This is a genomic window from Neorhizobium fuzhouense (genome assembly GCF_042611105.1).
GTDB classification, from domain to species: Bacteria; Pseudomonadota; Alphaproteobacteria; order Rhizobiales; family Rhizobiaceae; genus Neorhizobium; species Neorhizobium galegae_A.
Map to the genome: position 1 here is coordinate 55,505 of NZ_JBHFFP010000010.1, position 56,724 is coordinate 112,228.

Annotated in this window: 55 protein-coding genes (1 of these 55 running past the window's edge); 40 read left to right on the plus strand and 15 right to left on the minus strand. The window is 62.5% G+C overall.

All coding sequences use genetic code 11. The features are described from left to right. From ACEXP3_RS17480 to mprF, 4 genes are all read right to left on the minus strand, one after another. Nucleotides 1–921, minus strand: the 5' portion of a protein-coding gene (locus ACEXP3_RS17480; RefSeq protein WP_377298423.1) for a TIGR03862 family flavoprotein. Its footprint begins 288 nt before the window's first position; 921 of the gene's 1,209 nt are visible here — the first part of the coding sequence; it begins with the start codon at nt 919–921; its stop codon lies off the left edge, out of view. Nucleotides 922–1,033: 112 nt separating this feature from the next. After that, nucleotides 1,034–1,666 (minus strand): TerC family protein, encoded by a 633-nt coding sequence (locus ACEXP3_RS17485; RefSeq protein WP_210103604.1) that lies wholly within the window; start codon nt 1,664–1,666, stop codon nt 1,034–1,036. A 237-nt stretch (nt 1,667–1,903) separates the two neighbouring features. Continuing rightward, the gene (locus ACEXP3_RS17490) at nt 1,904–3,274 is read right to left on the minus strand and encodes a virulence factor family protein (protein WP_377298424.1); all 1,371 of its coding nucleotides are present in this window, start codon (nt 3,272–3,274) and stop codon (nt 1,904–1,906) included. Next, a complete protein-coding gene (mprF, locus tag ACEXP3_RS17495) occupies nt 3,271–5,874 on the minus strand; it encodes a bifunctional lysylphosphatidylglycerol flippase/synthetase MprF (protein WP_377298425.1) in 2,604 nt (867 codons plus the stop codon). The genes ACEXP3_RS17490 and mprF overlap by 4 nt, the downstream gene beginning before the upstream one ends. A 1,051-nt stretch (nt 5,875–6,925) precedes the next feature. Here mprF and ACEXP3_RS17500 point away from each other — a divergent pair. From ACEXP3_RS17500 to visR, 13 genes are all read left to right on the plus strand, one after another. Beyond that, the gene (locus ACEXP3_RS17500) at nt 6,926–8,557 is read left to right on the plus strand and encodes a globin-coupled sensor protein (RefSeq protein WP_377298426.1); all 1,632 of its coding nucleotides are present in this window, start codon (nt 6,926–6,928) and stop codon (nt 8,555–8,557) included. 95 nt (nt 8,558–8,652) lie between these two features. Further along, nucleotides 8,653–8,952 carry an STAS domain-containing protein gene (locus ACEXP3_RS17505; protein ID WP_210103600.1) on the plus strand — a complete coding sequence of 100 codons (300 nt, stop codon included), beginning with the start codon at nt 8,653–8,655 and terminating at the stop codon, nt 8,950–8,952. Further along, entirely contained in the window at nt 8,949–9,314 is a 366-nt protein-coding gene (gene cheY1, locus ACEXP3_RS17510) for a chemotaxis response regulator CheY1 (protein WP_210103599.1), read from the plus strand. The genes ACEXP3_RS17505 and cheY1 overlap by 4 nt, the downstream gene beginning before the upstream one ends. Nucleotides 9,315–9,334: 20 nt before the next feature. Beyond that, on the plus strand, nt 9,335–11,629 hold the full coding sequence (locus ACEXP3_RS17515) for a chemotaxis protein CheA (protein ID WP_377298427.1): 2,295 nt from the start codon (nt 9,335–9,337) through the stop codon (nt 11,627–11,629). 17 nt (nt 11,630–11,646) lie between these two features. Beyond that, entirely contained in the window at nt 11,647–12,114 is a 468-nt protein-coding gene (locus ACEXP3_RS17520) for a chemotaxis protein CheW (protein WP_210103597.1), read from the plus strand. Further along, nucleotides 12,111–13,019 carry a protein-glutamate O-methyltransferase CheR gene (gene cheR, locus ACEXP3_RS17525; RefSeq protein ID WP_210103596.1) on the plus strand — a complete coding sequence of 303 codons (909 nt, stop codon included), beginning with the start codon at nt 12,111–12,113 and terminating at the stop codon, nt 13,017–13,019. The genes ACEXP3_RS17520 and cheR overlap by 4 nt, the downstream gene beginning before the upstream one ends. Then, nucleotides 13,016–14,056, plus strand: coding sequence for a protein-glutamate O-methylesterase CheB (cheB, locus tag ACEXP3_RS17530; RefSeq protein ID WP_210103595.1), 1,041 nt, complete (start codon nt 13,016–13,018; stop codon nt 14,054–14,056). Before cheR ends, cheB begins: the two co-directional genes overlap by 4 nt. Beyond that, nucleotides 14,057–14,446 carry a response regulator gene (locus tag ACEXP3_RS17535; RefSeq protein WP_210103594.1) on the plus strand — a complete coding sequence of 130 codons (390 nt, stop codon included), beginning with the start codon at nt 14,057–14,059 and terminating at the stop codon, nt 14,444–14,446. Next, complete coding sequence (cheD, locus tag ACEXP3_RS17540; RefSeq protein ID WP_210103593.1) at nt 14,443–15,000, plus strand: chemoreceptor glutamine deamidase CheD; 558 nt, start codon at nt 14,443–14,445, stop codon at nt 14,998–15,000. Before ACEXP3_RS17535 ends, cheD begins: the two co-directional genes overlap by 4 nt. An 11-nt stretch (nt 15,001–15,011) precedes the next feature. After that, entirely contained in the window at nt 15,012–15,401 is a 390-nt protein-coding gene (gene cheT, locus ACEXP3_RS17545; RefSeq protein WP_377298428.1) for a chemotaxis protein CheT, read from the plus strand. A 135-nt stretch (nt 15,402–15,536) separates the two neighbouring features. After that, entirely contained in the window at nt 15,537–17,216 is a 1,680-nt protein-coding gene (gene fliF, locus ACEXP3_RS17550; protein WP_377298429.1) for a flagellar basal-body MS-ring/collar protein FliF, read from the plus strand. Between the two features lie 298 nt (nt 17,217–17,514). Beyond that, the gene (gene visN / locus ACEXP3_RS17555; RefSeq protein WP_210103590.1) at nt 17,515–18,252 is read left to right on the plus strand and encodes a transcriptional regulator VisN; all 738 of its coding nucleotides are present in this window, start codon (nt 17,515–17,517) and stop codon (nt 18,250–18,252) included. A 10-nt stretch (nt 18,253–18,262) separates the two neighbouring features. Then, the gene (visR, locus tag ACEXP3_RS17560) at nt 18,263–19,015 is read left to right on the plus strand and encodes a transcriptional regulator VisR (protein WP_377298430.1); all 753 of its coding nucleotides are present in this window, start codon (nt 18,263–18,265) and stop codon (nt 19,013–19,015) included. 55 nt (nt 19,016–19,070) lie between these two features. Here the strand turns inward: visR and ACEXP3_RS17565 are convergent, their stop codons facing one another. The 6 genes from ACEXP3_RS17565 to motA all read right to left on the minus strand — a co-directional run bounded on the left by ACEXP3_RS17565 (nt 19,071) and on the right by motA (nt 24,349). After that, entirely contained in the window at nt 19,071–19,508 is a 438-nt protein-coding gene (locus tag ACEXP3_RS17565) for a BspJ family T4SS effector nucleomodulin (RefSeq protein WP_210103588.1), read from the minus strand. Beyond that, entirely contained in the window at nt 19,505–20,593 is a 1,089-nt protein-coding gene (flhB, locus tag ACEXP3_RS17570) for a flagellar biosynthesis protein FlhB (protein WP_210103587.1), read from the minus strand. Before flhB ends, ACEXP3_RS17565 begins: the two co-directional genes overlap by 4 nt. A gap of 126 nt (nt 20,594–20,719) precedes the next feature. Then, the gene (fliG, locus tag ACEXP3_RS17575) at nt 20,720–21,769 is read right to left on the minus strand and encodes a flagellar motor switch protein FliG (protein ID WP_210103586.1); all 1,050 of its coding nucleotides are present in this window, start codon (nt 21,767–21,769) and stop codon (nt 20,720–20,722) included. Nucleotides 21,770–21,796: 27 nt separating this feature from the next. Beyond that, complete coding sequence (fliN, locus tag ACEXP3_RS17580; RefSeq protein WP_377298431.1) at nt 21,797–22,426, minus strand: flagellar motor switch protein FliN; 630 nt, start codon at nt 22,424–22,426, stop codon at nt 21,797–21,799. 91 nt (nt 22,427–22,517) lie between these two features. Next, nucleotides 22,518–23,465 (minus strand): FliM/FliN family flagellar motor switch protein, encoded by a 948-nt coding sequence (locus tag ACEXP3_RS17585; RefSeq protein WP_210103584.1) that lies wholly within the window; start codon nt 23,463–23,465, stop codon nt 22,518–22,520. A 5-nt stretch (nt 23,466–23,470) separates the two neighbouring features. Next, nucleotides 23,471–24,349 (minus strand): flagellar motor stator protein MotA, encoded by an 879-nt coding sequence (motA, locus tag ACEXP3_RS17590; protein WP_210103583.1) that lies wholly within the window; start codon nt 24,347–24,349, stop codon nt 23,471–23,473. A 227-nt stretch (nt 24,350–24,576) separates the two neighbouring features. On the opposite strand from motA, the gene flgF reads away from it, so the two are divergent. From flgF to fliP, 13 genes are all read left to right on the plus strand, one after another. After that, the gene (gene flgF / locus ACEXP3_RS17595) at nt 24,577–25,311 is read left to right on the plus strand and encodes a flagellar basal-body rod protein FlgF (RefSeq protein ID WP_377298432.1); all 735 of its coding nucleotides are present in this window, start codon (nt 24,577–24,579) and stop codon (nt 25,309–25,311) included. Nucleotides 25,312–25,340: 29 nt separating this feature from the next. After that, nucleotides 25,341–26,717 (plus strand): flagellar protein export ATPase FliI, encoded by a 1,377-nt coding sequence (gene fliI / locus ACEXP3_RS17600; protein WP_377298433.1) that lies wholly within the window; start codon nt 25,341–25,343, stop codon nt 26,715–26,717. A 6-nt stretch (nt 26,718–26,723) separates the two neighbouring features. After that, nucleotides 26,724–27,302: a flagellar protein gene (locus tag ACEXP3_RS17605; protein ID WP_377298434.1), complete on the plus strand. Its 579-nt coding sequence runs from the start codon at nt 26,724–26,726 to the stop codon at nt 27,300–27,302. A gap of 53 nt (nt 27,303–27,355) precedes the next feature. Then, a complete protein-coding gene (flgB, locus tag ACEXP3_RS17610; protein WP_210103579.1) occupies nt 27,356–27,748 on the plus strand; it encodes a flagellar basal body rod protein FlgB in 393 nt (130 codons plus the stop codon). 7 nt (nt 27,749–27,755) lie between these two features. Continuing rightward, nucleotides 27,756–28,175: a flagellar basal body rod protein FlgC gene (gene flgC, locus ACEXP3_RS17615; protein WP_377298435.1), complete on the plus strand. Its 420-nt coding sequence runs from the start codon at nt 27,756–27,758 to the stop codon at nt 28,173–28,175. Further along, nucleotides 28,172–28,513, plus strand: coding sequence for a flagellar hook-basal body complex protein FliE (gene fliE, locus ACEXP3_RS17620; RefSeq protein ID WP_210103577.1), 342 nt, complete (start codon nt 28,172–28,174; stop codon nt 28,511–28,513). The genes flgC and fliE overlap by 4 nt, the downstream gene beginning before the upstream one ends. A gap of 16 nt (nt 28,514–28,529) precedes the next feature. Then, nucleotides 28,530–29,318: a flagellar basal-body rod protein FlgG gene (gene flgG / locus ACEXP3_RS17625; protein ID WP_377298436.1), complete on the plus strand. Its 789-nt coding sequence runs from the start codon at nt 28,530–28,532 to the stop codon at nt 29,316–29,318. Between the two features lie 24 nt (nt 29,319–29,342). After that, nucleotides 29,343–29,825: a flagellar basal body P-ring formation chaperone FlgA gene (gene flgA / locus ACEXP3_RS17630; RefSeq protein ID WP_377298437.1), complete on the plus strand. Its 483-nt coding sequence runs from the start codon at nt 29,343–29,345 to the stop codon at nt 29,823–29,825. Continuing rightward, entirely contained in the window at nt 29,825–30,940 is a 1,116-nt protein-coding gene (locus tag ACEXP3_RS17635) for a flagellar basal body P-ring protein FlgI (RefSeq protein WP_377298526.1), read from the plus strand. Before flgA ends, ACEXP3_RS17635 begins: the two co-directional genes overlap by 1 nt. Nucleotides 30,941–30,954: 14 nt before the next feature. After that, nucleotides 30,955–31,509 carry a MotE family protein gene (locus tag ACEXP3_RS17640; RefSeq protein WP_377298438.1) on the plus strand — a complete coding sequence of 185 codons (555 nt, stop codon included), beginning with the start codon at nt 30,955–30,957 and terminating at the stop codon, nt 31,507–31,509. Further along, entirely contained in the window at nt 31,506–32,216 is a 711-nt protein-coding gene (gene flgH, locus ACEXP3_RS17645) for a flagellar basal body L-ring protein FlgH (protein WP_210103574.1), read from the plus strand. Before ACEXP3_RS17640 ends, flgH begins: the two co-directional genes overlap by 4 nt. Nucleotides 32,217–32,285: 69 nt before the next feature. Next, on the plus strand, nt 32,286–32,804 hold the full coding sequence (locus tag ACEXP3_RS17650; RefSeq protein WP_210103573.1) for a flagellar basal body-associated FliL family protein: 519 nt from the start codon (nt 32,286–32,288) through the stop codon (nt 32,802–32,804). Next, the gene (gene fliP, locus ACEXP3_RS17655) at nt 32,801–33,538 is read left to right on the plus strand and encodes a flagellar type III secretion system pore protein FliP (RefSeq protein WP_210103572.1); all 738 of its coding nucleotides are present in this window, start codon (nt 32,801–32,803) and stop codon (nt 33,536–33,538) included. The genes ACEXP3_RS17650 and fliP overlap by 4 nt, the downstream gene beginning before the upstream one ends. A gap of 13 nt (nt 33,539–33,551) precedes the next feature. Here the strand turns inward: fliP and ACEXP3_RS17660 are convergent, their stop codons facing one another. Beyond that, nucleotides 33,552–33,734 (minus strand): hypothetical protein, encoded by a 183-nt coding sequence (locus ACEXP3_RS17660; RefSeq protein WP_377298439.1) that lies wholly within the window; start codon nt 33,732–33,734, stop codon nt 33,552–33,554. 17 nt (nt 33,735–33,751) lie between these two features. After that, nucleotides 33,752–34,747, minus strand: coding sequence for a glycosyltransferase family 2 protein (locus tag ACEXP3_RS17665; RefSeq protein WP_377298440.1), 996 nt, complete (start codon nt 34,745–34,747; stop codon nt 33,752–33,754). A 181-nt stretch (nt 34,748–34,928) separates the two neighbouring features. On the opposite strand from ACEXP3_RS17665, the gene ACEXP3_RS17670 reads away from it, so the two are divergent. After that, entirely contained in the window at nt 34,929–36,182 is a 1,254-nt protein-coding gene (locus ACEXP3_RS17670) for a hypothetical protein (RefSeq protein WP_377298441.1), read from the plus strand. Between the two features lie 168 nt (nt 36,183–36,350). Here the strand turns inward: ACEXP3_RS17670 and ACEXP3_RS17675 are convergent, their stop codons facing one another. Beyond that, nucleotides 36,351–38,135 (minus strand): glycosyltransferase, encoded by a 1,785-nt coding sequence (locus ACEXP3_RS17675; protein ID WP_377298442.1) that lies wholly within the window; start codon nt 38,133–38,135, stop codon nt 36,351–36,353. Nucleotides 38,136–38,421: 286 nt separating this feature from the next. On the opposite strand from ACEXP3_RS17675, the gene ACEXP3_RS17680 reads away from it, so the two are divergent. From ACEXP3_RS17680 to ACEXP3_RS17690, 3 genes are read left to right on the plus strand one after another with little or no spacing between them, the layout of a single operon-like run. Continuing rightward, complete coding sequence (locus ACEXP3_RS17680) at nt 38,422–40,008, plus strand: hypothetical protein (RefSeq protein WP_377298443.1); 1,587 nt, start codon at nt 38,422–38,424, stop codon at nt 40,006–40,008. After that, a complete protein-coding gene (locus ACEXP3_RS17685; protein ID WP_377298444.1) occupies nt 40,009–40,728 on the plus strand; it encodes a hypothetical protein in 720 nt (239 codons plus the stop codon). Nucleotides 40,729–40,746: 18 nt separating this feature from the next. Then, the gene (locus ACEXP3_RS17690; RefSeq protein ID WP_377298445.1) at nt 40,747–41,493 is read left to right on the plus strand and encodes a hypothetical protein; all 747 of its coding nucleotides are present in this window, start codon (nt 40,747–40,749) and stop codon (nt 41,491–41,493) included. Nucleotides 41,494–41,646: 153 nt separating this feature from the next. Here ACEXP3_RS17690 and ACEXP3_RS17695 read toward each other — a convergent pair whose 3' ends face one another. Next, nucleotides 41,647–42,762: a DUF707 domain-containing protein gene (locus tag ACEXP3_RS17695; RefSeq protein WP_377298446.1), complete on the minus strand. Its 1,116-nt coding sequence runs from the start codon at nt 42,760–42,762 to the stop codon at nt 41,647–41,649. A 331-nt stretch (nt 42,763–43,093) separates the two neighbouring features. On the opposite strand from ACEXP3_RS17695, the gene ACEXP3_RS17700 reads away from it, so the two are divergent. Further along, nucleotides 43,094–44,296, plus strand: a complete 1,203-nt coding sequence (locus tag ACEXP3_RS17700; RefSeq protein ID WP_210103563.1) for a glycosyltransferase family 2 protein — start codon at nt 43,094–43,096, stop codon at nt 44,294–44,296. Nucleotides 44,297–44,500: 204 nt separating this feature from the next. Here ACEXP3_RS17700 and ACEXP3_RS17705 read toward each other — a convergent pair whose 3' ends face one another. Beyond that, entirely contained in the window at nt 44,501–46,420 is a 1,920-nt protein-coding gene (locus ACEXP3_RS17705) for an O-linked N-acetylglucosamine transferase, SPINDLY family protein (protein ID WP_377298447.1), read from the minus strand. A gap of 317 nt (nt 46,421–46,737) precedes the next feature. On the opposite strand from ACEXP3_RS17705, the gene ACEXP3_RS17710 reads away from it, so the two are divergent. The 9 genes from ACEXP3_RS17710 (at nt 46,738) to rem (ending at nt 56,592) form a co-directional block, all read left to right on the plus strand. After that, a complete protein-coding gene (locus tag ACEXP3_RS17710) occupies nt 46,738–47,673 on the plus strand; it encodes a flagellin N-terminal helical domain-containing protein (protein ID WP_377298448.1) in 936 nt (311 codons plus the stop codon). Between the two features lie 315 nt (nt 47,674–47,988). After that, nucleotides 47,989–48,924 (plus strand): flagellin N-terminal helical domain-containing protein, encoded by a 936-nt coding sequence (locus ACEXP3_RS17715; RefSeq protein ID WP_210103560.1) that lies wholly within the window; start codon nt 47,989–47,991, stop codon nt 48,922–48,924. A gap of 291 nt (nt 48,925–49,215) precedes the next feature. Continuing rightward, nucleotides 49,216–50,184, plus strand: a complete 969-nt coding sequence (locus tag ACEXP3_RS17720; RefSeq protein ID WP_210103559.1) for a flagellin N-terminal helical domain-containing protein — start codon at nt 49,216–49,218, stop codon at nt 50,182–50,184. Nucleotides 50,185–50,425: 241 nt separating this feature from the next. Then, nucleotides 50,426–51,064: a hypothetical protein gene (locus ACEXP3_RS17725; protein WP_377298449.1), complete on the plus strand. Its 639-nt coding sequence runs from the start codon at nt 50,426–50,428 to the stop codon at nt 51,062–51,064. Continuing rightward, nucleotides 51,061–52,410 (plus strand): MotB family protein, encoded by a 1,350-nt coding sequence (locus ACEXP3_RS17730; RefSeq protein WP_377298450.1) that lies wholly within the window; start codon nt 51,061–51,063, stop codon nt 52,408–52,410. The genes ACEXP3_RS17725 and ACEXP3_RS17730 overlap by 4 nt, the downstream gene beginning before the upstream one ends. Nucleotides 52,411–52,433: 23 nt before the next feature. Then, nucleotides 52,434–53,684, plus strand: coding sequence for a chemotaxis protein MotC (motC, locus tag ACEXP3_RS17735; protein WP_377298451.1), 1,251 nt, complete (start codon nt 52,434–52,436; stop codon nt 53,682–53,684). A 3-nt stretch (nt 53,685–53,687) separates the two neighbouring features. Further along, nucleotides 53,688–55,133, plus strand: coding sequence for a flagellar hook-length control protein FliK (gene fliK / locus ACEXP3_RS17740; protein ID WP_377298452.1), 1,446 nt, complete (start codon nt 53,688–53,690; stop codon nt 55,131–55,133). After that, nucleotides 55,075–55,638, plus strand: a complete 564-nt coding sequence (locus tag ACEXP3_RS17745; protein ID WP_210103554.1) for a transglycosylase SLT domain-containing protein — start codon at nt 55,075–55,077, stop codon at nt 55,636–55,638. The genes fliK and ACEXP3_RS17745 overlap by 59 nt, the downstream gene beginning before the upstream one ends. A gap of 282 nt (nt 55,639–55,920) precedes the next feature. Continuing rightward, nucleotides 55,921–56,592: a transcriptional activator Rem gene (rem, locus tag ACEXP3_RS17750; RefSeq protein WP_210103553.1), complete on the plus strand. Its 672-nt coding sequence runs from the start codon at nt 55,921–55,923 to the stop codon at nt 56,590–56,592. The last annotated feature ends 132 nt before the right edge of the window (nt 56,593–56,724 follow it).

A 56,724-nucleotide genomic window follows, 5' to 3' on the forward strand; every position in this document is an offset into this window, starting at 1 on the left:
TTCGCGCAGCAGCGCGGCTTTTGCCCCTTCAAGGCCGGCCGCCTTGCGCAACCGGTTGGAAAGGCTGCTGCCGGCCGGCTGGCGGGCAAGGGCGGCGGTGAGTTTTTCAAGGCTCCGGCCCGGCGCAAGATCGAGGGTGAGGCAGGTGCGGCCGCCCCGTTCCAGCCGGTCGCGCAGGGCGCTTGCATGCGCGTAGACGAGGCTTCCCTCGATACCGGTGCGGCTGACCACGAACTCGCCCTGAAGGGTGCCGGCATCGGAGGTCGCGGTCACGGATTTGATCGGCGCACCGGCAAAGCGGCTTGCAAAGGGCGCGCTCCAGGCGACATCGAAGCCGCAATTGGCCGGGCGGAAATCGGCGATCTCGACACCTTTTTCCCGCAGCATCGTCACCCAGGCGGCATCGGAGCCGAGGCGCGGCCAGCTTGCGCCGCCAAGAGCCAGAAGCACGGCGTCGGCTGCCACGCGGACTTCGTCGTCCGGGCTTGAGAAGACGAGCGCGCCGTCGACGAGCGTTTGCAGCCGGTGGCGGGGCGCAAATGCAACGCCGGCTTCGCCAAGCCGCTTCAGCCAGGCGCGCAGGAGCGGCGAGGCTTTCATGGCCACCGGGAATACGCGGCCGGACGAACCGACAAAGGTTTCAGTGCCCAGGGCGCCTGCCCAGGCGCGCACATCCTGCGGGGTATAGGCGTCAAGCGAGGCCTGAAGCCGGTCATTGGCTGTGCCGAAGCGCGTGCGAAAGCGTGAAAAATCTTCCGAATGGGTGATGTTGAGGCCGGATTTTCCGGCCAGCAGAAACTTGCGGCCGAAGGTTGGCATCGCGTCATAGACGGTGACGGCATGGCCGCAGCCGATCAGCACTTCGGCGGCCATCAGCCCGGATGGTCCGCCCCCGATGATCGCGACGCGCTTTTCCCTCATGTCGCCCCTCTCATGTCGTCTCTCCGGCGCCTGCCTGCGGCTTCAGGCGGGCGAGGCAGGCCCGTCGCTGCACCCCAAGCCTGGGAGGAGCGTTACACCTGAAAGGACGGGATCAGGCAAGCCATTGCTGCACATAGGGGATCACCTCGACCAGGCCATGATAGACCATGTTGAAGGTAACGTAGACGATGACGGCAAGCCCGAGATAGGCAATCCAGCGAAAGCGCTGCAGCAGGCGGGCCACCAGATTGGCGGCAAGCCCCATCAGGGCAATCGAGATGACGAGGCCGATGATCAGGACGCTCGTGTGCTCCTGGGCTGCACCGGCAACGGCCAGCACATTGTCGAGCGACATCGAGACATCGGCAATGACGATCTGCATGGCAGCCTGCAGGAAGGTCTTGTTCACCTTCGGCATCTCTGCGTCAGCATCGGTGAGCGCCATGTGGGCGTCGTGATCGGCGGCGCGAAGCTCGCTCCACATTTTCCAGCACACCCAGCCGAGCAGCAGGCCGCCGAGCAGCTGCAGGCCGACAAGGCCGAGCAGATAGGCGGTCACCGTGGCAAAGCCGATGCGCAGCACGGTTGCGGCAATGATGCCGACGAGGATCGCCTTCTTGCGCTGATGGGCGGGAAGCCCCGCCGCGGCAAGGCCAATCACGATGGCATTGTCGCCAGCCAGCACCAGATCGATTGCGATGACCTGAAAAAGTGCGGCAAGACCCGCAGCCGTCAGAATTTCCATGATAGCTCCATCCCTGATTGCCCGCGGCTGTCCCTGCGGTCTTTCGCAGATCCAGATGTCTCTGCACCGCACGGATCACGTCCTCGTGACTGGCTACAGAATATTTTGACCGGGTTGGCAAGCGGAAATTGTGAATGGGTGCCGTCTCTCCTGCTTTTCGCGCCAGGACAGGCTCGAAAGACGGGCCTTCGCCCAATCCGCACACGGGGTGACGACTATGTCACCGTACGCGGCAGATCATTTGCCAAGGCGCCTTTTCAGGGCATCGAGAATATGCCGGGCAAGCTTCTCATAGTCCTCATCGAAATGATGGCCGCCGTCGATGCCAAGGGTTTCGATGCCGCGCGGCTGAAGGCTCTTGCAGGCGTCGTCCTCGTCTTCGGTGCCATAGACGCACTGGACGAGTTTCGGATCGATGGTTTGCAGCTGTTTCGTCGGATCGCCGCCGCCGCCGCTGCCCTTGCCGCCCAGCCAGCCCGAAACGGAAATCTCGAAATTGGAATTGTGCGAGAGCGCCAGCAGGCTCATCTGGATCACCTTGGCGCGATCGCTTTCCGGCAGTTTGTTGAAGGTCGCAGGCAGGATGTCGGCGCCGAAGGAATAGCCGATCAGCAGCACGTGGCCGACATTCCATTGCTTGCGATAGGCCCGGATGATGCGGCTCAAATCCGCGCCGGTCTGTTCCGGCGTCTTCTTCGACCAGAAATAGCGCAGGGCATCGACGCCGACGACCGGAATGCCATCGGCCTGCAGCACGTCGCCCAGATCGCTGTCGATGTCGCGCCAGCCACCATCCCCCGAATAGATGATCGCCAAAGTGTCGAGCTTCGGCTTGGCGTCGAGAATGGTCAGCGGCAGGCCGAGCGGTTCGTCATCGGTGCTCGCCGCATCGATGCTGTCGGACAGCGCCTGCATCAGCATGTCGGCGGCCGGCTTGTCGGTGTCTTCGAGATCGATGTCTTCGTGGGCGGTCAGCAGTTCCTTGGCATGGGCGCTGCCGGCCGGATCTGCCGTCTTGGACAGGTAGATGCTGACGGGCATCGGAAGTGGGCCGTCGGTGAGGCCATAGATGGTGCGGTCGCCATCGACGCGCTTTTGCGCCGGCGTACACAGAACCTTCGGCAGGGCGATGCCGGCTTCCGGATCCACGGCGATCGCGTCACCGATGGTGGCGGGCGGGCTCTGTGCCGCCATGCCGAGCACGACGGCTGCGCCCGCGCCGATGCCGGCAATGACCGGCGAGCGATAACTGCCGTTTCCGAACGAGCGCTGAACCTGCTGGGCCAGCGATTCGACGTCGGAAATCATGTAGATGCAATCGTCTTCATCCTTGCCCAGTCCGACCAGATAGGACGGCAGATCGATGCCGATGACAAGCGCGCCCTTGGCAGCCAGTGCCTTTGCCTGGGTCTCCTCCGAGGCGTTCCAGCCATCGGCATCGGAGAGCAGGAAGATGTTTGCCTTCATCGGGCCGTCGGGCTTGTAGATGTGCGGCGCCGGGATCATGCCGGTATCGAACGTCGGCGCCGGGCTCTGGGCAAGGGCTGTGAAGGGCACCGCAGCGGCAAGCAGGGCCGCTGCTGCAAAAGGACGAAAACCTCTGTTCATTTACCCACCACTCCGCGGACGCCGCCGCTGATCAAAAGCGTGACATCCATCAATGCCAGCACGACACCGGTTCCGCCGGCCACCGCCATGTAGCGGGATTGCCATTGCGGATGAAACTTGGACTTGAAGGCCCTCAGACCCTTGAAGTTGTAAAACCGTTCGCCGTGTTCGTACAAGGTGCCTCCAATGCGATCCCACACGGGTGCCATTTCCCGCTTCGACATGCCCGAAAGGGGGGCCATTCCAAGATTGAAGCTGGTATATCCGGCATTTTTCAGGTGCTCGAGCAGGCTCACGAACAGAAAGTCCATGGCGCCGCGGGGCGCATCGGGGGCAAAGCGCATGATATCGACGCTGCCTTCGCTGCGCTTGGCGGTGACGAATACGGTCGCGAAGGCAACGATGCGGCCTTCCTTGCGCAGGACGGCGACGGGCAGGGACGACACATAGTCTTCCTCGAAGGCGCCGAGGGAAAAGCCCTTTTCGCGCGTTTCGTGATGGGCAAGCCAGCCATCCGAAACGGCCTTGAGTTCCGGCATGACACTTGCGACGTCTGCCGGTTCCAGCACGGAAAATTCCATGCCGTCACGGCGCCCCTTGTTCAGCGCCTGGCGAAGACCGGCAAGCTTGCCGCCCTTCAGATCGAAATTTTCGAGATCAACCAGCGCCATTTCGCCAAGCTTGAAGGCGCGAAGCCCGGCATCGGCGCAGAAGGACAAGAGATCCGGCGAGACCTGGTAGAGCACCGCCCGCCCGCCGGCACCGCGCGCCCGCTCGACGAAACGCCAGATCATTTCGGCCCGCTCGTCCGGATCGCCGACCGGGTCGGCCAGCGAAATCCACGAGCGGCCCTGGATGCCGAACATCAGGAAACTGCGGCCGCTATCGGAAAACATCACCCGCTTGTCGCCCATGCGCACGAGGTTGGCATCGGCATTGTCCTGGCCTTCCAGAATGGCGACGGCCTTTTCTAGGTCTTCCGGCGTCAGCGGTTCGGGGTGGTGGAAGGCCGGACGCAGCAGGCTGAAGGCGGCGATGGCAAAGGACAGGATACTGACGCCCAGCAGCGCGCGCAGGCCGCGCGGCGCTTCGCCGAAGAACTCGAACTGCCACCAGAGCTGGCGGCTGTAATCGACGTCGCGGTAGACGAAGAGAAGGATGGTGGTGGCGCCGGCCAGAATGACCAGCATGGCCATGACCCAGGGCAGGCTCAGCACCTGTCCGAACAGCGAGGCGGGCCGGCGAAAGCGGCCGGCGTTCAGCAGAAGTGCTATCACGAAGATGCCGAGGAAGGTTGCTTCGCCGAGCGCCAGCGCGCGCATGAAGGCAAAGGCAAAGGCAAGGCTTGCCGAAACCAGCGCCACCCACCAGGCGCCGTCCAGACGCTGTGCAAGGCCGCGCGACGAAATGACGAGGGCAAGCCCGAGAAGGCTCGAGAGGAAATGCGCGCTTTCCACCACAGAGAGCGGCAGGAAACTGGACACGATATCGAGATCGCCGTCCGGCGTCGGCGTGACGCTCGAAAAGATCAGCATGGCCCCGAGCATGAGCGCGAAGGCCGACAGGAGCGGCGGCGAGATGCGCACCGCCACATTGCCGATATCGCCCGCCAGCGGATGGCGCGCGAGCGCGCGTGCTTCCGACACCACGATGCTGATGATGGCAATGGTGAGCGGCAGCACGTGATAGACCATGCGGTACAGCACGATGCTGCCAAGCAGCTGGTCGAGACTGACCGTGCCACCGAGCGCGCCGAGAATGACGGCTTCGAACACGCCAAGGCCGGCCGGCACGTGGCTGAGCACGCCAAGGCCCACGGCTGTCGCATAGACGGCAAAGAAGGAGGGCCAGCCGATATGTGTTTCCGGCAAAAGCACGTACAGCGCCGATGCCGAGACGGCCAGATCGAGCGCGGTGATCAGGAACTGGCGCGAGGAGGTCAGTGTGTCGGGCAGGCGCAGGCGAATGCGCATCACATGGATGGTGCGCCCGTTGCGCCCGGCAAACAGCAGGCCGGCCAGCACCACCAGCACGACGACGGCACCGGTGCGGAGATAGAAGGGATCAAGGCCGGTGATGTCGGCAAGCCGTGGGGCGGTGACGAGTGCTGCAATGGCGCTGACTGCCAGAAGCCCAAGGCCGAAGGCGAAGGTGACGAAGGCAATGACGCGCGCCACGTCTTCCGGCGATAGCCCAAGCCGGCTATAGGCGCGAAAGCGGATGGCGCCGCCGCTCAGGGCGCCGAAGCCCGCCGTGTTGCCGATCGCATAGGCGCTGAAGGCGGTGACGGCGACGGGCAGTGTCGGCAGCTTGCGGCCGATATACTCCAGAGCATTGAGATCATAGTAGATCAACGACGCAAAACTGAGCGCCGTAAAGAGCATCGCAAGTGCAATGGCGCGCCAGCTGGTATCCTTCAACGCATCCACCACCTCGTCGTAGCGCACCTCGTTGGTCAGCCGATAGATGGCGACCGCCATCATGACGCACACGACCAGCATCGCAGCCGAGGTCAGGTACAGCCTGAAACGGGCGATGAGGGCAATGATCGGGTGACGGGGCGTTTCCGTCTGAACGGCCTGGGAATGCGGTTGTGTCATCGGGCACCTGATGCGGTGGCTAGCTTCTAGCCTTTGGGCATGACGGTTATTCGTCAATGCGGCGGCGCGCTAGTCCTCTCGCTTCGACTTGGACAAAAATAGGGCCGTTTGCCCATTCTTGCGGCCTCTCGGGGCTTGCAAATGCCCTTGTCCGAAGGCCATGCACCATGTTTTTCCGGTTCATGAACCATGACGGCCCATCTCACCGCACGTCGGACTTCAATCCGGCGTGGTGTGAGCCGGCGCCGGACACGCAGGACGAGGATTGACTTCGCCGTCTTCGCAAGGATGTTGCGCGGCACAGCCATCCCATTCGTCCGCCGCCCGCTGCACCGATCTGGAACAGCCGGGCGCAACCTTCTGTCACAGTTACCGGCGCCTCAACTCTCGCTTTCGGCGGCCTTCGCCTGGCAGATCAGAGCACGCGCAGCGCGATCGCCGCGCGATGCGGATCGCGCGCGGCCATCACCAGCATGCCCAAGAAAATCAGGCCTGCAATCACGGCGGATCCAAAGTGTAGAACAATCATTGCTCGCCTCTCAAGACTTCATGTTCAAGATGACGCCGATTGTCTGCGACTAGACTTGCCCGTGGCTTGCGGCTTGACTTCCTGCACCCCATAAAACACGTTGATGAGGAATTCCTCACGCTTGTTGGCCGACATTAACTTTCGCGCAAGGAATTAACCATACAAATGGTCCGACACGGCGAAATGGGACGACTTCGGTAGATCCCCTCCAGGCATGATGCCGCCACGCCGTACCGGTTTTGACCCGGTATCTCTTTCCATGAAATTCCAGAAAGCCGCACGGCTTTGACCTGTCCGCTCCGGGCCTGGCGCGTTTCTGCGCTCTGTCTGCACGGGAAGGCACGGCCACCGGGTTTCGGCGGCGTCCGGCCGCGCGGGGGCATGGCCGGCGGCTGTCACAGCCGCAGCGCTGCCCGGCAAGGCCGGCAATGGCATGAGCGGCGACGCGGGCAAACCCCGTGGCCGCAATCGAGGGGTTCAACGCCGGTCCTTGACGGGATCGGTTTCACTTGGGGACGGGCATTGGCTCACGAATCGCCATCGGATCAAGCACGGAAGGCACAGGCCGGCAGCCTGCGCGAGCGGCTTTCGTTCGCCGGCCTTGATGCCGAGGCCTGCGACCTGCTTCGCCGGTTCCGCCCGACGCTCGAAACCTGCCTGAAGACGGGATTGCGCGATTTCTTCCTGCGCCTGCAATCCTCGCCCGAGGCCATGCGTCATTTCGATGACGACCAGCAGCTGCAGCGCCTCAACGATCTGCAATCCTCGCACTGGAGCGTGCTGACGGATGCGCGTTTCGATGCGCTGTATGCGGAGCGGGTGAAGGTGCTTTCCGATGCCGAAGGCCGCATGGGGCTTGATCCGCGCTGGCATGTCGCCGGTCATGCGGTCATGCTGGAGCATCTCGTGGGCTGTCTGATTGGCGAGCTTTCGGCCAAAGCGCTGTTGCCGGCAGGCCGCAAGCGCGAACGCGACGTTGCCGATGCGATCAAGGCGGTCATTCGCCTCGTCATGGTCGATGTGGAGATTGCCGTATCGCTTCGGATCAACGACCTGCGCCAGAAACATCAGCGGGCGCTGAGAACGCAGCGTGACAAGGATCAGGCGGACGCCAACAACCTGTTCGGGCCCTTCGCGGCGCACCTTGCCAACCGTGACCTGACGGTGCGCGTGGCAAAGGAGCGTCCCGAGGTCTATGGCGAACTGTCGGCGCTGCTGGATCAGGCCGTAGAGGCCATGGCGGATTGCTTCGCGCGCCTTGCGGACAAGGTTCAGATGGCCGAGACGCTGGCCGCATCGGTTTCCGAAGACGGGCGTGAGGCAGCATCGACCGCGCGGCAGGCCTGCGAGGATCTGGGTGCAGCGGCGCGTGACGTGGCGGGCCTTGCCGAACAGGTGCGGCTCAGTGCAGACGAGACGGCAGCGGCCGAAAGGGCGGTGGCGGAAACGCGGCGCTCGGCAGAAGAAAGCGGCGCGGTGGTCGGCCGGGCGATTTCCGCCATGTCCGACATCGAGCAGTCGGCCGAAAAGATCGGCCAGATCATCGGCGTCATCGACGAGATCGCCTTCCAGACCAATCTTCTGGCGCTGAATGCCGGCATCGAAGCGGCACGTGCCGGCGACTCCGGGCGCGGATTTGCCGTCGTTGCCCAGGAAGTCCGAGCCCTTGCCCAGCGCTCGGCGGAAGCGGCCCGGGAAATCAAGCAGCTGGTGACAGGCACGAAATCGCAGGTCGATGCCGGCGTGAAGATGGTTCATCGCACGCAGGAAGCCATTGGCGGCATCGTTCACCAGGTGACCGACATCAATACCGCCATGGCCGGCATCGCGCGGGCAACCGGCGAACAGGCCGACGGCCTGCAGCGCGTGGCCGGCGAGATCCGCGCGATCGATGGCCGGATGGCGACGAGCGCAGAGCTTGCGGCGCGCACCGGCGAGGGTGCCGATACGCTGCAGACCGTCATCCTGGAGCTTGGCCGCACGGTGCGGGAATTCCGCATCGCGCACGAAAGCGGGACCGGCCAGCGCGTCTGGTCCGAACGGCCGCAGGATGCCGATGGTGACATCAACGGCCGGCAGGCCGGCATGGACGACGACATGATGCCGTCCTCCGCCCTGTTTCTGCCGGCCCAGATCGCCGGCTTTGGCCGGTAATGACCGATTGGTCCGGCCCTCTTCGGCCGGACCCTCAAAGACCAGCGATGGCATTACGCCACGCGAGTGTGACGACGAACGATGAGGACGAAGGAATGGCAGGCAAGAAGGCAGTGAAGGGCAGTCTGAAACTGGTGTCGGTGCTGGATCTCAACGAGGCGTCGGTTCTGCACGGTCAGCTGACCAACATGCGTGGCAGCGATGTTGCCATCGACGCGTCCGGCGTCGAGCGGCTCGGTGTCCAGTGCGTACAGGTTCTCGTGGCTGCCGCACGCGTCTGGGAGGAGGACAAGAAGGCGTTCGTCTTCGAACAAGTCTCCGATGCGTTCCGCAAGACCATGCAGCTCATCGGCATCAATATAGAAAATCTGCTCGCGAAGGAGATCAGGCAGTGAAGAAGAAAGTACTTACAGTGGATGATTCAAGGACGATCCGGAACATGCTTCTGGTGACCTTGAACAATGCCGGCTTCGAAACGATCCAGGCCGAAGACGGCGTGGAAGGCCTCGAGGTTCTCGAGGACTGCAATCCGGACGTCATCGTGACCGATATCAACATGCCGCGTCTCGACGGCTTCGGCTTCATCGAGGGCGTGCGCCGCAACGAACGTTACCGCGCCGTTCCGATCCTCGTGCTGACCACGGAAAGCGACGCGGAAAAGAAGAACCGCGCACGCCAGGCCGGGGCGACCGGCTGGATCGTCAAACCTTTCGATCCGGTCAAGCTGATTGATGCGATTGAGCGTGTAACCGCCTGAACCAACCGGGAATTCCTGCGATGGATATGAACGAAATCAAAGAGATCTTCTTCCAGGAGTGCGAAGAGCAGCTCGCAGAACTGGAATCTGGTCTTCTCAAGCTGAATGATGGCGACCGTGACCCGGAAACGGTGAATGCCGTTTTCCGTGCGGTCCACTCGATCAAGGGGGGCGCAGGCGCATTCGGACTTGATGACCTGGTTTCGTTCGCCCACGTCTTCGAGACAACCCTCGACTGCGTGCGCTCCAACAAGCTGGAGCCCAACCAGGACGTCCTCAAGGTGATGTTGAAGTCGGCGGACGTGCTCGCCGACCTCGTGACGGCATCGCGCGATGGCGGTGGTGTCGACGAGGGCAGAAGCCGCGGGCTGGTCAAGGAACTGGAGGCGCTTGCCCGGGGTGAAATGCCCTCCGGTGGCGCCTCTGCCGAACCGGCAAAGCCTGCCGCGGCCAAACCTGCCGCAGCCAAGGCCGCCCCGGCACCCGCTGTCGCCCCGACCGACGACAGCGGCTTCCAGCCAATCCCGTTCACCTTCGACGGATTTGGCGGCGAAGAAGAAGCGGTGATGGCGCCGACGACATTCGAGGTGCAGTTCAAGCCCCGCCGCGAACTCTATGCCAAGGGCAACGAAGCGGCCCTTCTGCTGCGCGACCTGTCGCGCGTCGGCGAAATGAGCATCAACTGCGATACATCCGCCCTGCCGGCCTTCGACAAGCTCGACCCGGAAGAGGCCTATTTCAGCTGGACGATTGCGGTCAAGACGAACAAGAACGAGCAGGATATCCGCTCGGTCTTCGAATTTGCCGAATGGGATTGCGACCTCGACGTCAAGGTGGCCCAGACTGTCGCCGAAGACCTGCCGATGGTGCCGGTGCCCTTCGACCTGTCTGCCCTGGACGACGATGCCGGTGCAGACGAGGGCAATGACGGCGCAGAAGACCAGACGGTGGCCAATGCCGTCAGCGCTGCCGAAACCGCAACCAATGTCACCAAGCTTGCCGCTGCGGCCGCCCGCGTCGAAAAGAAGGAAAGCCAGTCTGCGGCTGCCGCCGCTGCCGCCGCCAACGCGGCCAATGCCGCAAACAGCGCCGGCCAGACCATCCGCGTCGATCTCGATCGCGTCGACCGCCTGATCAACCTCGTCGGCGAGCTGGTCATCAACCAGGCCATGCTGTCGCAGAGCGTCATCGAAAACGACACGACCGGCACATCCGCCATCAACATGGGCCTCGAAGAGCTGCAGCAGCTCACCCGCGAGATCCAGGATTCGGTCATGGCCATCCGCGCCCAGCCGGTGAAGCCCGTCTTCCAGCGCATGTCGCGTATCGTGCGCGAAGTGGCGGACATGGTCGGCAAGTCGATCCGTCTCGTCACGGAAGGTGAAAACACCGAAGTGGACAAGACGGTCATCGACAAGCTCGCCGAGCCGCTGACCCACATGATCCGCAACGCCGTCGACCACGGCATCGAAAGCCCCGAAAAGCGCGAGGCCTCCGGCAAGAATCCGGAAGGCACGGTCAAGCTGACGGCAAAGCATCGTTCGGGACGCATCGTCATCGAGCTCCAGGACGACGGCGCCGGCATCAACCGCGAACGCGTGCGCCAGAAGGCGATCGACAACGACCTGATCGCAGCCGATTCCAACCTGACGGACGAGGAAATCGACAACCTCATCTTCATGCCGGGCTTCTCGACCGCCGACAAGATCTCCGACATTTCCGGCCGTGGTGTCGGCATGGACGTGGTCAAGCGCTCGATCCAGGCCCTTGGCGGACGCATCTCGATCAGCTCGCGGCCCGGCCAGGGCTCGACCTTCACCATGAGCTTGCCGCTGACGCTCGCCGTCCTCGACGGCATGGTGGTGACGGTTGCCGGCCAGACGCTCGTCGTGCCGCTCACCGCCATCGTCGAGACGCTGCAGCCGGAAGCCTCGGCCATCCATTCCTTCGGCGCCAACCAGCGGCTGATCTCGATCCGCAACTCCTTCTGCCCGCTCGTCGATGTCGGCCGGATCCTGAATTTCCGCGGCACGCAGGCCAATCCGGTGGAGGGCGTGGCGCTTCTGGTGGAATCGGAAGGCGGTGGCCAGCGTGCGCTGATGGTGGACGCCATCCAGGGCCAGCGCCAGGTCGTCATCAAGTCGCTCGAGGCCAATTACACCCATGTTCCGGGCATTGCCGCCGCCACCATTCTGGGTGACGGGCGCGTGGCGCTCATCCTCGACGTCGATGCAGTGGTCGCCGCCTCGCGTGGCCAGTCACTGCGCCAGGACAGCGGCATGAAGTCCGACATGTCGCTTCAGGCAACGGGCTAACAGGCGGGTTGTAGGTCATGTCGTACGCGGGAAAAAATCTTGTTCAGGGAAGCCGGGAGCTGATCGCCTTCCGCATCGGTGACCAGGAGTTTTGCGTGAACATCATGTCGGTGCGGGAAATTCGAGGCTGGACAAAGGCCACGGCGCTTCCCCACTCGCCCTCCTACGTGATGGGCGTCATCAATCTGCGCGGCGCCGTGCTGCCGATCATTGATCTTTCCGCACGCCTCGGCATGCGCAAGGCCGAACCGACCCAGCGCCATGTCTTCATCGTGGCGCAGGTCAAGAAACGGGTGGTCGGGCTCCTGGTGGAAGCCGTGTCCGACATCCTCACCGTGACCGACGAGAACATCCAGCCCGTGCCGGAAGTCTCATCCGAGCTCGAGAAACAGTATGCAAGAGGCATCCTGGCCATCGACAAGCGGATGATCTGCCTGATCGAGCTGGATGCCCTCATCCCCGACACCGAAAGCGAAGCCGCATGAAGTCCCTGGGTCTTCTCGATAGCAAGCAGTCGCCGGACGAGGTCCTGGCCAGCGGGGAATATCCACTGACCCGGCGGGATCTCACCGAAATCGCCGCCATGATCTATAGCGATGCGGGCATTTATCTGAACGACACGAAGGCCTCGCTGGTCTATTCGCGGCTGTCGAAGCATATTCGCAATCTGGGCCTTCGCGGCTTTCGGGAATACTGCGCGCTGGTCTCTTCGCCGGAAGGGGCAGGACCCCGCCGCGAGATGCTGTCGCACCTCACCACCAACTTCACCCGCTTCTTTCGCGAGAACCACCATTTCGACCATCTGCGCGACGAGGTGCTGCCGGGGTTGATCACGCGCGCCAAGAATGGCGGGCGCGTGCGCATCTGGTCGGCGGCCTCGTCCGATGGCCAGGAACCCTATTCGATCGCGCTCACCGTCATGTCGCTGCTGCCGAACGCCGTTGATTACGATTTCCGGATCCTCGCCACCGACATCGATCCGAAGATCCTGGCGCTCGCGAGGGCCGGCGCCTATGACGAAAATTCTCTGGAAACCGTCTCGCCGGCCATGCGCAAGCAGTATTTCCGCGAAGTGCAGATCGACGGGCGGCGCAAGTTCCAGATCGACGACAAGGTCAAGAAGCTGATCACCTACAACGAGCTGAACCTGATGGCGCAATGGCCCTTCAAGGGCAATTTCGACGTGATCTTCTGCCGCAACGTCGTCATCTATTTCGACGAGCCGACGCAGACGAAGATCTGGGGACGTTTTGCCGGGCTGCTGCCGGTCGGAGGCCATCTCTATATCGGCCATTCCGAGCGGGTGACCGGGGATGCCAAGAACCTCTTCGACAATATCGGGATAACCACCTACCGCTATACAGGCAAGAACGCCGGGAGGAGCACATGACCATGCCGGCGCGAGTCCTTGTCGTCGATGATTCACCGACCATGCGTGGTCTCATCACGGCTGTCCTGAATTCGGATCCGGAGGTCAATGTCATTGGCCAGGCGGGCGATGCCCACGAGGCGCGGGCGGCGATCAAGCAGCTCAACCCCGACGTGGTGACGCTCGACATCGAGATGCCCAACATGAACGGGCTGGAGTTTCTGGAAAAGATCATGCGGCTGCGGCCGATGCCGGTGATCATGGTCTCGACCATGACCCACCATGGGGCGAACGCCACGCTTGCGGCACTGGAAATCGGCGCCTTCGATTGCGTCAGCAAGCCGGTGCCGGGCGATTCGCGCCCGTTCAGCGATCTGGCGGAAAAGGTGAAGGCGGCGGCCCGCTCCAAACGGGGCCGCAGCGTTGCCGCCTCGCAGCCCATGCTTGCACCCACGGCGGATTACCGTGTGGGCCGCAAGATCGTCGCCATCGGATCGTCCACGGGCGGTGTCGAGGCGCTGATTGCGGTGTTGCAGAAATTCCCCAAGAACTGCCCGCCGACGGTCATTACGCAGCACATGCCGCCGACGTTTACGAAAAGTTTTGCTGAAAGGCTTAATCGTATCTGTGCTCCCGTGGTGCATGAGGCAACCGATGGCGCAAGGCTCGAGATCGGCAAGATCTATCTCGCGCCCGGCGGGGAGCGTCACCTGCAAGTCTCCAATGCTTCCGCGCCCTGCTGCCGGCTCGTCGAGCGCGATCCGGTCAATGGTCACCGCCCCTCGGTGGATGTCCTGTTCGACTCGGTGGCGGATCTTGCCGGCCGCAACGCCGTCGGCGTCATCCTGACCGGCATGGGGCGGGACGGTGCATCGGGTCTGCTCAAGATGCGTGGTGCGGGCGCGCGCACGATTGGGCAGAACGAGAAAACATGTGTCGTCTACGGCATGCCACGGGTTGCGCATGAAATAGGAGCGGTCGAACAGCAGATGCCTCTGGGTTCGATCGGTGAAGAAATCTTGAAATTAACCGCTGCCCGAAAAGAAGGTACCGAATAAATGTCTCTCGCTGAAAAAATCAAAGTTCTGATCGTGGATGATCAGGTGACGAGCCGGTTGCTGCTCAGCGACGCCCTGACACAACTCGGCTTCAAGCAGATCACGGCTGCAGGCGATGGCGAGCAGGGCATGAAGATCATGGCCGAGCAGCCGCATCACCTGGTGATCTCGGATTTCAACATGCCCAAGATGGACGGGTTGGGTCTGCTCCAGGCGGTGCGGACGAACCCGACCACCAAGAAGGCGGCCTTCATCATCCTGACGGCGCAGGGCGACCGCGCGCTGGTGCAGAAGGCCGCACAGCTCGGTGCCAACAATGTGCTGGCAAAGCCCTTTACGATCGAAAAGATGAAAGCTGCCATCGAGGCGGTGTTCGGAGCACTTAAATGAATCCAATGGCCGCAGCCAAACGGATGAACATCATCCAGGGCGAATACAAGGTAACGGACGAACCCAATGCGGTCATCACGACGATCCTGGGCTCCTGCGTGGCTGCGTGCCTCAGGGATCCGGTGACAGGCGTGGGGGGAATGAATCACTTCCTCCTGCCCGGCAATGGCCCCGGCGGCATGTCGGGCGGGGACATGTCCCGCTATGGCGTGCACCTGATGGAGCTTTTGATCAACGGCATCCTCAAACGCGGCGGGCGGCGCGAGCGACTGGAAGCCAAGATCTTCGGCGGTGCCAAGACCATTGCGAGCTTCTCCAACGTGGGAGAGCAGAATGCAGCCTTCGCGCTGCAGTTCCTGCGCGACGAAGGCATCAATGTCGTCGGCTCTTCCACCGGCGGGGAGTTCGGCCGCAAGCTGGAATACTGGCCCGCCAGCGGTCGTGCCCGGGCCTATCCGCTGACCGGCGCCGAAACGCAGAAGACGGTGGCACTGGAGCAGCAGCGTCCTGCCAAGCCGGCAAAACCCGTCGAAAGTTCGATCGAGTTCTTTTAACCGAGGAAGCAATGACCGATATCCATTCGCAGCCATCTGCTTCCATGGACGAGAAACTGCCGGAGGTCCTCATGCGGATCGTCTCGGAACTCTACGACGTGGCCTATCTCATCGAGCGCGTCGAGCCGCAGCTTCTCGAAGTCGGGGGCGCTGCCATCCTGCATTCGCCCGACAGCATGAAGGTGCTGCAGGGCATCGATCTTGCCGTGCAGAAAACCCGCGGACTCGCGGAATTCATCGATACGATCACCGGCACCATTCCGGACGAATGGGAGGTGGATGTCTCGACCGCGCTCAGCCTCGTCAAGCTTGCCGACATGCACAAGGCGCTGACCCGCGGCATGCGCCACGGCCACTCGCAGCCGCTCTCCAAGGCTGCGGGAGATTTCGACTTCTTCTGACGGCGCTTGCGGCTTTCCACCACCACCGTCACCGTCTCGCACACCGCATCCGGCGAAACGCTCGCACAAGCTTCGCGCGTTAGCTTGCGGTTGGGCAAAGGGCTCTTTTTTCCTTTTTGACGGTGCGGGAACAGAATGAATCTGTTAGCTCAATTCACACAAATCCTTAAAAATCTCGGCTCGCTCGGGCAGACCAAGCTGTTGACCATGGCCGGTGTCGGCCTGGTGTCGATGGCGATCGTCATTGCGGCGGCGTTCTACGTCAACAAGCCGTCCTATGAGGCCCTGTATGTCGGACTGGAAACGGCCGACCTCAACCAGGTCAGCATGGCGCTCGCCGAAGCCGGCATCGATTTCAAGGCCGGCTCCGACGGCAAGAGCATCCAGGTGGCGGCCGGCATGACCAGCAAGGCGCGACTGATGCTGGCCGAGCGCGGCCTGCCCAACAGCACCAATGCCGGCTACGAGCTGTTTGACAATGTCGGATCGCTCGGCCTCACCTCCTTCATGCAGGAAGTGACCCGCGTGCGCGCGCTCGAAGGCGAAATCGGCCGGTCCATCCAGCAGATCAGCGGCATTGCGGCCGCCCGCGTCCACATCGTCATGCCGGATGTCGGCAGTTTCCGCCGTGTCGGGCAGAAGCCTACGGCCTCCGTGATGATCCGCGCCTCCAGCGACACCGGCCGCAAGGCTGCCGCCTCCATCCGTCACCTCGTCGCCGCTGCCGTCCCCGCACTCGAAGTCGACGATGTGACCATTCTCGATTCCACCGGCCAGCTTCTCGCCTCGGGCGATGAATACGGCAACAATGCGCTCACCCGCTCCATGAATGTCGTGCAGAGCGTGCAGCAGGAAATCGAAAGCAATATCGACAAGGCGCTTGCCCCCTTCCTCGGCATGGACAACTTCCGCTCCAGCGCGACGGCCTCCCTCAATACCGACAGCCAGCAGATCCAGGAAACGGTGTTTGATCCGGAATCGCGCGTCGAGCGTTCGGTCAAGGTGACCAAGGAAGCCCAGAAGTCGCAGCAGCGCCAGTCCGACAGTGCCGCAACCGTCGAGCAGAACGTTCCCCAGGCCGCGCCGCAGAGCGGCGGCAATTCGGGACCGGAATCCTCCGACCAGAGCGACAAGAAGGAAGAGCAGACCAATTACGAGATCAATTCGAAGACGACCGCCACCACCCGCAACAGCTATGTCGTGGAAAAGCTGTCGATCGCCGTCGTCGTCAACAAGGGTCGCATTGCCAAGATGGTGGGCGAGCCGGCCGACCAGCAGAAGATCGATGCCTATCTTGCCGAGATGCAGAAGATCGTCGCAACGGCGGCGGGCGTCAATGTCGATCGCGGCGACGTGGTGACCGTCACGGCCATGGACTTCCTCGAAACGCAGTTGCTCGACGAGGCGGTGGCCGGCCCCGGCATTTCCGAAATGCTGATGCGTAATCTCGGCGGCATCATCAATTCGCTCGCCTTCGTCGCCGTCGCCTTCCTGGTGGTCTGGCTCGGCGTGCGCCCCGTGGTTCGCAGCGTCACCGGCACGGTGGTCGCCGGCGAAGCGGCAACCGAGGCGGCGGGCCTTGAACTGCCCGACTTCTCGCCCGGCGGCGGAAGTCCCTCCCTCATGGATGGCTTCGGCTCCGACTTCGGCTTCGACAACGCGGACGACGTGTTCGGCGGTGGCGAGGATCCGAACGGCGGCTTCAACCGCCGCGTCAAGGAAGGTCCGGAAAAGCGCCTTGCCCGCATGGTGGAAATCAGCGAGGAACGCGCCGCCAAGATCCTGCGCAAATGGGCCGTCGACCGCGCGGCTTGACCCACAAAAGTCATCACGTTGTCGTGATAGTAAGGGCCGGCTTAGCCGGCCTTTTGCTTATCGCCCTCTGATACCGTAGGTTGGTCCACAGCTTTGAACGACTTGTGGCCAAAAGCTTTGCGGGAAATCGGAACGAGGGTGTGGCATTTCCGTGTCGGCTTCCTAAAATGGCCATGATTCGCTGAGGCGCATGACGAGGCAAGGGAACCGGATTGATTTGCCGATGACCATGAGTTGCGTGATCCGGGGGTAATGACAGGCGTTTGAGGTGTTTTCCCTGAAAGGGAGATGAAACGAAATGGAGTTGCGCAACGCAGAACAGACGCTGGAAGGTCGGCATTTCATCGAGCCGGCTCACCCAAAGGCGTTGTTGCGTGAGCAAGTTCTTCGCCGCCTGTCTCTGGCCGGAGCCTCCGGCAATATCCAGTCGGCCATGCGCATCCTGTCCGATTATGTCGGCGCGTCCCATTACCTGCTTGCCCGTTACGACCTGATCCAGGACCAGGGGCTGGATTTCATCGTTGCCTCCAACTGGCCGTTCGATCTGGTGCGCCGGCTAGGCGCCGATCTGGCCAAGGGCTATTCCCGCTCGACGGAAATCGAAAAATGCCTGGCGCTTCTGACGCCGCAGTTTGCGCTTCTGCCCGATGATCTCAGCCTGCCGGAGGAGGTGAGCCGCCAATACTGTTCGCTGACCTTCTGCACGGGCCGCACGCGGTTTTCGATCATGCTTCTCTTTAACGAAGGCATCATCCTGTCGCAGGATCGCCTGCGCGAAGTGGGGCTTCTGGCCGGCTATGCCATGAGCCTTGGGGAAACCCGCGATGTGCGGGTGGAGCGCGATTTCGAACTGACCGACCGCGAGCTGGAATGCCTGTTCTGGATCGCGGAAGGCAAGACCAGCGACGAGATCGCCGTCATTCTCGGCATCTCGCGCAACACGATCAACAACTACATCACCAGCGTCATGCGCAAGACGGCAACCAAGACGCGGTCGGAGGCCATCGCCTATGCCGTGCGCAACAATCTTGTATAGGAAAGGCTGAATGGGGTACTCGCGGACAACGGGGGGAGAGCCGGAAGCGGGAATGCAATACCTTCGTGTTCAGCGAGCCAGCAGCCGTTCGGATATTTATCCAAAACTCGTCGCCATGCAGAAGAGCATGCGCGCGGCAAGCTTTGCCGTGTTTCGCGTGAGTGGCGCGGGCCTGCCCAACAAGCGCAAGCTGATCTGCGAGCTCGACAACTGGGGCGCGTCCGCCACCGAAAACACCGCAGCCCTGATTGGCGCCTATGGCGACATCCTCATTCACCACATCGACGTTTCGCTTCTGCCGATGAGCTGGCCGGGACCCGATGGAGAGCCCGGAGACGCCGATTCCGTCGTCGATCCGGCGCTGCTGATCCGCCGGCTGGACGAAGGCGGCATGCCCTATGCCGGCATTGCCTTTCCGGTGCGGCTCGGGGCCGTCGGCAACGGCTATGTGCTGTTTTGCGGCACGGCCATCGACGTATCGAGCGATGCCGTCATCGACCAGCATGTGCGCAGCTGCCAGATCATGATGGATCTGCTGGCGCTGGACGAACGCAAGGCGGTGCCCTCCGAAACGCTCAGCGAACGCGAGATTTCCTGTCTTCAGCTGGCCGGCGATGGCCAGATCAGCGAAGAAATTGCCGAAAAACTCGGCCTCTCCGTCCATACGGTCAACGCCTATCTCGGATCGGCGACGATCAAGCTCGATTCGGTCAATCGTATCCAGGCGATCGCAAAGGCGATTCGCCTCGGCTATATTCACTGATCGAAGAAAGGCCGGCCGCTTCGTCTTCGGCCGGCCCTGCCTTCAGAATCTCCCGTCAGCCGGCCATGTCCATGGGCGTGGTGGCAAAGCGCGCTTCGTGAAGGCTGCGGGACAGGAAGGCGGTGTTTTCCTGCGGGTCCGGCGAGGGCTCCTGGAAGGTAATGTGGTCGATCTCGATGCCGGCCATCTGGTCGCTCAGCATCAGGCGCGCATAGACCGAGACACCGCGCGGCTTGATTTCCAGATCGAGCACGATCTGCGGCGGGCCGTCCCATTCCAGCCGGTATTCGCCGCCGGAGCCGAAATTGACGGTGCCGGGGTGGAAATAAAGCTCGGCCGCCGACGAGACGAGGTCGGCAATGCTGCCATAGCGCTCAAGGCGCAGCAGCGAGATGAGGTCGCCGGCGTCCAGAAGCCGCAATTCGGTCGCCACCGGGTTGATCGCCTGGGCAAGGATCTTTTCTCTGTCCAACGAATAGTCGCATTTTTTCATCGTGTCTGGTGCATCCGTTTCTGGGGCGACCGGGTAGCGTAGACCCGGTGGATCAGTTCTGCCACGGCCTTGTAGAAGGCGGCAGGGATGACACTATCGACCGAGACTTGCGCAAACATGGAGCGCGCCAGGGGCGGATCTTCGAAAACGGGGATCCCGCTCTCCTCGGCAATTTCACGAATCTTGAGCGCGACGAGATCGGTGCCCTTGGCAACGACGATCGGCGCGTCGCTTTCCTCGCGCACATAGCGAAGCGCCACGGCGTAATGGGTCGGGTTTGCGATGACGAGCGTTGCGCGCGGCACGTTGCTCATCATCCGGTTGCGGGCGCGGCTGCGCATCAGCGAGCGCTGGCGAGCCTTGACGATCGGATCGCCCTGCGCCTGCTTGTTTTCGTCCTTCACCTCCTGCTTGGTCATCTTCAACTGGGTGAACCAATGGTGCCTGGTCCAGAAGAAGTCGATCACGGCAAGCGTGGCGGTGGCCAGGAGAATGATCACCATCATCTTCTTGGCCGAGCCATAGAGCGTGGTTGGAATGAGCGTCGGGTCGGAGAACATGGCGTCCAGCGAATGCAGGAAGTCGCTGCGCATGGCCAAGAACATGCAGATGCCGACCACGGCCACCTTGAAGAGCGATTTGCCGAATTCGACGAGGCCCGGCACGCTGAAGATCCGCGCGAACCCCTTGGCAAGCGAGACGCGCGAGGCCTGCGGGCGCACGCGCTCCAGAACGAAGGAGGGCATGTTCTGCATGAGCGAGGAGGAGAGGCCGAAGAGGCAGAACATCAGCATGGCGGGCGACAGGAAGGCGGCGGCGGCCCAGCCAAGATGCACCGAAAGGGAGACGACGTCGGTGGCGTTTTCAAGCCGCCACTGGTCGGGCTTGTCGATGAGGTCCTTCAGCGTCTCGCCAAGCGCTGCCGTGTTGCCGGGCAGGTAAAACAGAAGGTAGCAGTAAAACGCCAAAGACGACGCAAAAAGCGTCGCCTCTTTCGAATGGGCCACATTGCCCTTTTCTGCCGCATCCCGCAGTTTTTTGCCGGTAGGGGCTTCTGTTTTGCTGTCTTTATCTTCGTCCGACAAGGCTTCATCCTTGCTTTGGACGGCCGCTGCCGTCGTCGGTTCCAGAGGTCGGGACCGTCATGGTCCCGGTCGGGCGGCATTGCTGCCGCCCATATTGGCCGCGCGTGGCGGCCGTTCATGCGGCGATCAGGCCGCCTGGGTTGCCTGTTCCCCTTCGGGCTTCGGCTCCTTCAGCTGGATCTGGCCTGCATTGGCAAGGCGGATCGCCTCCTGGGCAACCGCGCGCCGTGCGATTGCCACTTCGCGCGGGTTGATTGCGACATTGGTGGCGCCCAGATCCGATTCGATCATGCGGCGCTGGCGCGGGCTGATTGCCGACAGGACGCTTTCCTTGATATCGCCGGGGGCACCGCGAAGCGCCATGGTGAGGATATCGGCGGCGATATCGTTGAGCAAGAGCACGCGGCTGCGCTGCGGCATGGCCATGAGGTCTTCGAACAGGAAGATTTTTGGACGGACCTTGTTGACCGATTCCTTGCTGATCGTTTCCAGCGAGCTGAGCAGCGTGTCGACCTGGGGCTTTTCCAGCTCGTTCATCAGCTCGGCCACCTTGTTGGAGCCGTTGGAGTTGCGCTCGGCCTCGATCATCTGGATGAGTTCCATCACGCGGTTCTCGATGATCTGGGCAGCCTTGGGGCTGACGTCCTTCATGTTGACGGTGCGGTTCATGATGTCGGCGCGGCGGCTGTCGGGTAGCTGGATGAGCAGCTTGGCACCGAAGGACGAGGGTAGCATGGACAGGATATAGGCGATGGTCTGGGGATGTTCGCGCTGCAGGAACTTGCCGACGAATTCCGGATCGGCATCCTGCAGGCGGTCCCAGATGGAGGTTTCGAACGCCTGGAAGGCGGTGCGGCGGCCAAGCAGCCCATCCACTTCCTCCGGCGTCAGCCCTTCTTCGAGAATGCTTTCGATGGCGCGCGCATTGTCCATGAGACCCGCCCCTTCGGTAAACAGGTCCTCGAACTCGTTGACGAGCTGCAAGAGCTCGTCCGGCGGGATCTCACGCAGGGTCTGGGCCGAGGCGATGATCGTCTGCAGCTCGCTCTGGGTAAAATATTTCAACAGCTTTCCGGCCACCCCCTTGCCCATCGCAAGAAGGACGGCAGCGGCTTTCTCAGCTTGGGATAACGGTTTCGTGGAGACTGCGCCTCCGAAATCGTCAAAGTCCATCATGGTCTTCCCTCACTGTCCCGTTAAGGATCAGGCTTTCTTTGTGCTCAGGACTTCCGTCAGCTTCACGCCGAAGCGCGTATCGTCATTTTCCAGGACGGTGATCTCACCCTTGGCGATCCGCCGTCCATTCACCGTAATCTCGACCGGCTCGCCGATCCTCTTGTCGAGCGCTATGATGGCGCCCTCTTCAAGACCCATAAGCCCCGAAACTTGCATGCGGCTTGTGCCGAGCACGATTTCGACCGTGATCGGGATATCCATGATCAGGTCGAGATTGGCGTGGAGGCCGCTGCCGGGTTCGCTTGCGGGCGGGGCCGCGGCGAAATCATTGCCGCCAAAGCTTGCACCGCCCAGATCCGCGCCGCCGAAGCCTGAAAGATCCGGCCCGCCAAGATCGGCGCCGCCGAAATCCGACCCGCCGAAATCCGATCCGCCCAGATCCGGCCCGCCGAAGTCGGAGCCACCGAAGTCGGACGGTGCGGCGGACGTGTCGGCCCCGAACTCAGCGCCGAATTCGGCACCGAATTCGCCGGCCGGTGCATCGCCGTCCGCCTTCAGGACGCCGCGCAGGTCATCGATGGCCTGATCCAGTTCGGCTTCATTGCCGACTGAAGGGAAAATATCGTCATCCGATGCGGGGGTTTTCTTCGTAGCCATGAAAACACTATTCCTGTTGAAACTTGCGTGAAGCTGCCCATCCCTTGCACTGCGGCCTGTTTTTCGCGCTGCAGCATGAGCCTTGCTCCGATTATCCGATGAGGTGGCGCAGCAGCTCCTGCTCGGTGCTGATGTTCTCCTTGACGCGCACCGTGTAGCGTTCGCCTGACCGGCCGAATTCGCAATTGTACATGTCCTTGCCGTTGGCGCTCACCTGCGCCTGCACGTCGGTCTTGTCCTCAAAGGCAATGACGTCGCCGGGGACCAGCCTGGAGATTGCGTTCAGCGTCAGGCTCTGCAGCCGGATGCGGGCCTCAAGCGTCACGGGCGAACGGCGCACCTGTTCGGCAATCTTGTCATGCCATTCTTTGCGGTTGCGCGAGGCCTGGCCCTTTGGCTTCGGCACTTCCACCTTCGTCTTCAGAAGCGCGCGCTGGGGGATGACCAGGGCGATCTCCGAGGTGACCTTGCCAAGATCGACGGCCAAACGGATGGCGGCGCCATATTCCACCGGGGCGTCCGGATCGGCCGGGGGGCGGTCTGCGGCATTGTGCGGGCGCTCCAGCAGCGCTTCGAACCCGCCCTGCGTATTGACGCCCGAGCGCAGCACATTGGCCGTGCGCTCGAACACCATCGTGCCGAGATCCATCTCGATATCCGAGAGAGGGCGCTCCGGCGGTTGTTCGACCATCGACGGATCGGCGCCCAGCATGCGCTCCATCAGCCCGATGATGAAGCTGTTGCCGCAGGCGAGCACGAAATTCGGGCACCAGTTGCGTAAGGAACCGTTGCTGAGGCAGACGGTTTCGCCAAGCTCCGCAATCAGGTCCGGCATCAGCCCCGACTGAAAGCCGACATAGGAGACCTCGATGGATATGCCCGTCTCGCTGTGGAAGACGTCGGGCAGGAAGACTGAATAAAGCTGGCCAAAGTCGCCGCAGATCTTTTCGATGGTCTGACGGTCGCCAAGGCCATTGGTCAGCTTGGCGAGCAGCGCGTGATCGAGGCGGGGCGCGGATTTTTGCACGTCATTGCTCATGGTTGTCACGCCGCCTTGCTTTCGCCGCCGCCGCCAGGGTTCATCATCTCCTGCTCGACGGCGTCGATCGAAGGACGCTCATAGCCGGAGATCGTCTTGCGGCCGTATTCCAGCGCCACCTGCGGAACCGAGCCGTTCATGTAGGCAATCAGCGTCTGCTTGACGACGATGTAGAGGCGGTGCTGCTTGTTGCGCACGATCTTGATCTGCGAGCAGAGCGGGCTCACCAGGCAGTAGGACAAGAAGATGCCGAGCATGGTGCCGACGAGGGCGGCGCCGATGAGGCCGCCGAGCACTTCCGGCGATTCGTTGATCTTGCTCATGGCCTTGATGACGCCGAGAACGGCGGCGACGATACCGATCGCCGGAAAGGCATCGCCCATGGTCACCATAGCGTCATAGGCCTTCATCTTGTCGTGCAGGATGGTGTCGAGTTCCTCGTCCATCAGCGCCTCGATCTCGTGGCTGCGCGCGTTGCCGATGATGATCAGGCGCACGTAGTCGCAGATGAAGGCGGTCAGTTCCTTGTTCTTCAGCACGGTCGGGGCCGACTGGAAGATGGTGGATTCGTCCGGGTTGTCGATATGCGCCTCGATCTCGTTGCGCGACTTGGTGCGCAGGTCGCGCATCAGCGAATAGAGCACGCCGAGCACGTCGAGATAGTTGCGCTCCTTGGGCACGGCGTATTTGAACGCCTCGCCCATGGCCTTGCCGGCGTCCTTCACCGTCTTCATCGGGTTGGCCATGATGAAGCCGCCAAGCCCCGCACCCCCGATGATCATCAGCTCGAACGGCTGGATAAGCGCGTCGACGTGACCGCCCATCGCCATGAAGCCGCCGAGGATGCAGCCAAGTGTGATCACAAATCCGATTATGATGGTCATCGCGTGCCTGTACCGTGGTTGTATCAGGTTTTGGATAAGGGGCGTGGCTTGCGTGAGGCTGTGGAAACCGCCCGCTTGGGGCAGAGCCCAGCGAAACAGCCTCGCGCAAGTCTGTCTTCCTAGTGTCGGATGCATCAGGGGGATAACGCCCCCTCCACCCGTGCGGAGGGGTGCCCATCATGGGCCTTGCCCCCGTTCCCTGCAGTTGAGACACGGAGGCAGATGATATGCAGTCCGGATTATATGTCGGTATTTCGTCGCAGATCGCGCTGGAGCGCCGGCTGAACACCATTGCCGACAACATGGCCAACATGAATACGGTCGGCTTTCGCGCGACCGAAGTCAAGTTCGACGAGGTGCTGAGCAAGACCCGCAACGAGCTGAACGCCAAGGTGGCTTTCGTCAGCCAGGGCAACGATTACCTCTCGACGCGCAGCGGTGCGCTGGAACAGACCGGAAATCCGCTGGATTTCGCCATCAAGGGCGATGCCTGGTTCGCCATCAGCACGCCGGGCGGCCAGGTGCTGACCCGTGACGGACGGTTTACCATGAAAGAAACCGGCGAGCTTGTGTCCAGCAGGGGCTATCCGGTGCTTGATGCCGGCGGCGCGCCGATCCAGCTCAACCGGGCCGGCGGCCCGCCCAGCGTCGGTGCCGATGGTCGCATCAGCCAGGATGGCAATCCGGTCGCGACGCTCGGCGTGTTCAGCGCCGATATTTCCAAGGGCTACCTGCGCTACGAGAACGCCGGCGTCATTCCGGTGGATCCGCCGCAGCCGGTGGTCGACGCCTTCAATGTCGGCGTGAGCCAAGGCTATCTCGAACAGTCCAACGTCAATGCGATCGGCCAGATGACCGAGCTGATCCAGGTCAACCGTGCCTTCGAGGGGATCTCGGCGCTGATGCGCGACACCGAACAGCAGTTCGGCGAAGCGATCAAGACGCTGGGCGGCACGCGCTGACGGGCAGGGAATAGGACATGGATACGAGAATGGCCGAACCCCCGGGCGCAAAACTGCAGCATATGGCCGAACTTGTGCGCCGCTTTGCCGATCCGTCGGTGGCGGTGGCGCCGGGAGGCCGCGTGCGCACCATTGCAGCCGGTCACTATACGGTCGCCGGCCTGTCGCGCCATGTCCGGCTCGGCGAATTCGTCGCCCATCGCAGCGCAACCGGCATTCATCTCGGTGAGGTCGTGCGCGTCGAACCCGATATCATCTATGTCTGCCCGATCGAGCCGGGCGAGCCGATCGGCATCGGCGATGTCGTCATCCGCAAGGGTGCCTTTCGCGTTGCCCCGGACGAAAGCTGGTGCGGCCGCACGATCAGTGCGCTCGGCGAACCCATCGACGGCAAGGGGCCGTTGCAGAACGGCCCGGTGAAGCGCTCGATTTCCAACACCGCCCCGCCCTCGATGACGCGAAAGCGCGTCGAAACCGGATTTCGCACCGGTGTTCGCGCCATCGACATCTTTTCGCCGCTCTGCCTTGGCCAGCGCCTCGGCATCTTTGCCGGCTCCGGCGTCGGCAAGTCGACGCTTCTGTCGATGATGGCGCGTGCCGAAGCCTTCGACCGCGTCGTGATCGCGCTTGTCGGCGAACGCGGCCGCGAAGTGCGCGAATTCATCGAGGATACGCTCGGCGACAACATGGCGAAATCCATCGCCATTGTCGCGACCAGCGACGAGAGCCCGATGCTGCGCAAGATGGCGCCGCTCGTCGGCATCACCATTGCCGAGCATTTTCGCGACCAGGGCGAGAATGTCCTGTTCATTGCCGACAGCGTAACTCGTTTTGCCCATGCCATCCGCGAGGTGGCGGTGGCCTCCGGCGAGCCGCCGATCGCGCGCGGCTACCCGGCCTCCGTCTTTACCGAGCTGCCGCGGCTTCTGGAACGCTCCGGCCCCGGTGCTGAGGGGCAGGGCACGATCACCGCGATTATCTCCATCCTCGTCGATGGCGACAACCACAACGACCCGATCGCCGATTCGGCCCGCGGTATTCTCGACGGCCATATCGTTCTGGAACGCAGCCTGGCGGAGGAGGGGCGCTATCCGCCGATCAATCCGCTGTCGTCGATCTCGCGTCTTGCCCGCAAGGCCTGGACCGGCGACCAGGAAAAGCTGGTGTCGCGGCTGAAGGCGCTGATCCACCGGTTCGAGGAGACGCGGGACCTGCGCCTGATCGGCGGCTACCGCACGGGCAGCGATCCGGATCTCGACATGGCGATCAAGCAGGTGCCGATCATCTACGACGTGCTCAAACAGTCACCCGGCGACGGGCCGGTGACCGACGCCTATGCGGATCTGGCAACGGCGCTTCGCGCCGGCGCGGCTCCGGCTCCAGGCCCTGGAAGACAAAGAGGATGAGCGCCCATGCGCAGTGATGTGAGTGACGACGCGGGCGTGCCCCGCAAGCAGTTGCCTGGGCAGCGTCTGTCGGGTGACCGGATGCTCGCCGGTGCCGGCATCCTGCTGGCCGTCGCCTCGGCCGCCTTTCCCTGGTACGTCTTCTTCAACGAGGACAAGTTCGGCATACGGGTGACGCCGATGGCGCTGACGCGCGACCTGCCGGAAGGCCCGCCGCGGCCGGTCTTCAGCGTCTCGCCGCTGGCGCTCATCGACAATGACGACAAGACGACGCCGGCCGAAATCCCGCCGGACGCCATCGATGCGCTGACCACGGCAACCGTTGCCACCCCCGGGCGCGGCCCCCAGGCCGACGGTGCGCCCCCGCAGGACCAGCCCTTTCCCGGCGGAAACGGCTTTCGCCTGATGCATGTCGCCAACGGGCGGGCGCTGATCCAGGACAACAAGGGCATGTACATGGTGCGGGTGGGATCGATCCTTCCCGATAACAGCCGGCTTGCCACGATCGAGATGCGCAACGGCAAATGGGTGATCGTCACCTCGAACGGCGAGGTCTACAAGGACGGCGCAACGCCTAGTCCGTAAGTCTGACGCAAGATTAAGCGCCTAGGGTCTCCTTACAAAATGGAGACACGCCCATGCAACCCATTCAACTGTTCGATCTGGCTTCGCGTCAAGCGGAATGGCTGTCCATTCGCCAGGAGGTTGTTGCCGGCAACATCGCCAATGCCAACACACCGCAATACAAGGCCAAGGACGTCACGCCCTTTTCGGCCGTCCTCAACTCCACGGGCATGAGCATGGCCCGCACGCAGCCGGGCCACCTGTCCGGCACCGACGTCAACAGCCGGATCAACGTGGATGTGGAAGAGGAAAAGCTCAACAACGAAATCGGTATCCAGGAATCCGGCAATACGGTCGCGCTTGCCGGAGAACTGACCAAGACGGGCGAGATCAAGCGTCAGTACGAGCTGAGCACCAACCTCGTCAAATCCTTCCATCGCATGATGCTGATGACAGTCAAGAGGTAGACCCATCATGGACCCGCTTTCCGCCGCTTCGAAAATTGCCGGCTCCGGCCTTGAAGCGCAGGCCACGCGCCTGCGCATCGTGTCCGAAAACATCGCCAATGCCCGCTCCACCGGCGATACGCCGGGCGCCGATCCCTATCGCCGCAAGACGATCACCTTCGGTAACGAGCTGGACAAGGCGTCCGGCGCGCAGGTGGTCAACGTCAAGAAGCTTGGCACCGACCAGTCGGATTTCATCGAGGAATATGATCCGGGCAATCCGGCCGCCGACGACAAGGGCATGGTCAAGATGCCGAACGTCAACATGCTGATCGAGATGGCCGACCTTCGCGAGGCCAACCGCACCTATGACGCCAATCTCCAGACCATCAAGCAGACGCGCGAACTTATGGCCGCGACGATCGACCTCCTGAAGGCTTCGCAATGATCGACCAACTCCAGAACGTAAGTTCCCTTTCGCTGACCCGTGGTCTTGGCGCCAGCGCCACCGAAACCTCCGGCTCCTCCACATCGATCGCCGGTTCGGCGGCCCAGGCGGAAAATTCCGCCATGAGCTTTGCAAACGTGCTCGGCAACATGGCAAGCGAGGCGGCGGGTAACCTCAAGACGGCCGAAGCCATGTCCTTCGAAGGCATCAAGGGCACGGCCAATACCCGCGAGGTGGTGGATGCCGTGATGCAGGCGGAGCAGTCGCTCCAGACGGCGATCGCCTTCCGCGACAAGATCGTCAACGCCTATCTCGAAATCACAAAGATGCAGATGTAACGGTTAGGACGAAGACATGAGAGCGCTTTCTGTCGCTGCAACGGGCATGGATGCCCAGCAGACCAATCTTGAAGTCATTGCGAACAATATCGCCAACATCAACACCACCGGCTACAAGCGCGCCCGCGCCGAGTTTGCCGACCTGCTCTACCAGACGGAACGCGCCGCAGGCGTGCCGAACCGGGCAAACCAGGCCATCGTGCCGGAAGGCGCCAATATCGGCCTTGGCGTGCAGACGTCCGCCGTGCGCAACATCCACACGCAGGGCCAGCTGACCCAGACCTCGAACGATCTTGATCTGGCCGTCGTCGGCCGTGGCTGGTTCCAGATCCAGTCGCCGGACGGCACCACGCTCTACAGCCGCGCCGGCGCCTTCAACACCAATGCCAATGGAGAGCTGGTGACGATCGACGGCTATTCCGTGGTTCCCAACATCACCTTTCCGGCCAATGTCACCGAAACCGTGATCAGCCGCACTGGCCAGGTCAGCGTGCGCATCGGCAATGCCTCGACCTTTACCCAGGTCGGCCAGCTGACCATCGCCAACTTCGCCAACGAAGCCGGCCTGAAGCCGCTCGGCGACAACCTGTTCCAGGAAACGGCCGCATCGGGCACCGCCACGGTGGCAGCCCCCGAAGACCCCGGTTTCGGCTATCTGAAACAGGGCTATCTGGAAGCCTCCAACGTCGATGCCGTCAAGGAAATCACCGACCTCATCTCGGCCCAGCGCGCCTATGAGATGAATTCCAAGGTGATCACCACCGCCGACGAAATGGCCTCCATCGTTTCCAAGAACCTGAAGTAACCGGACTGAAAGAGGGTGGCAGACATGATGTTCCGCCGGACACGCAGCATGAAGCATCTCGCACGGGTGGCCTTTCTCAGCCTTTGCGCAGGCACGGCCGCAACCGCTGCCCATGCCGATATGGGCGTCGCGATCGTGCCCACCCAGATCATCTATCCCGGACAGGAAATCTCTGCGTCCGCGCTGAAGGAGGTCGAGGTGACCAACCCGAATATCGCCGGCGGCTATGCCTCCTCGATCGACGAGGTCGCCGGCATGATCAGCACGCGCACGCTGCTTCCCGGGCGCACCATCCAGGTGGGCTCGCTTCGCGCGCCCTTTGCGGTCAAGCGCGGCGCCTCCGTCCGGCTGACCTTTGCCGTCGGCAACATGATGATTTCCGCCTCCGGCACGCCGCTTGAAAACGCAGCCGTCGGCGACGTGATCCACGTGCGCAATCTCGATTCCGGCGTCACCGTGTCAGGCACCGTGATGGGTGACGGCTCCGTACAGGTCATGGCAAAATGATGAAGCGTCTCCTCCTCGCCGCCGGCCTCTCCATCCTCTCCATCCTGTCCTTTGCCGATCCGGCGCTGTCGGATGCGGCACGCATCAAGGACATCGCCTCGCTGCAGGCGGGGCGCGACAACCAGCTGATCGGCTACGGCCTGATCGTCGGCCTGCAGGGCACGGGCGACGGCCTGCGGTCCTCGCCGTTTACCGAGCAGTCGATGCGCGCCATGCTGCAGAACCTCGGCATTTCCACGCAAGGCGGCCAGTCGAGCGCCAAGAATACGGCCGCCGTGATGGTGACGGCCAACCTGCCGCCTTTCGCAAGCCCCGGCAGCCGGCTCGACGTGACCGTCAGCTCGCTCGGCGATGCCACGTCGCTTCGCGGCGGCACGCTGATCATGACCTCGCTCACCGGCGCGGACGGACAGATCTATGCAGTAGCGCAGGGCTCTGTCATCGTGTCGGGCTTTTCCGCGCAAGGCCAGGCCGCCTCCGTCACCGAAGGCATCACGACGGCCGGCCGCGTGCCGAACGGCGCCATCATCGAGCGCGAACTGCCGTCGAAGTTCAAGGATGCGGTCAATCTCGTTCTGCAGCTGCGCAACCCGGATTTTTCCACTGCCGTGCGCATTGCCGATATCGTCAACAATTACGCCGCCCAGCGCTATGGCGCGCCGATTGCCGAGCCGCGCGATTCCCAGGAAGTCATCGTGCAGAAGCCGAAGACGGCCGATCTCACGCGCCTGATGGCCGAGATCGAAAACCTCGTGGTCGATACCGATACGCCGGCCAAGGTCGTCGTCAACGAGCGCACCGGCACCATTGTCATCGGTGCCGACGTGAAGGTGTCGCGCGTTGCCGTCAGCTATGGAACGCTCACCGTCCAGGTCAACGAGACGCCGCAGATCATCCAGCCGGAAGCCTTTTCCAAGGGCGTGACGGCCGTGCAGCCGCAGACGGATATCAGTGTGTCGAAGAGCGGCAGCAATGTCGCCATCCTCAACGGTCCGGACCTGCGCAGCCTGGTTGCCGGACTGAACAGCATCGGCGTCAAGCCGGACGGCATCATCGCCATCCTGCAGGGCATCAAGTCGGCCGGCGCGCTGCAGGCGGAGCTGGTGATCCAATGATCAAGGGCAAGCAGATGACGGTATCCATGTTTCCCCTCCGCGTCCGGCCGCTTGGACTTGCACCCAAGCTTCTGGCGACCTGCGCCCTGTTGCTTTTGGTTCCGCCGGTGAATGCGCAGCAGACGGCGGCGCCGCAGAATGGCGCGCAGTTTCCGACGACCACCGGCCAGGACATCGAAAAGTTCTGCACCAATATCGCCGACAGCGCCCGCGACCAGCGCTATCTCCTGCAGAAGCAGGAGCTGGACAAGCTGAAATCGGGTGTCGACGAACGCATCGTCGTCCTGGAAACCCGCAAGGCGGAATACGAGGATTGGCTGAAGCGCCGCAACGATTTCCTCGCCAGCGCCCAGGCCGGTCTGGTCGACATCTACAAGACGATGAAGGCCGATGCCGCTGCGCCGCGGCTTGAGGCGATGGAGCCGGGCGTTGCTGCCGCCATCATCATGAAACTGCCGGCGCGCCAGTCGGGCCTGATCCTCAGCGAAATGGATCCAAAGAAGGCCGGCCTGATTTCCTCCATCCTGTCCAGCGCGTCAGACCCCAATACTTCGAAGGACCGTTCATGACCAAGCGCGCACCCGCCCTGCTGGCCGTTCTCCTGCTAGCCGGCTGCCAGAGCCAGACCGTCAAGGAAATCGGCAATGCGCCGTCCATGAGCCCGATCGGCAGTGGCCTCAACTATGCCCAGACGCCGCAGATGTCGCTCTATCCCAAGCAGCCGCACCAGCGGGCAAGCGGCTATTCGCTGTGGAGCGACAGCCAGGCAGCGCTCTTCAAGGATGCGCGCGCGCTCAATGTCGGCGACATCATGACCGTCGACATCCAGATCAACGACAAGGCCGATTTCGACAATGAAACCGACCGCAGCCGCACCAACGGAACGAGCCTCAAATGGGGCGTTGCGGCCAATATTCTGGGTTTCACGCCCTCCACCGATGGCGACATGAGCAGCGATTCCGATTCGTCCAGCAAGGGCAAGGGCTCGACCAAGCGCTCCGAAAAGCTGAACCTGCTGGTGGCCGCCGTCGTCACCGGCGTTCTCGAAAACGGCAACCTGCTGATTTCCGGCTCGCAGGAAGTGCGCGTCAACCACGAGATCCGCATCCTCAACGTCGCCGGTATCGTGCGGCCGCAGGATGTCAACGCCAAGAACACCATCTCCTATGACAAGATCGCCGAGGCCCGCATTTCCTACGGTGGCCGTGGCCGCCTGATGGAAATGCAGCAGCCGCCGGTCGGCCAGCAGGTCGTCGATCTGTTCTCGCCCTTCTGAGCCGTTTCGAGGAACTGGTGGCCCCGTCAAGGCACATCGCCTGCGGGGGCACGCAAAAGGACAAAGACCATGGAAGAGGCAGTCGAAGGCGCCCCGGAGAAAAAGAAGGGCTCGATGGTGATGACCATCGCCGGCGTCGCCATCGTGACGCTGGTCGGTGCCGGCGGTGGCTGGGTGCTGGGCGGCCTCATTGCGCCGAAAGCGCCGGTGGCCGAAAAGCCCGCGGCGGCCGCAGCTGCCGCCCCGGCGGCAGGCGGCCATGGCGAGAAGAAGGACGCGGGCCTGCCGCATATCGCGACACCGGCAGCCGGCGTGGTGCAGCTCGAGCCGATCACCACCAACCTTGCTTATCCTTCCGACAGCTGGATCCGGCTGGAGGTGGCGCTTGCCTTCAACGGCCCGCCTGAACTTGCCATGGCGGAAGACATTCACCAGGATATTCTGGCCTTCATGCGCACCGTTTCGCTGCAGCAGATCGAGGGGCCGCGCGGCTTTCAATATCTTAAGGACGACATTCAGGAACGTGTTGACCTGCGTTCGCAAGGCAAAGTATCCAGAGTGATGTTTAGGACCTTCGTGATCGAATGATTCGACTGATCTCGCTGCTGATCGCCTTCTTGGCGATACCGGGCCTTGCACTGGCCCAGCAATCGCCGACCGACCTCCTGAACCTGCCGATCGACGGGTCTGCGGCTGCGTGGATCATCCGCACCTTCGGCCTCCTGACGGTGCTCTCCATCGCGCCGGGCATTCTCGTGATGGTGACGAGCTTTCCGCGCTTCATCATCGCCTTTTCGATCCTGCGCACCGGCATGGGGCTTGCCACGGCTCCCTCCAACCTCGTCCTGATCTCGATGTCGCTGTTCATGACCTTCTACGTCATGTCGCCGACCTTCGATCGGGCCTGGAGCGAGGGCGTGCAGCCGCTTCTGCAGAACCAGATCAACGAGGCGGAAGCGGTCCAGCGGATTGCCGAGCCCTTCCGCACCTTCATGAGCGCCAATACGCGCGACAAGGACCTGTCGCTCTTCGTCGATATCGCCCGCGAGCGCGGCCAGTCGGTCGGCACGGCGGACCTTATTGATTACCGCGTGCTGGTGCCGGCCTTCATGCTGTCGGAAATCCGCCGCGGCTTCGAGATCGGTTTCCTGATCGTGCTGCCCTTCCTCGTCATCGACATGGTCGTTGCCGCCATCACCATGGCTATGGGCATGATGATGCTGCCGCCCACCTCCATCTCGCTGCCCTTCAAGATCCTGTTCTTCGTGCTGATCGACGGCTGGAACCTCTTGGTCGGAAGCCTGGTGCGCTCGTTCAACTGAGCGCGCGCGGTCTTTAGCCGGTAAGCCGGGCAAGTGCCTGTCGCTGGACGTCCATCATGTTCTGCAGCAAACGGGTGGTTTCGACATGGATGTCGATCAGCGTCTGCTGCCCGGCCGCGATCTCGTCCAGATCCGCGATGGCCTTTCGCAGGGCAGGCTCCATCTCGCGGGCGTGACCGTCTTCCTGTTGTGTCATATCCTCAAAATCTCCGGTCAGGCCGCCTGGCGCGGCGGGGCAAGGACACTGCCTGCGTTATGGCGCAGGTAGAGCGAAAGGACAGCCGTCTGCTTGTCCTGCAGATAAGCGGCGAGATAATCCTGATCGCCATAGCCTGCGAGGTTCTGTTCGATCCGCCGGATGAACTCCGGGTGGAGTTCCGGCTGCAGGTTCCACGAGATCCAGTTGAGAATGTCGAGCTTGAAGGCAAGGAACCAGACGTAATGGCGTGCCCGCACGTCCGGGCGCGCGGCAAACAGCGCTTCCACCTCGTCGAGTGCCTGGAAAATGTCGAAGCGCTGGCGGGTGAAATTGTTGGAGAGTTGCGCATTGCCCGGCGCGCCCACGTGGTTGATCAGATGGCGGTTCAGGAGGCCGATCCTGCGGGCATTGAGATAGATGTGCCAGTGCGCATAGACATCGTTATGCACGCGGGTGTTTGAGAAATAGAGGCCGTTTGCCTTGTAGTGCGCGGCATCGATGATCTTGTTCCACGGATAGTTGACGGTGGTGAGGATGCGCCCGCCCTCATCGAGGCCCAGGACGCGCAAGGGCGATGCGCCGCACAGTGCGGACCAGATATTGGTATCGATCGGTTGCATCGGGTGCACGGGCGACATCGCGTCTTCCACCAGCCCGTAGCGGAAGGCGACCACATCGGCGCCCGTTTGCGCAATGGCCTCCGTTGCCGTGTCGATGGCGCCCGGCAGCAGCAGGTCGTCCGCGTCGAGAAAATAGAGATAGCGGCCACGCGACGCCTGCAGGCCGGCGGTGCGCGCAGCACCCGCGCCGCCGTTCGCCGGCTGGCGCACGAGCCGCACGCGCGGCGTGCGCATCGTCCATGCCGAGACCACGTCGGAGGTTGAGTCGGTGGAGCAATCATCGACGACAATGACCTCCAGCACGCTGTCGTTCGACAGCACCGATTGCAGCGCACGATCGAGCTTCTGGCAGGCATTGTAGGCCGGGATGATCACGCTTGTTACCGACATTCAGCCTCCGCAGATGATGGCGCTTGCTTCCAGCGGTCATTGCTAGCCTGCAAAACTTGCGCAGGGCTGTCACAGGGGCCGCCCGCCCGAAAGGCCGGGGCAAGGCTGAATGCCGATAAGGTTCGAAAGGGCCATGCGCACGCACGCGACCCTTGCGGAGAGCTTGGCAGGAGAAGCGAACATGCAGCAGCAGCAGGATCATCGGTCCGGATCGTTCGCCGCAGGCCGGATGCCGCTTGCCGAACAGCTGCGCCGGCGCGTCGAGGATGTCGCCGAGCAGCAGCAGATGCTGAGCGAGTTTCAGGTGGAAGCGGTGCGGGCGCTGCAGGTGCTGCGCCAGCAGCAGATCCAGCTTCTGGACTTGCTGCCTCACGCCTTGTCCGACCGGCCGCTGCCTCTCCCCTCCCTAGCTGCCGCAGGTCAGGCGCCGCTTCCGGCGCTCGATGGAATGAAGGTGGTGCTGGTCGGCGCCCATCCGCATGACGCAGCCATGCTGGAGGGGGTGTTTGCCGAGCCCGGCGCCTTTTGTGCCGGAACGATGGAGGATGCGCTTGCACGGGTAAAGCAGCGTTCGCCGGGGCAAAGCCTGGTCGTGCATCTCTGCGACGCCGAGGCTTGTTTGCGCCAGGCTGCCGACCTGCGCCACGCGGAAGCCATGGCGGATGGCCTCATCCATAAACTGAAGATCTTTCGCCAGCTGGGCGGCCATGTCGTATGGACTGTCGCATCTCTGCCGGGAGCAAAGGGGCCGTTTGGCGGTTTCGCTCACGAAATGGCAAAAGGGTTGATCACCAACGGCGTCGATCGCATCCATGTGCATGCCGATGCCCATCGCCTTGAGCTCGAAGCCCGGTTTCCAATGGCCGCCGGCAAGGTGGCCGTCGTCGCGCATCCCGGCCATGCGGGGCTTGTCCCCAGCCATGTGACGAGCGAAACCGCCCGTCGCAAGCTCGGCCTCGAGGCAGAGATACGGCTTGTCCTGATGCTGGCCGATGGCGTGGACGAAAGCGGGTGGCATGCGGTCACCGGCGCCGTGCGCGAGGTTGCTGCATCCGGCCTGCCGGTTCGGCTTCTGCCTGTATCGCTGAAGGCCGATGACGTCGCCCCCTCCCTGTCACCGCTTGTCATGCCGCTTGGCGAGGGCGCGCGCCACCAATGGCTGCTGAAGGCCGCCGACGCAATTCTCATTCCTCCGCGCGAGACATTCTCCTCCGCCGATCTGGCGCTGGCTGCAAGTTTCGCCACAGTGGTTCTGGCCCCGCAAGGTCATGCTCCCGCAGAGATGTCGGGGCTTGCCTATGATGCCCGAACGCCGCAAGGGCTGCGGGATGCGCTTTGCGCCTTCGTGGCCGGCGCAGGGGCAGCGTCTGGCCCTGTTGCCCCTGACGCCAGCGCCGGCTGGACACGGCTCGCCGCCACCCTCTACCGCTTCTGACCACCCCTTTCCGATCGTCGTGCCGTCACCGCTTTGCCTTTGAGGGGCGCGGTGTGCGGGCGCCTGATCGTCTGAGGCGCGCCGTTTGACGAGCCACCCGCGGACAAACGAAAGAGGGGGATGGCAAGGCTGCCATCCCCCTCTTTTATGTCAGACAATCGTTGCGTGTCAGCGCTGAGCCATTAGCTCCGCCTGCCGGATCGCATCGAGGAAGCTCATGTCTTCGGCCTCGTCCTGCGCATAGACGAAGAAATCGGCTTCCGTCTGTAGCTTGAACTTGTAGGGGTTCTCGATGACCTTCTTCAATGTCCATTGCGGGTAGCGGCGGTCGATGAAATCGGTAAACTTGCGGTGGCGCACATGGCTTGCCCCCCGCTTGTCGGCCGCACCGAAATTGGACGCATAGATCACCACATAGCGGCTGGACAGGGTAAACAGCCGGTCCAGATAGGCCTCGAACACCCGGTCGTCGACCAGATGGTAGAGGACATCGAGCGAGAGCGCGCAATCGTAATTGTCTTCGTGCAATTCCCAGTCGAGCGACGGATCATCCATCCAGATGAAATCATAGCCGGGCTTTGAGGCATACATCCCCTTGGTGCGCTCGATGGCGGTGCGCGACACGTCAAAACCGGTATAGAGCGGGAAATCGAAATATTGCAGCTGGTTGCCGTCGCCGGAGCCCATTTCCGCAATGGATTTCAGCTTGCGCTGACGGGTGAAGAAGTTGAGCACCACCGCCTTGTAGCGGGCCAGGATGTCATAGGAGCCGGGCCCGGAATTGCCGCCGCTGCGATACCGTTCCTCCCAGTAACGGGAGGAATCGAACACCAGAGGTGCTTGCGCGGGCTGCTGGGCGGGCCGTGGCGTTTCCACGACCGGCGCCGTGATCGCAAGCGGTACATGCTGCACCGGCTTTGCCGCAACTGGTGCCGGCACGCCTGCATCCGGTCCGATAAGGTAAGGAGACACTGACGTTTCCCAGGGCTGCTGCGGCGCAAGCGGCACGCTTTCCACCACCTGAACCGGCGGCGACAGGATCGCATCCAGTTCCTGCAGCTGCTTGGACAGCGGAAACTTCTCCGTCACGTAATCGATCCACTGATGCGTCTTGCCGCTGCGGATCAGCTGTACGGCCTCGGCAATCGACGAGAAGCGGATTGCGTCCGGCCAGAACTCCTCGGCGCCGGGATAATCGTGTACCACCGGCAGCGCGCCGACCGCCATGGCTTCCGCGATATTGTAGCCGAAGCTTTCATGGATCGAGGTGGAGAGGATCACGCCCTTGTCGGCCAGAAAGGCGGGCATGTTCTGCTGCCAGCCGTAAAAATGCACGTGCTGCGTCAGGCCCAGCTTTTCGGTGGTGCGCTTGAGATAGGGCATCGTGACGAATTCCTCCTGCGCGCCGGCCACATGCAGTGTGTAGGAGGGATCGGCCTTTACCAGTTCATGCATGATCTGCAGGAACATCGGCTGGTTCTTGCGCAGGAAGGGTTTTGCCACCCAGGCGATCTTGGTGCGGTCCAGCGTGGCGATCGGCTTGAACTTGTCAAGGTTCAGGCCGTTCCACAGAACATGGGTGCGCGTCTTCGTTTCAAGCGTCGGCACGCGGTTCTTCAGAACGCGCAGCATGTCGTGCGAGACGAGGATCAGGTCGTCGATATAGTCGAAGCGCAGCCGCTGCGGGAAGGACGATTCGACGATTTCGAACCGGTGCCAGCGCACGATCACCCGCTTGCCCATGGCGCGAATGTTCTGGTTCAGCGCCTGCAGGAAAAGCTCGTTGCAGAATTCGAACCACACGACATCCGCCCATTGCACGACCTTGTCGATGTCCTGCATGTTGCGGGGGCTCACGGCCATGATCTCGTAGGTATCTGACAGGTGTCGGGCAATATCGCCGATGAAGCTGTCGACCTCGATCAGAATGCCCAATTTCTTTTTCTGGATCATGAAGCGTCCACTATCGGTGCGGTTGGAGAAATCGTGTCTGGAGACGGTGGCGGCTGGCCTTGGGGCCAGGGCAGCACGGTCCGTTATCTCAACCGGTTCTAGGGTTTCTAGCTTTCGCCAGGCTGGAGAGCAGGCGGCAGGGGCGGGCCGTTGGGGGCCTGCCCCTGCTTGTATCCCTGCCAGCCTGGCACAAGCTGGAGGGGCTATGCCGGGCCGATGTTGGTGGAGCTTTGATCGCCCGGAAGGGCCGCTCCACGGATCCCTGCCGTAATCCCGGAGACTTGCCGTGACATTTCAACCGCGCCCGCAGACCGATGACACGCTTTATCTGATCGGTGCCCATGGCGAGACCGCGACGCCGGGCGCCTCGCTGCTTGAAAAGGCCGGCGCGGCACCCTCCGCCGGGCCTGTCGAAGCTGCAGCACCCGCCGAGACACGCCCGCTGGTGCGTACCTTCGATGTGTTCGACACCCTGATTGCCAGGCGCTGCATCGAGCCCGCCGGCATTTTTGCGCTCATCGAGGAACGCTCCGGCCTCAAGGGCTTTGCGGCCGCGCGCCGCAAGGCGGAGGCTAATGTGCTGGCAGGCCCGCACGATCTCGACGTCATTTACGCCGAACTGGCGAACCTTCTTTCCGTCGAACCGCTCAAGCTTGCCGCCGTCAAGGCGCTGGAAGTGGATGTCGAGAAAGAGCAGGTGATCCCGATTGCCGAAAACATGGCGCGCGTGCGCCATGGCGACGTGCTGATCTCCGACATGTATCTGGGCGCAACCCATATCCGCAGCCTGCTCGATCGCGCCGGTCTGTCCGCCCGGGTTGGGCTGGTAGTCAGCAATGACGGCAAGAAGACCGGCCGGATCTGGCCGCAGATTGCGCAAAACCTGCGGGTCGAGGAGCATCTCGGCGACAACGAACATTCCGATGTGAAGATGCCGGCCTCCTTCCAGATCGCCGCCCGGCTGACGCGGCTCGACAAGCCGACGGCGATCGAAGGCGTGCTGATCAATCTCGGCCTGCGCCAGCTTGCTGAACTCTGCCGCGAAGCGCGCCTGCGCACCTGGTCCGACGACAAGTCCATCCGGATGGTCCAGATGATCCAGGCCAATCTCAATTTTCCGCTGATGCTGATGGCGAGCATCGAGCTTGCCAATCTCGTGCGCCAGCGCGGCTGCCGGCGGGTGCTGTTTTCCAGCCGCGATTGCGACATGTGGGTGCCTCTCTTCGAAGAGGTCGCACGCCGCATGGGCGTCACCTGCAAGGCGGAGTATTTCTACACGAGCCGGCTTGCCAAGATGCAGCCCTCGGAAAGCTATCTCGCTTATGCGCGCGACCGCATCGGCGAGGACAGCATCGTCGTCGATCTCTGCGGCACCGGCTGGTCGCTGTCGCATCTCGCCGAGCGCCTGGGTCTATCGAAGGTGCCGGTCTTTTTCCTGCACAAGCTTCCGTCGGCAAAGGCTTACGAAGAACTGTCGCAGACGCCGGATGCCTGCGTCTTCCACGCGCTGATCCGGGCGGACGCGCCGGACGTGTTCAACACGATCCTGGAAATGTCGAATTATTCCGACCACGGCATGGTGCGCGATGTGCGCATGATCGACGGCTTTGCCGTGCCGGTGCTTGCCGAGGACGAGCGCGGGCCGCGCGACCATGCAGCCGTCAAGGCGCAGAAGGAGACCTTTGCGCTCGCCGTCTCGCTGATGGAGAATTTCGATCTCAATCATGTGCTGCAGCTCGATCAGGCCTCCATTTCGGCGGTGGCGCTGGCGCTCTACCAGAGCCTGTCGCGCCAGCAATCCCTGCGGGACCTCTACGGCAAGGGCCACATGGACGAGGAAGTGCGCGTGCGCGCCCAGATCGGCTGCAACTGAATGTCAGACGCTCATTACAAGGAGAAACGGCCGATGGAACTGGTGGAACTCGCCGATCATTTCCAGACCGACAAGGGAACGCGCACGGGGCATGCGCACAATTACGCGGTCTTCTATTCCTTCCTGTTCGAAAGCTTTCGCCACGAGGCCTTTTCCATGCTGGAAATCGGCCTGCAGCGCGGTGGCGTCGAAGCCGGTGCCTCGAAGGATCGCGTCGGTTCCGACGTGCCGTCGATCCGCACCTGGCTCGATTATTTCCCGAAAGCCGAGATTTTCGGCTTCGACCTCTCCGACTTCAGCCATATCCATCTCGACCGTTTCCGCTTCTTCCGGGGGGATCTCGGCCATGGCGAGGATCTCGACCGGCTTGCCGGGAACCTGCCGGACCTCAAGCTGCTGATCGACGACGGTTCGCATGCCTCCTTTCACCAGCAGTTCGCCTTCCTGAAGCTGTTCCACAAGGTCAAGCCCGGCGGCTTTTACGTCATCGAGGATTTCCACTGGCAGCCGCCCTTCGAGACGGATCTGCCGCCGTGCCACAAAAGCGCGAAGGTATTCGAGGATTTTGTCGAGACCGGCCGTTTCGACATTCCCTTTGCCCATCCCGATTACCTTGCCGCCGTCGCGAGCCAGATCCAGCATGTCTTCATCCACCGCAACAATCGCGGCGGCATCGACAGCTGGCAGACGAAGATGGTTGCGATCCAGAAGAAGGCCTGAGCCTTGGGAGCCCCTGCGATGATGAACGGATTGTCCTATAGCGTCGTCACCGGCTGGTATGCCGACCACAAGACCCGCACCTATGCCACGCGCGGCGACGAATTCGTCCGCTCGGCGGAATGCTTTGACCTCTGGTACCACTGCATAAAGGCGTTTACCGCGCCGGAAAGCATCCTGATCATTGATTCCGCCTCGCCCGTCATGCCCGCCATTCCAGATGATCCGCGCATCAGCATCATGCGGCTCAAGCAAAATTTCGGCCATGCGGTGCAGGGGGTGAGCCATCTCAGCGGCTGGTCGAAGGCGCTTCTGTCCGGCCTGATGTATGGCTTTGCCAATGGCTCGGACTATACGGTGCTCATCGAGCAGGGATCGCTGTTTTATGGCCGCGATATCATCGAGCGGCAGATCGCAGCCTTTCCGGATGCCGATATCATCGCGCCGGACGGGCGCGGCACGCCCCAGCCGCTGCAGACCGGCATCATGATCTTTCGCAGCGCGATCATTCCCGATTTCATCGCCGCCTATTGCCGGATTGCCGCCGGCGACAAGTCGCTGAGCCCGGAGGTGAAGTGCGCGGTTGCCGCGCGCGGCATGAACCTTGTCCTTTCGCCCTTGCCCCACGGCCGTCGCCGGCCGCTCGACATGAGCGCCGAACACTTCTTCTTCCGCCACGGCACGACGGAGGAAATCCGCGCCTTCACCCGCCATCTCGGCTTCGGCGGCCATCTGGTCGACAGCGTGCTTTTGCGCGAGGCGAGCTGACAAGCCGGGCAGCAATTGTCTGACCATCGCGTCAAAACATCAAAGGGGCGGCACATCGGGCCGCCCCTTTGATGTTTCCGTGTCTCGTTTTGAGGAGAATGCCTGCCTTGAGGATGGACCCGGAGCCTTCGGCCCCGGGCCTGTCCCGACCGTTCAGAGCACGCCCGGGATGGGGCTCAGCCGGAAGCCGTAGGTGGCAAAGACGGCCTGCTGTTCGGCAAGGGCGACGCCGAGATTGTAGTTTGTGGCGATCGGGCGGGTATGCTTGACGCCGAACTGGTCGAGGATTGCCATGCGGCTTTCCGGGCGTCCGAGGAAGCTCGGCCAGAGATGATCGAGACCGTAGCCGCTTTCGGAATCGCGGAAGCTTTCGATGCAGATCTTCAGCGCCCGGCGGGAAAACAGCGGGCACATGATCTCGATGAAGGGCTCGTGGCGCACGCCGCCGCCGGGCTTCTGGAAGGTGATCGGATGGGTGGGGTGGCTTCCTTCGCCGGTCGACAGCGCCGGCTGGCACAGGTCCAGCTCGTGCCGGCGGCTGAGATGGAACATGCGATTGATGTCCTCGCCGCTGATCAGCAGGTCGTCGTCCGGCAGCCATATGCGGTCATAGCCCCAGAGCGGGCTGTCCTCGTAGAACAGATCGTAGATCAGCTTGAACTTCCGCTTCTGCGGCAGATGCGCGAGATACTCGACGGCAGCCGGCAGGAAGGGACGCTCGGTGCCGTAGTAACCGACGCAGATATCCCAGTTGCGCTTGTTGTCGGCGATGCCTTCCTGCCACTGGCCGTGCAGCGAGCCCGAGCCTGCGGGCACGACCACGAGGTTCGGCCGGCGGGGCTTCGGGGCTGCGACCAGGAACTGCGCCCGGCGCGGCATGCCCTTCGGCGTGGCGTTGATCGGGTGCTGCGGATGCTCCGTTGCCGTCAGGATGAACAGCGCATTGGTGTTGCCGATGGTGCCGCGCCCGCCAAGCGCCACGATCCGGCCGTCCTCGGTCTGGGCGGCGGTAAAGATGGCCGACGGTTGCCCATCCGCGTTGACGAAGCACAGATGGCCATCGAAGACGTGCCAGTATTCCACCGCCGGATCGAAGAAATTGCCGACGCGGCCTTCCGGCGCCAGCACCAGGAAGGGGCTGATATCGCCGGTGTCGAGGCTGCTCAGGCGCCAGAAGCTGCCGGTCAGTCCCTCTTCGGAAAAAGCGGGCGCCTTGCCCCAGTTGTCGGATGCCGAAGCGGTGGCGAGCGGGCCGGCGGCTATGGTCATGGTGTCTCCTTCTAGCCCGGCCGTGCCGCCGTGGCGTGTTGTACGGGAGAACCGGTATCCGGGCGCCGTGCCCGGAAGATGCCGGCCCTGCCTTGAGGCTGTTCCAGCCCTGCCGCCCCCAATCATCCCTGGAAGAGGTCACGGATGGCATGCGGCACGAGAGGCCGCAGATCAGAAGACGATCCTGCGCCTTCAAGCTTGCCCAGGGCTGGACCGGTCAGGGTATCGGCGAATGCCGGCGCATCATCAGCCTCGCGAAAGCAACGGGGCGTAAGGGCTGGTGCTCAGAATACCGTGCCGAGACGTCCGCCACGGTTACGAGGAGATGTTCATGCTCAAGCACAACCCGCTTCTGTCGATCTGCGTTCCCACCTACAACCGCCGGCCGATGCTGGAACGCAATGTCAAATTCCACCTGGAGGCCTTTCGCCGGATGGGCATTCCGTTCGAAATGGTTATCGTCGATGACCGCTCCACCGACGGGACGAACGAATATCTGGAACAGCTTGCCGGCATCCCGGAAATTTCCCACCACCGGCGGGTGAAGAATTCCGGCTTCCTCAGCAACTATGCCTTCGCCATGCAGCGGGCGCGCGGAAAATACGCGCTGTTCCTCGGCGATGACGACCTGCTGATCCCGGAAAAGGTGGCCGAATATCTCGCCATGCTGGAGGCCGATCCGGCGCTAGGCATGATCCAGGCGCCGTGGATGCTGGTCAACGAAAAGACCGGCGGCACCGACATGCAGCCCTTCTATTACATTCCAGGCCCGACGCGCTTCGCCAAGGACCAGCACCAGCAGATGCTGGATTTCCTGTTGACGCATCATGTCTTCCCGGAATTCCTCATCATCCGCCGCGAGATCCTTGACCAGACGATCTCGAGCCTGGCGCCCTTCATCTTCTGGGCCTTCCTTTTTACGACGCGCGCGCTCGGCAAGGCGGACGTGCTGTTCCTGCCGGCGCCCTTTGCGCGCGTGACGGGGGTTGCCGCCGATGGTGACGTGCAGCAGGGCAAGAAGGAATGCATGTTCCAGTGGGATACCTATCTCGGCGGGCTCGAATATCTCGCCTCCCATGCCAAGATCTCCAGCCGCCTCAGCAATGCCGAACGCCTGAACTTCCACGAGCGCTTCGTGCAGTTCATGCTGGTGCGCAAATCGGTGGCGCTGCGCCTGCACATGGTGTTCCGCAACTGGCCGGAAGCCTACATCATGTATCACCGCATGTCGGCCTATCATCCGTCGCCGGCCACGAAGGAGGCCTATGACCAGATCTGCACGCTGGCGGCGATCGTCACGGCACTGACGGAAGCCTCCGGCTACAGCGGCGGGCCCGTCGTGGTCGATCCGATCATCACCAACGAGGCGCTGCAGATGATCCCCGACGCGCTGAAGCCGAACATCGTGCGCCAGCCGTCGCCAAGCCATCAGGGCCCGCAATCCTGGCTGGTGATGCAGCCGGAATTTGCAGCCCAGGCGCCGGCCGGTGACGGCGTGTTCGAGCTGCGCCACTACATGGCGCAGTTTGCCTGACATTTTTGGGGCCGCAGCCAGGCGGTCCTCTTCTCCCAGGACATGACACATGGCATCGCCCGCCGGCGGTGCCTTTTTTTTGGGCCCGACGGTTCCTTGCCTGTCAAAACGGATGAGGGAGCCGCAACGAAAAAAGCTCCCCGGCGCAGGCCGGAGAGCTTTACAAGGAGGGAAGGGCGGTGGCAGGCCCACCCGGTTACAGTCTCATGCCCCCTCGATGAGGAAAGGTGCGGTGCGGGGCGGAAGGGCCGGCACGTCCAGATGGTCCGGCGCAAGCTTCTGGCGGGCGCGATCGGCCATCATCTCATAGGCGGTTTCGAGGTGACGGCAGAAGCGTTCGGCATCGAAGAGCGGCTTCACCAGCCGGTTCTCCTCCAGCCGTGCCCGCAGTGCCTTCACCTCCTGCGGGTTTTCGTAAAGCTCCACGGCGCGCTTCAGGTAATCGGCCTCATCCTTGGCGATCAGTTCCGGCACGCCGATGGCGTTGAGCAGGCTTTCCGAGACGCGCGAGGCAAAGTGCTGGCCCTTCATCGTCAGCACCGGAAGGCCGGCCCACAGCTGCTCGGAGGTGGTGGTGTGGCCGTTATAGGGATAGGTGTCGAGGCCGACATCGGCGAGCGACAGGCGCGCCAGATGCTCCTCGTAGGAAACGACCTTGGTGAAGACGATGCGCCTGGTCTCGATCCCGGCCGTCGTCAGCTTGCGCAGGATGTTGTCGCGGCTGTCGTTCGACTTGCACATGATCCACAGCACGCTCTTCGGCGTCGCCTTGAGCAGCTTGATCCACAGGTTGATATTGGCAAGCGAGATCTTGCGCGTCGCGTTGAACGAGCCGAAGACGAAGGCATCGTCCGGCAGATTGGCATCGGCGCGGGTAAACAGGTCGCGGCGCGGCCGCTCATAGGGGTCGTTCGGCTGGTAGGTTTCCGGCAGGCGGCAGAACTTTTCCCAGTAATGCGGCTTGGAGGCATCCGGCAGCACGTAATGGTCGCCGATGATGTAGTCGAGGTCGATATTGACCGTCGTGCCGGGAAAGCCGAGCCAGGCGACCTGCACCGGCGCTGCCTTGAAGTTGAGGATGCCCGGCCGGCCGCCGCGGGTGTGGCCCTTCATCTCGACGAGGATATCGATATTGTGGTCGCGGATGACCTGGGCGGTCGCCGGATAGCTCAGGTCCCGCACATTGACGATGCGGCCCCAGTTTTCGCGGCCGGTGTCGTGCTCCAGGTGCATGGGGTCGGTGTAGCAGAACAGCGTCACCTCGAAGCGGTCTGGATCATGGGCGGCAAGAACGGCGCGAAACAGCTTCATCGTCGCATGCTGGCTCCAGAAGTCCGACGACAGGTAGCCGATGCGGATCTTCTGGCCCCAGATGTGGGGCATGGTCAGCCGCTCCTGCGGGTGGCTTGCCGGAAAGGCGTCCGCCTTGTGGCTGACGAGCTTGTTCATCGCCTCGTCGGTCAGCCAATGCAGGTTGTAGAAGGGCGTCTCCACGCCCAGAAGCCGGCGATCATTGCTGGCGATGCGCTCCAGCCGCGGCTGCAGGCGCTCCATCTCGACATAGTTGTTGACCTCGCGCTGCGCCACCAGATGCGCCATGATCAGGATCAGGCTGTTGGGCATGCGCGACAGGAGATTGGCGACCGACTCGCGGTCGCGGTCGTTTTCCGGCGTCCCGGTCAGAAGCAGGAAGGCGAGGCTGTTGTGCTGCGAATTCTCGCTCATCGACAGGGCCGGCAGGAAGACCCGCACCATGTCCTTTTCGCCGCGCTTCATGAACAGCGAGGTGATGATGAAGGCAAGCTCCGGGTCCTTCTGGGCACGCTGCAGGAGCGGGCGACCAAGGCTCAAGGCAAGGTCGTCGTGGCCGAGATCGAAATAGATTTTCATGGCCTCGGCATAATGGTCCTCGGCGCGCGAGCCACCGAGTTCTGCGGCCAGCACATAGGTGCGCGCGGCGTCCTCGCGAAAGCCGAGCGCGACAAGCGTGCGGGCCAGAAGCGAATAGGTCTTGGCATCCTTGGAGTGGTCCAGAAGCTTGTTCAGCGAGGTCAGCGCCTCGGTGAAGTGGCCACGGTGAAAGCTCTTGGAAGCATCGGAAAACAGGGTCTGCGGGCTCAACATCCAGGCTCCGGATTGGGTTGCCGATCATTGATCGCGGACGCGAAGGATCCACGCTCGGTTTACCGTTCCTAAAGAGCCAAGCTTGCCTGAAACCGGTGGGGCTCACAGTTGACGAATCAATGCCGCGATAGCTGCAATTGTCCATAGCCACTTAAGACATCTGCAATGATTGTCTGCGACTGTCATCCTCACATGACGGGTTTGGTTTTCCAGAAGATCCGGAACCGAGTGGGCATGAAGCCAGACGTCATCACCGGTACTCATAGCCCGGTATGTCCCCCAACAGTATACCGTCAAACAAGGGACTAGATTTAACCATGACCAGCATTCTCACGAATAACGGTGCAACAGCTGCACTGGCGACCCTGCGCTCGATCAACAGCGACATGGAATCCACGCAGAACCGCATCTCGTCGGGCTACAAGGTCGAAACCGCTGCCGACAACGCTGCCTACTGGTCGATTGCGACCACGATGCGTTCGGACACGAAGGCCCTCGGCACCGTTCAGGATGCTCTTGGCCTTGGCGCTGCCACCACCGATGTCGCCTACACGGCGCTTGAATCCTCGATCAAGGTCGTGGACGAAATCAAGGCAAAGGTCACGGCGGCTTCCGAGCCGGGCGTTGACAAGGACAAGATCCAGAAGGAAATCAAGCAGCTGCAGGACCAGCTGGTTTCGATCTCCAAGTCGGCTTCCTTCTCAGGCCAGAACTGGGTCTACCACACCGCGTCTGCCGGCGCCGGTACGCAGTCGATCGTCGGTTCGTTCAACCGCGACAATTCCGGCAATGTCAGCCTGACGACGCTGGAATACGACACGGCCAACTCCTCGCTGGTCGAAGTCGACTCCTCCGGCTCCTACGTCACCTCCGTCGGCAAGGGCCTCCTGTCCTCCAACATCGAGTACACGAACGCCTCCGGCTCGACCGCAACGACGAGCTTCTCGGTTCTCACCCTCGACGTCAGCAGCGCTGACCTGACGGAAGCCCTGAAGGCTGTCGACAAGGTTCTTCAGGACATGACGGATGCAGCAGCAGACGTCGGCGCTCTGAACAGCCGCATCGACATGCAGACCACCTTCGTCGCCGACCTGAAGGACTCCTTCGACAAGGGCGTTGGCAAGCTGGTTGACGCCGACATGAACGAAGAGTCGACCCGCCTCAAGGCACTCCAGACGCAGCAGCAGCTCGGCATCCAGGCGCTTTCGATCGCCAATTCCAGCTCGCAGAACATCCTGTCGCTCTTCCGTTAATCGCTCGTCGCTTAACAAGGATCGTCGAAACCGGATCGCGCCCCGCAAAGGGGCGCGATTTGCGTTTGAAGCCGGCGCGTTTGCACTTCAAAATATCTCCGCCTTGCGGCTATGGTTGATAATGTACTGACGGATTAATGGATTTAACCGATCCGCTTTACGCTTCGTTAACCACAGTAAGGTTAACTGAAGTCACTCAAGCGGTGCGTCACGCTTTCACGGAAAAGCTGAGACGAGCATGAAGCGTATCACCCCTTGCCGGAGAGAAACCGGAATGTCCCTGATTTTTTCGTCCGCACATAGGGGCACTTTCAAATGACGAGCATTCTGACCAACACAGCTGCACTTGCAGCTCTCTCCACTCTCCGTTCGATCAACAGCGACATGGATACGACGCAGAACCGTATCTCCTCGGGTTACAAGATCGAAAACGCTGCCGACAACGCCGCCTACTGGTCGATTGCGACCACGATGCGCTCCGACAACAAGGCCCTCGGCACCGTTCAGGATGCGCTGGGCCTTGGCGCTGCCACCACCGATGTCGCCTATACGGCGCTTGAATCCTCGATCAAGGTCGTGGACGAAATCAAGGCGAAGATCACCGCGGCTTCGGAGCCTGGCGTTGACAAGGCCAAGATCCAGAAGGAAATCGACCAGCTGCAGGACCAGCTCCTGTCGATCTCCAAGTCGGCTTCGTTCTCCGGCGAAAACTGGGTCTACCACACCGCGTCTGCCGGCACCGGCACGCAGTCGATCGTCGGTTCGTTCAACCGCGACAATTCCGGCAATGTCAGCCTGACGACGCTGCAGTATGACACGTCCAACTCCTCGCTGATCGAAGTCGACTCCTCCGGCTCCTACGTCACCTCCGTCGGCAAGGGCCTTCTGTCCTCGAACATCGAGTACACGAACGCATCCGGCTCGACCGCAACGACGAGCTTCTCGGTTCTGACGCTCGACGTTACCACCGACGACCTCACGGAAGCCCTGAAGGCTGTCGACAAGGTTCTCCAGGGTATGACGGATGCGGCCGCTGACGTCGGCGCTCTGAACAGCCGCATCGACATGCAGACCACCTTCGTCGCCGATCTGCGAGACTCGTTCGACAAGGGCATCGGCAAGCTGGTCGACGCCGACATGAACGAAGAGTCGACCCGCCTCAAGGCACTCCAGACGCAGCAGCAGCTCGGCATCCAGGCGCTTTCGATCGCCAACTCCAGCTCGCAGAACATCCTGTCGCTCTTCAAGTAAGACCGGACGTCAAAGGAGCCTTCAGGATCCTTTCAAAGCTTTCATCAAGGCCGCGCCCCTCGCGCGGCCTTTTTGCGTTCTGGGCCGCCCAATCCAGCCTCGCACAGGTTTCGACATCTCTAATAGGCGTCAAGACACGGGCGTTGCGTGCCTTTCCCGCACCAGCGCTCCCGCTTCAAGAACGCCGAGCTGACCGATGGCCGCAAGCCAAGGCAGCGAGCATGATGCTGATCGCGCGTTACCGGCCAAGCCTCCGGTATGTCCCTTTAGAAACGCCAGGGGCACTCCTCCATGACCAGCATCATCACCAACACCGGCGCAATGGCTGCGCTCCAGACGCTTCGTTCGATCAACAAAGACATGGAAACGGTGCAGAACCGGATTTCATCCGGCTACCGCGTGGAAACGGCAGCAGACAATGCCGCCTACTGGTCGATTGCCACCACCATGCGTTCCGACAACAAGGCGCTCGGCACCGTTCAGGACGCCTTGGGCCTCGGTGCTGCAAAGACCGACACGGCCTATACGGGTCTTGAATCGGCGATCTCCGTCGTCGACGAGATCAAGAGCAAGATCGTCGCCGCATCCGAGCCCGGCGTCGACAAGACGAAGATCAACAAGGAACTGACCGAGCTGAAGAACCAGCTGGCCTCGATTGCGGAATCGGCCTCGTTCTCCGGCGAAAACTGGCTGTACAACACCGCGACCACCGGTGCATCGGTGAAAAACATCGTCGCCTCTTTCAACCGCGCGGCCGACGGCGCCGTGTCGCTGACGACGCTTGCCTATGACGCAGCCGGCTCGGTCATGATCGATACCCACAGCGCCGGTCGCGGCGTGCTGACCAAGGACTGGTCGGTCACCCAGCCGAACGGCACGGCTGGCACGACGGTTGCCAATTACTACCTGCTGAACGCCGGTTCCACCCTGATGGGTACCGGCGCTGAGATTTCCCTCGACAACACGACCACGAGCGATGATCTGGCCGGCATGCTGAAGGCCGTCGAGGCGATGATGCAGGAGCTGACGGATTCGGCCGCCACCCTCGGCGCCATCACCAGCCGCATCAACATGCAGGATGAGTTCGTCTCGACCCTTCTCGACGTGATCGACAAAGGTGTCGGGCGCCTGGTGGATGCCGACATGAACGAGGAATCGACCCGCCTCAAGGCGTTGCAGACGCAGCAGCAGCTCGGCATCCAGGCGCTGTCGATTGCCAATACCAACGCCCAGAACATTCTACAGCTGTTCAAACAGTAAGCGTTCCGGCGCGGCAGCAGCCTTTGTCAAAACACCGTGCCGGGTCGCGACCGCCTGTCGTTGCCCGGCATCTTCATCCTCGCGCAAGTTTGGCGGCCTAAAGTTTCCCTACATTCACGCGCCCAATATATTCACGTTCTTTGTCTTATGACAGGCCTCGTGCATCGGGACTCAATCGGGACAGTGTCATGATCGCCTTGGCGAATTTTCGATCCTTCCACAGACACGCGGAGACGCGCGCATGACGGCGCCGCTTGCACGCTATCTCAAGGATTTCGGCGCGCCGGTGAGCGTGCCGGTGATGCCAAGCCTGATCGAAGAGGAGGACGACAGCCCGTTTTCCTTCGATCCTGCCCCAAGCGAACCTGCCGTCGACGTGGAGGCGGAAAGGGCTATCGCACGCGCCGAGGGCGAGGAGGCCGGCCGAGCCGAGATCATGGCGCTCTGGGAGAGCGAGCGCGCAGAAAGCGCCGCACGCCATGCAGACGAGATTGCCGCGCTTCGCCTTCAGCTTGAAGAACAGGCGGCAGCCCGTATCGAAATAAGTTTCCGCACCACGGTCGAAACCCTGTCGCTTGTGCTTTGTGACCAGGTGGCGCAGGTGCTTGCGCCGGTGATGACCGAGGTGCTCACGCAAAAGGCCGTCGAGGACCTGGCGCTGATGATCCGTCAGGCGCTTGGCGCAAATGCGGCCGCAAGCCTTTGCGTCCACGGCCCGGAGCCGATGTTTAATCTTTTGAAACAGGCGCTCGGCGAAGATGCTCCGCAGCTTCGCCATATCGAGGCGCCGGATCTCGATATTTCCGTTGATATTGATGAGGCTGTCCTTGTGACGCGCATGTCCGCCTGGGCGGCCAGCCTGAAGAAGGTGTTGGGATGAGTGAACAGAACCACCACCACGGCAAGAACGAAATCATCATCGTCAAGAAGCATGGCGGCGGTCATGGCGGTGCCCATGGCGGCGCCTGGAAGATCGCCTATGCCGACTTCATGACCGCAATGATGGCCTTCTTCCTGGTGATGTGGCTGGTCAACGCCTCCAACGAGGAAACCAAGGCTTCGGTCGCAAGCTATTTCAACCCGATCAAGCTGTCTGACGAGACGCCGGCCAAGAAGGGCCTGTCGAAACCCGTCGAGACCTCGGAGGGCCAGGAAAAGAAGGAGCGCTCGAAGGTGAAGGCGGACGCCGACAAGATCGGCTCGGCCGCGGCAACCGGCGACGACCAGACCTCGCGCTCCGGCGACGAGGCGAATTATTCGGAAGCCGATTTCTTCGAAAACCCCTATTCGGTTCTGGCTGAAATCGCCCAGGAAGTCGGCCAGCAGGCCAATGTCAGCGCCAAGGGCGAGGGCGGCGCCAGCAATTCCGGTCCCGCCACCGGCGCCGATGGCGGCGAGGCCTTCCGCGATCCCTTCGATCCGGATTTCTGGACCAAGCAGATCCAGGTGACGCGCGCCGACGGCCAGCAGAAGGCGCCGGCCGAAAAGGCGCCGACCGTGGAGGCGAAAGCCGCCCCGCAGGAGACCCCGTCGACGCCGCCGCCTGCCGCATCCAGTGCAACCGTCTCGGACATGGCCGTGCCCGACGATCTGCCGCAGGTGGCAAAATCATCCGCCGCCGCGTCCCAGAAGGCCGGTGCGGATACAGCCCAGCAACTCACCGAAGCGCAGCTTGCCGTGGCCATTCCCCAGCCGCGGCCCGATCCGTCGACGCTCCAGCCGGACCAGAAGGGCGCCGAAGCGCCGACCGCTGCCAACCGGCAGAAGCAGGCCGACGAGCTGCGCCAGGCCATCGAGAACCAGATCGCCGGCGTCTCCGGCAAGCTTGCCGAGGGACTGATCGTCACACCGGCCGAAGGCGGCGTTCTGGTGACGCTGTCGGACCAGAGCCAGACGCCGATGTTCAATCTCGGCTCTGCCGTGCCGCGCCGCGAAATGGTGCTGGCGATGGAAAAGATCGGTGGGCTGCTGAAAGGCCGGCCGGGTGAGGTGGTGATCCGCGGCCATACCGACGCGCGGCCCTTCCGCGATCCGCAGAACGACAACTGGCGCCTGTCGGCGGCGCGCGCCCACAGCGCCTATTTCATGCTGGTCAAGGGCGGGCTTGAAGAGACGCGCGTCAAGCAGATTTCCGGCTTCGCAGACCGGCGCCCGCAGGTGCCTGACGATCCGATGGCCGACCAGAACCGGCGCATCGAGATCCTGCTTCAGGACGGCAAGGGCTGATCATGGGCAAGCACGGGGCATCGATGAGACGTCTGGCGGCAGCCTTCCTTCTGGCAGGCCTGCCGCATGGCGCTCTGGCGCAGCAGGCGGTCGATGGCCTTCAGCCCTACCAGATGCTGCGTTCCCTGCAGTTCCTGCAGGATACGGTGGTGATGGGCGACCATTCGGCCGCCGAGATGCAGCGCTTCATGCTCTCGACCATCGATCGAGCCCTGCGCACCGCCGATCCGGCGGTCTTTGACGACCCGCGCAATGTCGATGCCGTGCTGATCTATGCCATGAGCGGCGGCAATCCGGCGACGCTGGAATTTCTGGTCTCCAAGGATGTGGGGGGCAACTTCGACACGCGCGTGGCCGATGCGCTGCGCAAATATCTGGCCGGCAAGGGCTCGATGATTGCCGGTGGCATGGAAAAGATGGTCCCGGAATATCGCGGCCAGCGGATCGGTCCTTATCTGGCGCTGATTGCCGGCAATGTCACGGTGACGAAGACCCCGCAAAACGCGCTCGCCTTCTACGACTGGGCGCGGCTGACGGCGCCGGGAACGATTATCGAGGAGGCGGCTTTGCGCCGCTCCATCGCTATTACCGTCGAACTGGGCATGGTGGACAAGGCGCTGACCTATTCGCGCCAGTATGCGCGCCGATTCGTCTTTTCACCCTATGCCAGCCAGTTCGCCGATCTGTTCGTGCGCCTCGTCGTGTCCCATTACGGCGCGCTGTCGGACGAGGATGTCCGGAACGCGCTGGAGCGGATGGATGACGACCGGGCCCGCGAGATCTACCTGCGCATTGCGCGCCAGGCGACCATCGATGGCAAGGCAAAGCTTGCGCAGTTCGCGTCCGGCGAGGCGGGCGCCCGTGGCGTCGCCATTTCCGAGGGAGATCGCGCCGTGGCCGGTCTTTACAGCGGCGCTGCCAAGCTTCCGAACGGCAAGGTGGAGGACGCTTCCAAGGCGCTTGCCGATATTCCGGACGCCAGGCTGAGCCCCCAGGACAAGGCACTGCGCGCTGCTGCCCAGCGGGTGGCCGAAGAGGTTCTGCGCCCGCCTGTTGCCGAAAGCTTCAGACAAGACGAAGACGCTAATATTCAAAACGACATCAGCGGGGAGACCGTTTCCGCCGTCTCCGGCGATGAACGGGCCGGAAAGGCCGCAGCACCGGGCAAGACGCCGGGCAGCGCTCCGAAGCTCGATCCAGCTTTCCAGACCTATGTCGACAGGGGCCGTTCGACGCTTGATGCCATCGACGACCTGTTGAAGGGGGAGAATTGAAGCATGGTTGCTGTTGACGTTTCTGCGAGGGCTCCGGCCGTCGATGCCGCATCTGCGTCCAAAACGTCCGGCAGCGGCCGGGGGGAGGGCGCCGAAGGCGGCTTCGGCTCGGCGCTGGACAGTCTGGATCAGGGTGGGCGCCAGCCAAGCGCGCGCGCCGGCGGTGAGGAAAATTCCGCACATCCTGCGGACGGCGAGACCGCGGGTGAGGAGCAGGGGGCGGCCAAATCGCGACTGGACCTCGGCCCCGCAGCGCTTGCCCGCTCGCGCCTGCCGGCGGGCGCCGGCGAAACCCTGCAGTCCAGACTGCGCACGTCGATCGACGCCGAAAAGGCATCCGCCGACACGGGCGAGACGCAGGGCAAGGCAACCGGCGAAGCGACAGCTTCCGGCAAGACGGCCCATGGCGGAAAGAGCCTGAAGGATCTTGAGAAAACGGCAAGCGACGCGCGTGACGACGCAGCCGGGGCGCAAGAGACGCAAGGCGAGGGTAAAGCCTCGACCGGCGAGACGCTCGCCTCGATGCTGACGCTTCTGGCGGGCCCCGGCACGACGGGTGGCGCAGGCGAAGCTCTGACAGCGCTTCGCCAGGCCGGTGCCGCGATAAAGGGCACGCGTGCGGGCGAAGACGGCAAGGGCGAGCGCGTGGCGGCTGCCACGGCAAAGTCGGATGCGCTGTCGGCCCTTTCCGGCGAAGGCCAGAAGGTTGTCCTGCCGAACGATGACGGTGCCTCCGGCGCTGCCATGGACGAGCGGACCTTCCGCTTTGCCTCGGCGCGCGGCAAGGGCGCCAGCATGGACATGGTGATCGGCACGGGCCGGGACGGCACTGCCACGTTCGAGACGAAGGCCGCCTCCAATGGCGCCGCCGAAACCATCTCGGTACTCGATTCCCGCCGGTTCCTCGGCTTTGGCCAGTCGATCAACGGGGCAGCGCTCACGGCAGCAATGTCGGGTGATCCGGAATGGGCAAGCGCCATGCAGCCCGGATCGGCACTTTCCAACGCGGCCTCGCAGACGAGCACCGGCAATGTCGTCAATACGCTGAAGCTGCAGATGACGCCGATCGATCTCGGCACCGTCACGGCGACGCTGAAGCTCGTCGGCGACACGCTGAATGTCCAGCTGACGGTGGAGAACCGGGCAGCCCACAAACAGCTGACGCAGGATACGAGCGGCATCCTCGACGCGCTGCGCGCCCAAGGCTTCTCCGTCGACCAGGTGACGGTCACGGTGGCGCCGGCCGCTGCGACGGACGTATCGGCACAGCCCCAGGATCTTGGCCAGCAGGCGGCCGGTTCCGGCCCCGGCCGCGAGGGCGGCTCAGGCCGCGACCAGCAGGCCCAGTCGTCCGGCCAGCCGGGCAGCAGCACTTCAGGAATGATCGAGAATGACCCTCAGACGGATACTGGCGCTGACCGCGCTCGGCCTGACCTTCTTTACCTCTGAGGCGCTTGCCGTCTCTCCTGGCGCCTGTGAGACGGAAATCCAGGCGGCTGCAGCCAAATACGGTATTCCCGAGGGCATCCTCTATTCGGTCGGTCTCACCGAGACCGGCCGCAAGGGCAGCCTTTACCCCTGGGCGCTGAATATCGAGGGCAAGGCGCTGTTTCCAGAAACGCCGATGGCCGCCTTTGAAGCCTTCAAGGCGGCGCGCGGCGAGGGCAAGGTGCTCATCGACATCGGCTGCATGCAGATCAACCATCACTTCCACGGCGAGAATTTTGCCTCCATGCGGGCCATGTTCGACCCGAAAACCAACGTGGAATATGCGGCAAAATTCCTGCGCAATCTCCATGACCGGCACGAGACCTGGACCATGGCGGTAGCCCGCTACCATGCCGGCCCCAACAATGATCCGGCCCAGAAGCAATATGTCTGCCGTGTCATCGCCAATCTGGTGGCCACCGGCTACGGAAAATGGACGCCGACGGCGTCGCAATTTTGCGGTTGAGTACAACCTTGAATTGATATCGCCGATCAAAAAGAACGCTGACCGATTCCTGCCGTGAGTTGGACCAAAACGAGGCAGGGCAAGCGCAACTTTATGTGACGTTAACTTTTCCACCGGCGAATTGTGTTTTTCCACACGGCAAACCACTAAATATGGGTCAAATCGCGACATAAGGGTTAAGCAACTATTAATTACCATAGTTAACTTCGTGTAGTTGTCCAAGATTCGTACGATTCGTACCCATACTCCATCGAGGCACCACACTGATTCGGAGGCGGACGAATGATCGTAGTGGTTGATGAGCGTGAGCTTGTTAAAGAGGGTTACACCTCACTGTTTGGACGCGAGGGAGTTCCCTCGACAGGGTTTGATCCGAAGGAATTCGGGGAATGGGTCGCAACGGCGGCAGACACGGATCTTGACGCCGTGGAAGCTTTCCTGATCGGCCAGACCGGGCGCTCGCTCGAACTGCCGCGGGCCATCCGCGATCGTTCGATGGCGCCGGTGATTGCGGTCAGCGACCAGCATTCGCTGGAAGCAACGCTTGCCCTCTTCGACAGCGGTGTCGACGATGTGGTGCGCAAGCCGGTTCACCCACGCGAGATCCTGGCACGGGCAGCGGCCATCCGCCGCCGCCTGAAGGCGATCTCCAATTTCACCGACATCGGCCCCATCCGGGTGTTTTCCGATGGTCGCGATCCGGAAATCGAAGGCGACATCTTCCCCTTGCCGCGCCGCGAGCGCCGCATCCTGGAATATCTGGTCGCCAACCGTGGCCGTCGCGTTTCCAAGACCCAGATCTTCAACGCGATCTATGGCATCTTCGACGAGGAAGTCGAAGAAAACGTCGTGGAAAGCCACATCAGCAAGCTGCGCAAGAAACTGCGCAAGAAGCTCGGTTTCGACCCGGTCGATTCCAAACGCTTCCTCGGCTACTGCATCGACTGGAACTGAGACAGTTCCACCGGCACGCCGGCCCCTCTTCATCCGTGATTAGCCATATATGACCCCGGAAATCGACGTCGGTTTCCGGGGTTGTATTTTGTCTGGCTTATGAAAGCCCTCAGCAACACTCCGGCAGGCCGC

Coding starts and splice junctions, on each gene's coding strand:
- ACEXP3_RS17745 (WP_210103554.1), top strand. CDS start 55,075: ATGACCCTCAGACGGATACTGGCGCTGACCGCGCTCGGCCTGACCTTC.
- ACEXP3_RS17585 (WP_210103584.1), bottom strand. CDS start 23,465: ATGAGCAATGACGTGCAAAAATCCGCGCCCCGCCTCGATCACGCGCTG.
- ACEXP3_RS17485 (WP_210103604.1), bottom strand. CDS start 1,666: ATGGAAATTCTGACGGCTGCGGGTCTTGCCGCACTTTTTCAGGTCATC.
- cheB (WP_210103595.1), top strand. CDS start 13,016: ATGACCATGCCGGCGCGAGTCCTTGTCGTCGATGATTCACCGACCATG.
- flgA (WP_377298437.1), top strand. CDS start 29,343: ATGATGTTCCGCCGGACACGCAGCATGAAGCATCTCGCACGGGTGGCC.
- ACEXP3_RS17605 (WP_377298434.1), top strand. CDS start 26,724: ATGCGCAGTGATGTGAGTGACGACGCGGGCGTGCCCCGCAAGCAGTTG.
- ACEXP3_RS17670 (WP_377298441.1), top strand. CDS start 34,929: ATGCAGCAGCAGCAGGATCATCGGTCCGGATCGTTCGCCGCAGGCCGG.
- ACEXP3_RS17715 (WP_210103560.1), top strand. CDS start 47,989: ATGACGAGCATTCTGACCAACACAGCTGCACTTGCAGCTCTCTCCACT.
- fliK (WP_377298452.1), top strand. CDS start 53,688: ATGGTTGCTGTTGACGTTTCTGCGAGGGCTCCGGCCGTCGATGCCGCA.
- fliG (WP_210103586.1), bottom strand. CDS start 21,769: ATGATGGACTTTGACGATTTCGGAGGCGCAGTCTCCACGAAACCGTTA.
- ACEXP3_RS17635 (WP_377298526.1), top strand. CDS start 29,825: ATGAAGCGTCTCCTCCTCGCCGCCGGCCTCTCCATCCTCTCCATCCTG.
- fliP (WP_210103572.1), top strand. CDS start 32,801: ATGATTCGACTGATCTCGCTGCTGATCGCCTTCTTGGCGATACCGGGC.
- ACEXP3_RS17565 (WP_210103588.1), bottom strand. CDS start 19,508: ATGAAAAAATGCGACTATTCGTTGGACAGAGAAAAGATCCTTGCCCAG.
- ACEXP3_RS17505 (WP_210103600.1), top strand. CDS start 8,653: ATGGCAGGCAAGAAGGCAGTGAAGGGCAGTCTGAAACTGGTGTCGGTG.
- ACEXP3_RS17690 (WP_377298445.1), top strand. CDS start 40,747: ATGATGAACGGATTGTCCTATAGCGTCGTCACCGGCTGGTATGCCGAC.
- ACEXP3_RS17640 (WP_377298438.1), top strand. CDS start 30,955: ATGACGGTATCCATGTTTCCCCTCCGCGTCCGGCCGCTTGGACTTGCA.
- visR (WP_377298430.1), top strand. CDS start 18,263: ATGGGGTACTCGCGGACAACGGGGGGAGAGCCGGAAGCGGGAATGCAA.
- ACEXP3_RS17490 (WP_377298424.1), bottom strand. CDS start 3,274: ATGAACAGAGGTTTTCGTCCTTTTGCAGCAGCGGCCCTGCTTGCCGCT.
- ACEXP3_RS17705 (WP_377298447.1), bottom strand. CDS start 46,420: ATGTTGAGCCCGCAGACCCTGTTTTCCGATGCTTCCAAGAGCTTTCAC.
- ACEXP3_RS17665 (WP_377298440.1), bottom strand. CDS start 34,747: ATGTCGGTAACAAGCGTGATCATCCCGGCCTACAATGCCTGCCAGAAG.
- visN (WP_210103590.1), top strand. CDS start 17,515: ATGGAGTTGCGCAACGCAGAACAGACGCTGGAAGGTCGGCATTTCATC.
- ACEXP3_RS17700 (WP_210103563.1), top strand. CDS start 43,094: ATGCTCAAGCACAACCCGCTTCTGTCGATCTGCGTTCCCACCTACAAC.
- ACEXP3_RS17725 (WP_377298449.1), top strand. CDS start 50,426: ATGACGGCGCCGCTTGCACGCTATCTCAAGGATTTCGGCGCGCCGGTG.
- fliE (WP_210103577.1), top strand. CDS start 28,172: ATGATCGACCAACTCCAGAACGTAAGTTCCCTTTCGCTGACCCGTGGT.
- fliN (WP_377298431.1), bottom strand. CDS start 22,426: ATGGCTACGAAGAAAACCCCCGCATCGGATGACGATATTTTCCCTTCA.
- flgH (WP_210103574.1), top strand. CDS start 31,506: ATGACCAAGCGCGCACCCGCCCTGCTGGCCGTTCTCCTGCTAGCCGGC.
- cheD (WP_210103593.1), top strand. CDS start 14,443: ATGAATCCAATGGCCGCAGCCAAACGGATGAACATCATCCAGGGCGAA.
- motC (WP_377298451.1), top strand. CDS start 52,434: ATGAGACGTCTGGCGGCAGCCTTCCTTCTGGCAGGCCTGCCGCATGGC.
- flgG (WP_377298436.1), top strand. CDS start 28,530: ATGAGAGCGCTTTCTGTCGCTGCAACGGGCATGGATGCCCAGCAGACC.
- fliI (WP_377298433.1), top strand. CDS start 25,341: ATGGCCGAACCCCCGGGCGCAAAACTGCAGCATATGGCCGAACTTGTG.
- ACEXP3_RS17650 (WP_210103573.1), top strand. CDS start 32,286: ATGGAAGAGGCAGTCGAAGGCGCCCCGGAGAAAAAGAAGGGCTCGATG.
- motA (WP_210103583.1), bottom strand. CDS start 24,349: ATGACCATCATAATCGGATTTGTGATCACACTTGGCTGCATCCTCGGC.
- ACEXP3_RS17695 (WP_377298446.1), bottom strand. CDS start 42,762: ATGACCATAGCCGCCGGCCCGCTCGCCACCGCTTCGGCATCCGACAAC.
- ACEXP3_RS17515 (WP_377298427.1), top strand. CDS start 9,335: ATGGATATGAACGAAATCAAAGAGATCTTCTTCCAGGAGTGCGAAGAG.
- flgF (WP_377298432.1), top strand. CDS start 24,577: ATGCAGTCCGGATTATATGTCGGTATTTCGTCGCAGATCGCGCTGGAG.
- ACEXP3_RS17685 (WP_377298444.1), top strand. CDS start 40,009: ATGTCAGACGCTCATTACAAGGAGAAACGGCCGATGGAACTGGTGGAA.
- ACEXP3_RS17535 (WP_210103594.1), top strand. CDS start 14,057: ATGTCTCTCGCTGAAAAAATCAAAGTTCTGATCGTGGATGATCAGGTG.
- cheT (WP_377298428.1), top strand. CDS start 15,012: ATGACCGATATCCATTCGCAGCCATCTGCTTCCATGGACGAGAAACTG.
- ACEXP3_RS17660 (WP_377298439.1), bottom strand. CDS start 33,734: ATGACACAACAGGAAGACGGTCACGCCCGCGAGATGGAGCCTGCCCTG.
- mprF (WP_377298425.1), bottom strand. CDS start 5,874: ATGACACAACCGCATTCCCAGGCCGTTCAGACGGAAACGCCCCGTCAC.
- ACEXP3_RS17520 (WP_210103597.1), top strand. CDS start 11,647: ATGTCGTACGCGGGAAAAAATCTTGTTCAGGGAAGCCGGGAGCTGATC.
- cheR (WP_210103596.1), top strand. CDS start 12,111: ATGAAGTCCCTGGGTCTTCTCGATAGCAAGCAGTCGCCGGACGAGGTC.
- flgB (WP_210103579.1), top strand. CDS start 27,356: ATGCAACCCATTCAACTGTTCGATCTGGCTTCGCGTCAAGCGGAATGG.
- ACEXP3_RS17675 (WP_377298442.1), bottom strand. CDS start 38,135: ATGATCCAGAAAAAGAAATTGGGCATTCTGATCGAGGTCGACAGCTTC.
- ACEXP3_RS17720 (WP_210103559.1), top strand. CDS start 49,216: ATGACCAGCATCATCACCAACACCGGCGCAATGGCTGCGCTCCAGACG.
- flgC (WP_377298435.1), top strand. CDS start 27,756: ATGGACCCGCTTTCCGCCGCTTCGAAAATTGCCGGCTCCGGCCTTGAA.
- ACEXP3_RS17730 (WP_377298450.1), top strand. CDS start 51,061: ATGAGTGAACAGAACCACCACCACGGCAAGAACGAAATCATCATCGTC.
- rem (WP_210103553.1), top strand. CDS start 55,921: ATGATCGTAGTGGTTGATGAGCGTGAGCTTGTTAAAGAGGGTTACACC.
- ACEXP3_RS17710 (WP_377298448.1), top strand. CDS start 46,738: ATGACCAGCATTCTCACGAATAACGGTGCAACAGCTGCACTGGCGACC.
- fliF (WP_377298429.1), top strand. CDS start 15,537: ATGAATCTGTTAGCTCAATTCACACAAATCCTTAAAAATCTCGGCTCG.